Annotated in this window: 44 protein-coding genes and 2 pseudogenes; 20 read left to right on the forward strand and 26 right to left on the reverse strand. The window is 71.6% G+C overall.

What is annotated here, in order from left to right:
- Nucleotides 1-372 precede the first annotated feature (372 nt).
- The 5 genes and pseudogenes from V5O40_RS17760 to V5O40_RS17780 all read right to left on the reverse strand — a co-directional run.
- A pseudogene (locus V5O40_RS17760) lies at nucleotides 373-1,167 on the reverse strand (membrane protein); the annotation flags it as partial.
- A gap of 252 nt (nucleotides 1,168-1,419) precedes the next feature.
- Nucleotides 1,420-2,013, reverse strand: a complete 594-nt coding sequence (locus V5O40_RS17765; RefSeq protein WP_332906494.1) for a lytic polysaccharide monooxygenase auxiliary activity family 9 protein — start codon at nucleotides 2,011-2,013, stop codon at nucleotides 1,420-1,422.
- Nucleotides 2,014-2,411: 398 nt separating this feature from the next.
- On the reverse strand, nucleotides 2,412-2,627 hold the full coding sequence (locus tag V5O40_RS17770) for a hypothetical protein (protein ID WP_332906495.1): 216 nt from the start codon (nucleotides 2,625-2,627) through the stop codon (nucleotides 2,412-2,414).
- 21 nt (nucleotides 2,628-2,648) lie between these two features.
- Entirely contained in the window at nucleotides 2,649-3,458 is an 810-nt protein-coding gene (locus V5O40_RS17775; protein WP_332906496.1) for a hypothetical protein, read from the reverse strand.
- A 48-nt stretch (nucleotides 3,459-3,506) separates the two neighbouring features.
- Nucleotides 3,507-5,192 (reverse strand): serine/threonine-protein kinase, encoded by a 1,686-nt coding sequence (locus V5O40_RS17780; protein WP_332906497.1) that lies wholly within the window; start codon nucleotides 5,190-5,192, stop codon nucleotides 3,507-3,509.
- A 26-nt stretch (nucleotides 5,193-5,218) separates the two neighbouring features.
- Between V5O40_RS17780 and V5O40_RS17785 the strand changes: the two genes are divergently transcribed.
- Nucleotides 5,219-5,401 carry a hypothetical protein gene (locus tag V5O40_RS17785; RefSeq protein WP_332906498.1) on the forward strand — a complete coding sequence of 61 codons (183 nt, stop codon included), beginning with the start codon at nucleotides 5,219-5,221 and terminating at the stop codon, nucleotides 5,399-5,401.
- Between the two features lie 29 nt (nucleotides 5,402-5,430).
- A complete protein-coding gene (locus V5O40_RS17790) occupies nucleotides 5,431-7,005 on the forward strand; it encodes an FMN-binding glutamate synthase family protein (protein ID WP_332906499.1) in 1,575 nt (524 codons plus the stop codon).
- An 87-nt stretch (nucleotides 7,006-7,092) separates the two neighbouring features.
- Here the strand turns inward: V5O40_RS17790 and V5O40_RS17795 are convergent, their stop codons facing one another.
- The gene (locus V5O40_RS17795; RefSeq protein WP_332906500.1) at nucleotides 7,093-7,791 is read right to left on the reverse strand and encodes a hypothetical protein; all 699 of its coding nucleotides are present in this window, start codon (nucleotides 7,789-7,791) and stop codon (nucleotides 7,093-7,095) included.
- A gap of 161 nt (nucleotides 7,792-7,952) precedes the next feature.
- On the reverse strand, nucleotides 7,953-9,281 hold the full coding sequence (locus tag V5O40_RS17800; RefSeq protein WP_332906501.1) for a hypothetical protein: 1,329 nt from the start codon (nucleotides 9,279-9,281) through the stop codon (nucleotides 7,953-7,955).
- Nucleotides 9,282-9,392: 111 nt separating this feature from the next.
- On the opposite strand from V5O40_RS17800, the gene V5O40_RS17805 reads away from it, so the two are divergent.
- From V5O40_RS17805 to V5O40_RS17815, 3 genes are read left to right on the forward strand one after another with little or no spacing between them, the layout of a single operon-like run.
- Complete coding sequence (locus V5O40_RS17805; protein ID WP_332906502.1) at nucleotides 9,393-10,109, forward strand: FadR/GntR family transcriptional regulator; 717 nt, start codon at nucleotides 9,393-9,395, stop codon at nucleotides 10,107-10,109.
- On the forward strand, nucleotides 10,106-10,933 hold the full coding sequence (locus V5O40_RS17810; RefSeq protein ID WP_332906503.1) for a sterol desaturase family protein: 828 nt from the start codon (nucleotides 10,106-10,108) through the stop codon (nucleotides 10,931-10,933). Before V5O40_RS17805 ends, V5O40_RS17810 begins: the two co-directional genes overlap by 4 nt.
- Entirely contained in the window at nucleotides 10,930-11,610 is a 681-nt protein-coding gene (locus V5O40_RS17815; protein ID WP_332906504.1) for a lysoplasmalogenase, read from the forward strand. The genes V5O40_RS17810 and V5O40_RS17815 overlap by 4 nt, the downstream gene beginning before the upstream one ends.
- Here the strand turns inward: V5O40_RS17815 and V5O40_RS17820 are convergent.
- From V5O40_RS17820 to V5O40_RS17830, 3 genes are all read right to left on the reverse strand, one after another.
- On the reverse strand, nucleotides 11,604-13,433 hold the full coding sequence (locus V5O40_RS17820; RefSeq protein ID WP_332906505.1) for an AMP-dependent synthetase/ligase: 1,830 nt from the start codon (nucleotides 13,431-13,433) through the stop codon (nucleotides 11,604-11,606). The two genes, V5O40_RS17815 and V5O40_RS17820, sit on opposite strands and share 7 nt — an antisense overlap.
- Before the next feature lie 226 nt (nucleotides 13,434-13,659).
- On the reverse strand, nucleotides 13,660-14,889 hold the full coding sequence (gene manD, locus V5O40_RS17825; protein ID WP_332906506.1) for a D-mannonate dehydratase ManD: 1,230 nt from the start codon (nucleotides 14,887-14,889) through the stop codon (nucleotides 13,660-13,662).
- Nucleotides 14,890-14,913: 24 nt separating this feature from the next.
- Entirely contained in the window at nucleotides 14,914-15,792 is an 879-nt protein-coding gene (locus V5O40_RS17830; protein ID WP_332906507.1) for an aminoglycoside adenylyltransferase family protein, read from the reverse strand.
- 88 nt (nucleotides 15,793-15,880) lie between these two features.
- Here V5O40_RS17830 and V5O40_RS17835 point away from each other — a divergent pair, with 88 nt between their 5' ends.
- The gene (locus tag V5O40_RS17835) at nucleotides 15,881-16,498 is read left to right on the forward strand and encodes a CG0192-related protein (RefSeq protein ID WP_332906508.1); all 618 of its coding nucleotides are present in this window, start codon (nucleotides 15,881-15,883) and stop codon (nucleotides 16,496-16,498) included.
- 102 nt (nucleotides 16,499-16,600) lie between these two features.
- Here V5O40_RS17835 and V5O40_RS17840 read toward each other — a convergent pair.
- Nucleotides 16,601-17,314: pseudogene (locus tag V5O40_RS17840) on the reverse strand (CehA/McbA family metallohydrolase); the annotation flags it as partial.
- Between V5O40_RS17840 and V5O40_RS17845 the strand changes: the two are divergent.
- From V5O40_RS17845 to V5O40_RS17860, 4 genes are read left to right on the forward strand one after another with little or no spacing between them, the layout of a single operon-like run.
- Nucleotides 17,313-18,350, forward strand: a complete 1,038-nt coding sequence (locus V5O40_RS17845) for a hypothetical protein (RefSeq protein ID WP_332906509.1) — start codon at nucleotides 17,313-17,315, stop codon at nucleotides 18,348-18,350. The pseudogene V5O40_RS17840 and the gene V5O40_RS17845 overlap by 2 nt on opposite strands.
- Nucleotides 18,347-18,802: an ABA4-like family protein gene (locus V5O40_RS17850; protein ID WP_332906510.1), complete on the forward strand. Its 456-nt coding sequence runs from the start codon at nucleotides 18,347-18,349 to the stop codon at nucleotides 18,800-18,802. The genes V5O40_RS17845 and V5O40_RS17850 overlap by 4 nt, the downstream gene beginning before the upstream one ends.
- Nucleotides 18,803-18,807: 5 nt before the next feature.
- Nucleotides 18,808-19,989: a sensor histidine kinase gene (locus V5O40_RS17855; RefSeq protein WP_332906511.1), complete on the forward strand. Its 1,182-nt coding sequence runs from the start codon at nucleotides 18,808-18,810 to the stop codon at nucleotides 19,987-19,989.
- A complete protein-coding gene (locus tag V5O40_RS17860) occupies nucleotides 19,986-20,612 on the forward strand; it encodes a response regulator transcription factor (RefSeq protein WP_332906512.1) in 627 nt (208 codons plus the stop codon). Before V5O40_RS17855 ends, V5O40_RS17860 begins: the two co-directional genes overlap by 4 nt.
- 6 nt (nucleotides 20,613-20,618) lie before the next feature.
- Here the strand turns inward: V5O40_RS17860 and V5O40_RS17865 are convergent, their stop codons facing one another.
- The 5 genes from V5O40_RS17865 to V5O40_RS17885 all read right to left on the reverse strand — a co-directional run bounded on the left by V5O40_RS17865 (nucleotide 20,619) and on the right by V5O40_RS17885 (nucleotide 26,392).
- Nucleotides 20,619-20,921: a MoaD/ThiS family protein gene (locus tag V5O40_RS17865; RefSeq protein ID WP_332906513.1), complete on the reverse strand. Its 303-nt coding sequence runs from the start codon at nucleotides 20,919-20,921 to the stop codon at nucleotides 20,619-20,621.
- Complete coding sequence (locus V5O40_RS17870) at nucleotides 20,918-22,033, reverse strand: WD40/YVTN/BNR-like repeat-containing protein (protein WP_332906514.1); 1,116 nt, start codon at nucleotides 22,031-22,033, stop codon at nucleotides 20,918-20,920. The genes V5O40_RS17865 and V5O40_RS17870 overlap by 4 nt, the downstream gene beginning before the upstream one ends.
- A gap of 289 nt (nucleotides 22,034-22,322) precedes the next feature.
- Entirely contained in the window at nucleotides 22,323-22,829 is a 507-nt protein-coding gene (locus V5O40_RS17875) for a hypothetical protein (RefSeq protein ID WP_332906515.1), read from the reverse strand.
- Nucleotides 22,819-24,621: a RyR domain-containing protein gene (locus V5O40_RS17880; RefSeq protein ID WP_332906516.1), complete on the reverse strand. Its 1,803-nt coding sequence runs from the start codon at nucleotides 24,619-24,621 to the stop codon at nucleotides 22,819-22,821. Before V5O40_RS17880 ends, V5O40_RS17875 begins: the two co-directional genes overlap by 11 nt.
- 157 nt (nucleotides 24,622-24,778) lie before the next feature.
- Nucleotides 24,779-26,392 carry a flavin monoamine oxidase family protein gene (locus V5O40_RS17885; protein ID WP_332906517.1) on the reverse strand — a complete coding sequence of 538 codons (1,614 nt, stop codon included), beginning with the start codon at nucleotides 26,390-26,392 and terminating at the stop codon, nucleotides 24,779-24,781.
- Nucleotides 26,393-26,626: 234 nt separating this feature from the next.
- Here V5O40_RS17885 and V5O40_RS17890 point away from each other — a divergent pair, with 234 nt between their 5' ends.
- Genes V5O40_RS17890 through V5O40_RS17900 form a run of 3 tightly spaced genes read left to right on the forward strand, consistent with a single transcriptional unit; the run spans nucleotide 26,627 to nucleotide 32,127 of the window.
- Complete coding sequence (locus V5O40_RS17890; RefSeq protein ID WP_332906518.1) at nucleotides 26,627-28,525, forward strand: hypothetical protein; 1,899 nt, start codon at nucleotides 26,627-26,629, stop codon at nucleotides 28,523-28,525.
- On the forward strand, nucleotides 28,522-31,539 hold the full coding sequence (locus tag V5O40_RS17895) for an ATP-binding protein (protein ID WP_332906519.1): 3,018 nt from the start codon (nucleotides 28,522-28,524) through the stop codon (nucleotides 31,537-31,539). The genes V5O40_RS17890 and V5O40_RS17895 overlap by 4 nt, the downstream gene beginning before the upstream one ends.
- 3 nt (nucleotides 31,540-31,542) lie before the next feature.
- The gene (locus V5O40_RS17900; protein WP_332906520.1) at nucleotides 31,543-32,127 is read left to right on the forward strand and encodes a hypothetical protein; all 585 of its coding nucleotides are present in this window, start codon (nucleotides 31,543-31,545) and stop codon (nucleotides 32,125-32,127) included.
- Between the two features lie 23 nt (nucleotides 32,128-32,150).
- On the opposite strand, the gene V5O40_RS17905 is transcribed toward V5O40_RS17900, so the two are convergent.
- Complete coding sequence (locus V5O40_RS17905; RefSeq protein WP_332906521.1) at nucleotides 32,151-33,695, reverse strand: arabinofuranosidase catalytic domain-containing protein; 1,545 nt, start codon at nucleotides 33,693-33,695, stop codon at nucleotides 32,151-32,153.
- A gap of 106 nt (nucleotides 33,696-33,801) precedes the next feature.
- The gene (locus V5O40_RS17910; RefSeq protein ID WP_332906522.1) at nucleotides 33,802-34,788 is read right to left on the reverse strand and encodes an NAD(P)-dependent alcohol dehydrogenase; all 987 of its coding nucleotides are present in this window, start codon (nucleotides 34,786-34,788) and stop codon (nucleotides 33,802-33,804) included.
- Nucleotides 34,789-35,042: 254 nt separating this feature from the next.
- Between V5O40_RS17910 and V5O40_RS17915 the strand changes: the two genes are divergently transcribed.
- Nucleotides 35,043-37,214, forward strand: coding sequence for an AAA family ATPase (locus V5O40_RS17915; protein ID WP_332906523.1), 2,172 nt, complete (start codon nucleotides 35,043-35,045; stop codon nucleotides 37,212-37,214).
- 31 nt (nucleotides 37,215-37,245) lie between these two features.
- On the opposite strand, the gene V5O40_RS17920 is transcribed toward V5O40_RS17915, so the two are convergent.
- The 3 genes from V5O40_RS17920 to fxsA are packed head-to-tail and all read right to left on the reverse strand — an operon-like array spanning nucleotide 37,246 to nucleotide 42,333.
- Complete coding sequence (locus V5O40_RS17920) at nucleotides 37,246-38,259, reverse strand: hypothetical protein (protein ID WP_332906524.1); 1,014 nt, start codon at nucleotides 38,257-38,259, stop codon at nucleotides 37,246-37,248.
- A gap of 11 nt (nucleotides 38,260-38,270) precedes the next feature.
- Nucleotides 38,271-42,164 carry an FxSxx-COOH system tetratricopeptide repeat protein gene (fxsT, locus tag V5O40_RS17925; protein ID WP_332906525.1) on the reverse strand — a complete coding sequence of 1,298 codons (3,894 nt, stop codon included), beginning with the start codon at nucleotides 42,162-42,164 and terminating at the stop codon, nucleotides 38,271-38,273.
- The gene (gene fxsA, locus V5O40_RS17930) at nucleotides 42,151-42,333 is read right to left on the reverse strand and encodes an FxSxx-COOH cyclophane-containing RiPP peptide (RefSeq protein ID WP_332906526.1); all 183 of its coding nucleotides are present in this window, start codon (nucleotides 42,331-42,333) and stop codon (nucleotides 42,151-42,153) included. The genes fxsT and fxsA overlap by 14 nt, the downstream gene beginning before the upstream one ends.
- Nucleotides 42,334-42,610: 277 nt before the next feature.
- On the opposite strand from fxsA, the gene V5O40_RS17935 reads away from it, so the two are divergent.
- Genes V5O40_RS17935 through V5O40_RS17945 form a run of 3 tightly spaced genes read left to right on the forward strand, consistent with a single transcriptional unit; the run spans nucleotide 42,611 to nucleotide 45,947 of the window.
- The gene (locus V5O40_RS17935; RefSeq protein WP_332906527.1) at nucleotides 42,611-43,810 is read left to right on the forward strand and encodes an FxsB family cyclophane-forming radical SAM/SPASM peptide maturase; all 1,200 of its coding nucleotides are present in this window, start codon (nucleotides 42,611-42,613) and stop codon (nucleotides 43,808-43,810) included.
- 17 nt (nucleotides 43,811-43,827) lie between these two features.
- The gene (locus V5O40_RS17940; protein ID WP_332906528.1) at nucleotides 43,828-45,123 is read left to right on the forward strand and encodes an HEXXH motif domain-containing protein; all 1,296 of its coding nucleotides are present in this window, start codon (nucleotides 43,828-43,830) and stop codon (nucleotides 45,121-45,123) included.
- 35 nt (nucleotides 45,124-45,158) lie between these two features.
- Nucleotides 45,159-45,947 (forward strand): hypothetical protein, encoded by a 789-nt coding sequence (locus V5O40_RS17945; RefSeq protein WP_332906529.1) that lies wholly within the window; start codon nucleotides 45,159-45,161, stop codon nucleotides 45,945-45,947.
- A 59-nt stretch (nucleotides 45,948-46,006) separates the two neighbouring features.
- Here the strand turns inward: V5O40_RS17945 and V5O40_RS17950 are convergent, their stop codons facing one another.
- Together V5O40_RS17950 and V5O40_RS17955 are read right to left on the reverse strand one after the other, a co-directional pair.
- Nucleotides 46,007-47,125, reverse strand: a complete 1,119-nt coding sequence (locus V5O40_RS17950) for an erythromycin esterase family protein (RefSeq protein ID WP_332906530.1) — start codon at nucleotides 47,123-47,125, stop codon at nucleotides 46,007-46,009.
- A 58-nt stretch (nucleotides 47,126-47,183) separates the two neighbouring features.
- Nucleotides 47,184-47,573: a MerR family transcriptional regulator gene (locus tag V5O40_RS17955; RefSeq protein WP_332906531.1), complete on the reverse strand. Its 390-nt coding sequence runs from the start codon at nucleotides 47,571-47,573 to the stop codon at nucleotides 47,184-47,186.
- A gap of 63 nt (nucleotides 47,574-47,636) precedes the next feature.
- Here V5O40_RS17955 and V5O40_RS17960 point away from each other — a divergent pair, with 63 nt between their 5' ends.
- Nucleotides 47,637-48,236: an NADPH-dependent FMN reductase gene (locus V5O40_RS17960; RefSeq protein ID WP_332906532.1), complete on the forward strand. Its 600-nt coding sequence runs from the start codon at nucleotides 47,637-47,639 to the stop codon at nucleotides 48,234-48,236.
- A gap of 39 nt (nucleotides 48,237-48,275) precedes the next feature.
- On the opposite strand, the gene V5O40_RS17965 is transcribed toward V5O40_RS17960, so the two are convergent.
- Nucleotides 48,276-49,178: a LysR family transcriptional regulator gene (locus tag V5O40_RS17965; RefSeq protein WP_332906533.1), complete on the reverse strand. Its 903-nt coding sequence runs from the start codon at nucleotides 49,176-49,178 to the stop codon at nucleotides 48,276-48,278.
- 79 nt (nucleotides 49,179-49,257) lie between these two features.
- Here V5O40_RS17965 and V5O40_RS17970 point away from each other — a divergent pair, with 79 nt between their 5' ends.
- A complete protein-coding gene (locus V5O40_RS17970; protein ID WP_332906534.1) occupies nucleotides 49,258-50,175 on the forward strand; it encodes an EamA family transporter in 918 nt (305 codons plus the stop codon).
- Here the strand turns inward: V5O40_RS17970 and V5O40_RS17975 are convergent.
- On the reverse strand, nucleotides 50,165-51,451 hold the full coding sequence (locus V5O40_RS17975) for a serpin family protein (RefSeq protein WP_332906535.1): 1,287 nt from the start codon (nucleotides 51,449-51,451) through the stop codon (nucleotides 50,165-50,167). The two genes, V5O40_RS17970 and V5O40_RS17975, sit on opposite strands and share 11 nt — an antisense overlap.
- Nucleotides 51,452-51,666: 215 nt before the next feature.
- On the opposite strand from V5O40_RS17975, the gene V5O40_RS17980 reads away from it, so the two are divergent.
- Nucleotides 51,667-51,819: a hypothetical protein gene (locus tag V5O40_RS17980; RefSeq protein WP_332906536.1), complete on the forward strand. Its 153-nt coding sequence runs from the start codon at nucleotides 51,667-51,669 to the stop codon at nucleotides 51,817-51,819.
- Nucleotides 51,820-52,090: 271 nt separating this feature from the next.
- Here V5O40_RS17980 and V5O40_RS17985 read toward each other — a convergent pair.
- On the reverse strand, nucleotides 52,091-52,338 hold a 248-nt coding region (locus tag V5O40_RS17985), incomplete at its 5' end, for a DNA/RNA helicase domain-containing protein (RefSeq protein ID WP_332906537.1).

The following is a 52,338-nucleotide window of genomic DNA, read 5'->3' on the forward strand; positions in this document are numbered from 1 at the left end:
GCGGAAGGGGGCCGGTGCCGGCCCCGTTCCGCCCCTGGGTCAGCTTTGCTCGCCGGTCTTCGGCAGCACGATCGTCGAGTCGCTGTCGGCGGAGTCGCGCGGTGCCGGCACCTGCGGCGGGTTCGGGGCGACCACCTGGGTGGCGTCCGGGTCGCTCTCCGGCGGCGTCGTGGACTCCGGCCCGGGTGTCGGCGCGGGGCTCTGGCGCGGCAGCGGCGTGGTCGCGTCGGGATCGGCGGCGGGGCCGGTGACGACCTGGGTCGCGTCGGGATCGAGGGGACGTCCGGTGACGGCCTGGGTCGCCTCCGGGTCGTCACCGGACGACGAGCCGGTGGTGGACGGCGCGGTGGTGGTGGACGGCGCGGCGGGGTCAGCCGCCTCACCGGTCACCGGGTGGGAAGTGTGGGGGGCGGTGTCCGCGGCGTCGGTGGTCGGTGCGGAGTCGCCGAGATGCTCGTCGGTGTCGCGGCGACCGGCGGAGTACGCCCGGGCGTGCTCGGCGATTGTCCGTGACTCCCGCTCGGCCCGGTCGAGCCAGGACTCCCACCGGCTCTGCATCGGACGGATCAGACCTCCGCCGACTCCGACCACGAGGATGCCGCCGATGGTGGCCAGCACCGCGATCAGCACCGGCGTGGTCACCGCGGTGGCGACACCGATCTGGTTGAGCGCGGCGATGATGCCGAGACCGAGAATGAACGCCGAGGCTACGGTGGCCAGCAGCCGACCGTAGGACAGCCCGCCGAGCGCGCCGGAGATGATGTCCTTCACCGCACTCGCGATGGCGGCGGCCACGACCACGATGACGATCGCCACGAAGGCCCGGGGCAGCCAGGCGATGACCCCACCGATCAGGTCGGAGATCGGGTTCGGCCCCCAGATCCCGAAGGCCAGGTAGAGGGTGAGCAGCAGGATCCCGTAGTAGGCCAGCCGGGCGACGATGTCGCTGGCGTCGTAGCGGGATCGGGCCAGGGCCCGGCGGATACCGCCGCGTTCGACCGCACGGTCGAAGCCGACCCGTTCGAGCAGCCGGTTGACGATCTTCAGTGCGGCCTTGGCGAGCAGCCAGCCGACAACCAGGATCGCCACGAAGGCGAGCGCCTTGGGCAGGAAGAGAAGTATCGCACGGAGGGTGTCCCCCACCGCGTCACCGAAGTCGTCTCGCATCGGATGGTCCTCCACAGGGGCGGGTGTTTCGTCCGGCCCGACCTACCCGGCCGCCCCGGCACAGAAACACCCGCCACGGGGGACGCCGGGAAGCTGAACCGCCGCCCGCCCGATCTGCGGCAGCGCGGGTGGCCTGTGGTCGGCGTGTCGAGCGTCAGGGCTGCCACGGATCGGAATCGTCTTCTGCCGGGCATCGCACGACAAGTGCGGCCCAGGACCGAGGGCCTGGGCCGCACTTGTGGGACGGGTCGATCAGACGAAGTTCACGTCACTGCACCACATGTACGCCTGGTCGAGGTGCGAAGCCTGCCAGATGACGAAGACGATGTGGCGTCCGGTGTACCCGGAGGTCGAGACGTTGAACGAGATGTTCTGCGCGGGCGCGTACCTGCCGGTCTGCGTGATGAAGTCGAGGTTGCCCCAGCCGAGTCGTTGGGTGGTGGGGTCGAACCCCTGCTTGCTGACGTAGACGCGGAAGAAGTCGGCGCCGTGGCTGGCCTGGTCGTACAGCTGGACCGTGAAGTTGCGGCTCACGTTCGTCGTCCGCCAGGCACCCGGCTGGTTCAGGCTGTTGTTCCTGGACAACCCGTTGCTGCACAGCTGCCCGTCCGGGGTACGGCCCTGGAAGTTGCCGCCCAGACCGTCCCGCAGCGCGCTCATCCAGTTCCACATGGTGTCGGGGTTGGCCTGGAACGCCTGCCAACACATGGGGTCCTGCTGCTGCATGGCCGGGTTCGTGTGCTGACTGCCCCAGCTCTGCCAACACTGGTAGGCGCGGGAGGCCGGGTTGATGATGGTGCCGTGAGCCTGGGCCGGGGTGGCCCAGGGCAGCACGCCAACGATCATCGCGAGTAGCACGGCAAACACCCGAAGGGGCTGGCGGACGGCTGACCGGGACCGTCCGCCGCGATGATCAGACCTGCGTGAACGCATGCGCGTCCTCCGTTCCTCGGTGGTGTCGGTGGATGGGAGCGCTTCCAACGCCAGATAAGCATCGAGTTTCACAAATGTCAATAATGATCTTAATTGGTGCCACTGTGTCCCGAGCCGGCCCGAGTCACCGTGAAGGGCACCAATGCCCCATCTGTACTGCGACGATGACCCACACCGCCACCCACCCGATCACCCGAACGACGTCCCGGATCGAAACTTTCGGTTGTTGACGGCCCGCGATTCATAGTACCGAGAGGGCCGTCGGGCCGGCTCGTTCCAGAGGCGGATGTCGGTGTGGCCGGCCGAGGTCGTCAAGTCGCGTCCGCAGCGAGCAGCGGCAGCCGCTCGGCGGCGGCGCTGCCCGGTTCCACGGCGCTGCCCGGTTCCACGGCACTGCCCGGTTCCACGGCACTGCCCGGTTCCACGGCACTGCCCGGTTCCACGGCACTGCCCGGTTCCACGGCGTAGGCGATCCGGATGTGGCCGCTGCGTCCCGGGGCGGGTAGGCGTCCCAGTTCCAGACGCATCCCGACCACGGCCCGTCGGAGTCAGCCTGGACAGGCGTAGCTGACCTCGGTCGCCGCCTGCGCCGGTGCCGGCGACACGATGTTCACCGTCGCGGTCTCCGTGGTGCTGCCGACCCCGGTGAACGACCAGCGCAACGTCAGCGTGACGCTACGCTGTCCCCGACCGACGCGCTCGGTGAGCAGAGCACCTGGCGCACTGCCGGTCCGCAGCCACTGATACTCGATCACACCCGCGCGGCCGTTGGTCCGCACGGTGGCGACCACGTCGACGGTGACGTCGCAGCGCGCGTCGGCCGGTCGGGGCACGCTCGCGGTGACATCGGCGATCTCCAGCGGGCTGAGTCGCTGCCAGATCCACAACCCCACCGCAGTCAGCAGCGCAAGGCTCAGCAGCGCGGAGAGCACGGTGGTCAAGCGACGCCAGGGCGACGGCCGGCGCGGCGGCGCGGGTGTCGGCCAGGCCGGTGCCGCTGGCGGGGCGACCGGCACGCCGGGACCGAACCGCAGTTCGCCGCCGGGCCCGGCGGTGGGCGCGGGCAGGGCCGTGCCGCCGGTACGCGTACCGACCGTGACATTCGCGGCCATCGTGTCTCCCCCGGTCCCAGCCAGCGACAGCGTCGGCTCCGCACCGTCGAGTGAGAGGGTCGGCTCCGCACCGTCGAGTGCGAGCGTCGGCTCCGCACCGTCGAGTGCGAGCGTCGGCTCCGCACCGTCGGGTGACGGCCTAGGTGCGGTCACGGACGGTGGGTGTGCGGGCAGGGTGACGGTCGGCTCGGCCGGTACCCGTTGGGTGGGCAGGGCCTCCGTGGCGTCGTCGTCCGGCTGATTCACGCTGTCGTCTCCTGCGTTCGTCGCGGGCCTGGGTGCGGGGGCGGCTGGTCAGCCGGGAGTGCAGAAGGAGTAGAGCGTCACGTGCACCGTCGCACCGGTGGTGGTGTTACCGGCGGCGTCGGTGGCCAGGACCGCGACCGGGATCCGCGTGGTCGCTCCAGGCCTGGGCAGGTCGCCGAACACGCCCCGGAACTGGCCGCCACGCAGCTGAGCCATGTTCTGCTCGTAGGATCGCTTCTCGAGCGTGTAGCGCAGACGGACCCGCAGCTCACCCGAGTCGGTACGGTCGTCGGCGACGAGCGCGGTGACCGTGCTCGCGGTCGGCCCGAACGGGCAGCCCGCCGGATCCAGCTCGGTCGGACTCGCGGTGACTCGGTCGACGGTGGGCGCGGTGGTGTCCGACGGCGGTACGGGACTGGTGGACGACGTGGGCACCGGCGTCGCGGGCGGTGAGCCGTCCGGGGGACGCACCGACCGGCTCGGCTCGACCGTGGTGCCGCCCGTCGGGACGGTCCCCGTATTGGTCGGGGTGGGTAAATCGGGGGTGCCGACCGTCGACACGTCGGACGTTGGCGTCGGCTGCTGTGCGGCCGGAACTCCGACGGTCGGGACGGTCCCGGCGGTCAGATCCGTGCGTGCCTCGGTGGCCGCCGCCGCACCGACCGACGGTGGCTCGTCCTTCCCGGCGTAGCTGAGTCCGGCAACGCCGACCAGCATCGCCGCCACCAGGCCGGATCCGACCAGCGCCGCCCGGGACCGTCCGGTCCGCCGAGGTACGGAGCCGTCGGCGGCCTCGCCCACCGATGTCGAAGCATAGGCACCGACCGCCGTGCTGGCCACGCTGATGCCGCCCCCGCTGCCGTCCGGGAACGGAAACAGAGCCACCAGCAGCGCTGCCCGGCGAGCCAGCTCGCGCCACCCTCGTTCCTCCCAGTCGTCCCCGTAGGCACCGGCGGCTACCTCCTCCAGGCTGGCGAGGAAGACATGCGCGGGCTGTGGACGGTCGTCGGGCCGCTTGGCCATCCCGTCGCGCAGCAGGCCGTGCACCGGGCGCGGCGCCCGATCGGTGGGGATCGGCGCCCGGATGTGCTGCCGGCGCAACGTGGCCAGATCCCGCCCGTCGAACGGCGGGTGGCCGGTGAGGCATTCGAAGAAGGTGGCGGTGGCGGCGTAGATGTCGCAGGCCGGGCTGGCCGGCGCACCGGACCACTGCTCGGGAGCCATGTAGCGGGGGGTGCCGGTGACAGTGCCACCGGAGGCGGCACCGACCGGCATGGCGATGCCGAAGTCGGCGAGCTTGCTCGCACCCTCGGCAGTCACCAGCACGTTCTCGGGTTTGTAGTCACGATGTACGACGCCGCGCGCGTGCGCCGCACCGAGCCCGGCCAGGGAACCCTTGAGCACGCAGAGCGCCGACTCCGGTGTGGTGGGACCCTGCGCACGCAGCATCTGGCGCAGCGACACGCCGTTGACCAACTCCATCACGATCGCCGCCCCGCCGGACGCCTCGACGTACTCGTAGAGGCGACAGATGTGCGGGTCGTCAATGTCGGCAAGCAGCCGCGCCTCGTCCCGGAAGTCGGCCCGCAACAGCTCGTCGTCGGGCCCGGTGGTCAGATACTTGATCGCCACCGCGGTGCCGGTGGCGTCGTGTACGGCGAGATCGACGCTGCCGGAGGCACCGGCACCGAGCCGACGGACCTGGGTGTAACCGGAGACCTGCCAACCGTTCATGTCGCCACTATCCGCGCCACGCGCAAGTGAACGGTGCCGCTGAACACGCGATCATTATCGCCACCGCCGCCGGTGACGCCATCGGCACGGCGGGTGCACCGACCTCACCGGGTGGCCAACTGGTGAGTCGTCCGGTGGGCACGGTCGGCGGCCTTCCGCTGCGCCTGGTGCGGCCGACCGGCGCTGAGCTGCACCGCACCGACGTTTGACCGGACTCGGCGACGGAAAGTGTGGCGGGATGAGATGGGCCCGTCACGCCGTACCCGCCGCCGTCACCGCGCTCGCCGCGCTCGCCGCCCGTGACCTGCTGCAACGGGAGCACGCGTTGCGACGCAACTTCCCGCTGCTGGGTCGTGCCCGCTACCTGCTCGAATCGATCGGGCCGGAGCTGCGCCAGTACATCGTGGCGGGCAACAACGAGGAGCGTCCGTTCACCCGGGACCAGCGCCGCTGGGTGTACGCCTCGGCGAAGCGGCAGAACAACTACTTCGGGTTCGGCACCGACAACGACATCGAGTACACCCCGGGATATCCGGTCATCAAGCACCGCACCTTCGGCCGGGCGGTTCCGGCGTCGACGCCGACGATCGGGCACGAGGTACGGCTGCCGGCGGCGAAGGTGCTGGGCGGGGCCCGTCGGCGTACCCACGCGTTCCGCCCCGAGTCGGTGGTGACCATCTCGGGGATGAGCTTCGGTTCGCTGTCCGGTCCCGCCGTCGAGGCGTTGAACCGGGGCGCGGCGATCGCCGGCTGCCTGCACAACACCGGCGAGGGCGGGCTGTCGGCGTACCACCGCCACGGCGGGGAGCTGATCCTACAGCTGGGTACCGCGTACTTCGGCTGCCGTGACGATCAGGGCCGCTTCGACCTGGCCCGGCTCAAGGATGCCGTGGCCGGCGCGCCGGTGCGGGCACTGGAGATCAAACTGAGTCAGGGCGCCAAGCCCAGCCTGGGTGGTCTGTTGCCGGCGGCGAAGGTGTCGGCGGAGATCGCCGCCACCCGGGGGATCCCGATGGGGCGGGACTGCGTCAGTCCGTCGCGGCACGCGGAGTTCTCCGACTGCGACAGCCTGCTCGACTGGGTCGAGCTCCTGGCCGCCGAGACGGGTCTGCCGGTCGGTATCAAGTCCGCCGTGGGTGACCTCGACTTCTGGACCGAGCTGACCGACCTGATGCGCGACACCGGCCGGGGCGTCGACTTCGTCACCATCGACGGCGGCGAGGGCGGCACCGGTGCCGCGCCGCTGATCTTCACCGACTCGGTGTCGCTGCCGTTCCAGCAGGGCTTCGCCCGCGTCTACCCCGTCTTCGCCGAACGTGATCTGCACGAGCAGGTCGTCTTCATCGGATCCGGCAAGCTCGGCCTGCCCGACAACGCGGTGGTCGCGTTCGCGCTCGGTTGCGACATGCTGGCCGTGGGGCGGGAGGCGATGCTGGCGATCGGCTGTATCCAGGCGCAGAAGTGCCACACCGACACCTGCCCCACCGGGGTGGCCACCCAGAACGCCTGGCTGACCCGAGGACTGGACCCGGCATCGAAGTCGGTCCGCGCGGCGCACTACATCAAGACGCTGCGCCGGGACCTGATGAAGGTCGCTGAGGCGTGCGGGGTGGAGCATCCCGGGCTGATCGACGCCGACGCCGTGGAGATTCTCGGCGGGCGGACCAGCGCCACCCCGCTGCGCGAGGTGTACGGGTACCGGCCCGGCTGGGGCCTGCCGTCGGCGGCCGACCGCAAGGCGGTGGTGGAGCTGATGTCCATCGAGGCGCCCCAGGGCGGCAGCGCTCCCCCGTCACCGACCGCCCAGGGCTGACACCCAGCAGCCGCACCGGCCGTCGACACGAGCACGAGGCGCGGGCTGGCCGAGGCGGCCAGCGCCGTCGTTCCGCCTCGTGGCGGGTCAGCGGCGAGCCCCGACTCCCTCCCCGGCGTCGACAACCACCGCGACCGGTCGGGCCGGTGCCGAGATTCCGGCGGGTCGTACCGGTCGCGTCGCAGGGCTGGTCAGTTCCGATCGCACCGGCCGCCAGAGCAGGTTGACCATGGCCCCGCCGGGACACCACAGGCGTTGCCGGCTGCGGTAGCCCAGCCGGCGATAGAGCCGGAGGTCGTCGTCGCCGTGCGCCTCCGCGTACGTCGGCAGGCCGACGTTGTCCATGTGGCGGTGGCTGCCGGCGAGGACGGCGGCGGCCTGACCGGCCCGGTCGGGATCCGGCGGCGAGGCCAGGAACGCGAGGTGGTTGTGCGCCTCGGCGGGACGCCGGGCGGCAAGGAGGTGATCGACCCGCCGGAAGCGCACGGCGTGTTCTCCGCCGGCGTCGTCGAGTCGCTCGTCGTAGCGGGGTGGCGGCGGGATCGGGCGGTAGCGATGGAACCAGACGGTGGCGGCGGTCCCGTCCCTGAGCAGGAACGCGTCACCGAACAGCAGGGCGTGCTCGGTCCAGATGCGGGCGACGGCGGCGATCACGGCGGGGCGCCGCCGCTCGTCGGGCACGAGCCACGCGCCGAGGTGGGTCGGCACGAGGGTGGCGGTGAGCAGGTCGACGATCCAGTCGAGATCGCACCATCGGGCACGGTGGACCGGCAGGTTGACGTGCATGACTACTCCTGGTGGGGCATGAGGTCGGCAGGACGGTGACGGGCCGCCGCGCCACGCAGACAGGCGCGGGCCCGGGGACGGTCGGCGGTGTGCGGCCGTCGTCGGATGTCACGGCGCGCGACCACGACCGGCGGAGCCGTGTGGACGGGCCTGCGCTCCGGTCAGGCGGGCCGGCTGCGCGGGCGTGGCGAGCGGGAGGGTTGCCGCCGGTCCCGCGTCGATCGGGTCACCCGACCGCTGACCAGCGGCGGCGACCAGCCGGACTCAGCCAGGTCGGCCGTACCGCTGTGCGAGTTCGGCGCCTGCTCGGCGCCGCTGGTGCCGGGAGCCGGCGACGAGGGCGGCGTGTCCGGCGTGCGGTCGGCCCGCCCGTCGCGGTCGCGCTGTCCACCGTCGACAACTCCCTGGTCGGGGATTGACAGCGACGCGGCCGGGTAGCCGGAAAGGTGACGGGTGAGCTGGTCGGCGGCACCGCGTTGTCGGGCGCTGTCCGGGCCGAGGCCGACCCGGTCGGGGCTGCCCGGTCGCGCGGGCTCGACCCCCGGTGCCGGTGGCGCGGGGTCACCTGCCGGTGCCGGCGGCGTGGCGGGGGCCGGGTCGGGTTGCGGAGCCGGGTCCACCGGTGTCGGGGCGGGCTGTGGCAACTCCACGACCGGCTCCAGCACGTCGAGCACCGGCTCCAGCAGATCGAGCACCGGCTCCAGCAGATCGAGCACCGGCTCGACCAGGTCGAGGACCGGCGTCAGCTCCCGAAGGACCGGGTCCATCCCCGCCGTGACGGAGTCGAGCAGCGACGACGCGGGACCCAGCAGCTCGCCGAGCGCGGCGGTGAGCGCCCCGGCTTCGGCCCCGCGCAGCGCGGGCGGTCGCGCCCACGGCTCCGCCGACCGGTTGTCGGGTCCGCTCGCGGTGGGCGGCGTGGCTGCGGGCTGTGCCGCCGGTGCCGCGTGCGCCGTCCCGGTCGCTACCCGAGGCGAGGTCGGCTTCGGTATCGACGCGCTCCGGCCGGTCGACGGCGGCGCCTGCCCAGCCGGCGTCGTCGCCTCGGCCGGCGGTGCGGCCTCCCGCGGTGGTTGCCCACCCACAGGTGCCGGCCGTCCCGCCGGCGCGGCGTCGACGGGTGGTGCCGGCTCGTCGGATGGCGGCGGTCGGAGCGGATCGGCCCTGGGCGGACGGGCCGGCGGTGCAGGTGGGGCCGGCGGCGGGCGGTCCCGGGGCGGGCGGACCAGAACGGGCGGATCCGACCGGAGGACCGGAGCGAGCAGGCCGCGAACCAGGTCGGCGGCGCGGGGGGCGACCTCGTCGCGAACGGCGGCCGGCGGTTCCCCACCGGCCTGGGCGACATCGGTCGCGGCGATGTCGTAGGCACACCACGCCGCCGCGGCGACCACGGTCAGGAACCCGAGTCGCAGGACCGCCCGGACGAGGCCGGGCCGTCGTCTCCGCACCGGCGCCTCCCGTACCCCGACCGCCACCCATTGCGAACGCACCCTAACTCACCGCGACAGCGCGGTCACGAGCCACGGGCGTGTCGACCCGACCGGAGGCCAACTGGTCCAACCAGTTGACGGGTTGATGTGTGCTGAGCCACACTCGCCGGCATGACATTCGTCCCCGTCACCCGGGCCTCCGTCTCCGACCTGGTCTTCGGGCAGTTGCGCGACGCCATCGTCAGTGGCACGTACCGCACCGACGACGCCCTGCCCGGCGAACGGGAGCTGGCCGCGGCCTTCGAGGTGAACCGGCACGCGGTACGGGAAGCGCTGCGGCGGTTGCAGCAGCTCGGCCTGGTCCGGATCAGTCAGGGCGGAGCGACCCGGGTCCTGGACTGGCGGGTGCACGCCGGCTTGGATCTGGCGCTGTCACTCGTCCGCTCCGGCGACGTCCTGCCGGTCGCCACCCTGGTACGCGACATGATGGACATGCGGTCCTGTATCGGCGTGGACGCCGCCCGCCTCTGCGCCCGGCGCGCCGACGACGTGGCGCGCCGACGGATCGTACGGGCGGTCGAGGAGTTCGCCGACCTCGCGCCCGACCTGACCGCGATGGGTGAGGCCAACATCGCCGTGTGGCGGCTCATCCTGGACGGCTGCGGCAACACCGCGTACCTGCTGGCCTTCAACAGTCTGGTGGCCGGTGCCCTGGCGGTGGCCGAGGTGCCGCCGCAGCGGCGCGCCACCGAACTGCTCGACGTCGCCGGGCACCGCCGGTTGGCCTCGGCCATCGCCGACGGCCGCGACGTCGAGGCCGCCGAACAGGCCCGGTCCCTGCTCACCGCCGCGTTGACCGCTCCGACCAGAAAGGACAGCCGGGCATGATCCCCGCCGTGCTCTACGCCATCCCCGCGTTCCTCCTGCTCATCACCGTCGAGGCGCTGTCGTACCGGTTCGCGCCCGACGACGCCGAGCGCGGCTACGAGGCCCGGGACACCGCCACCAGCCTCACCATGGGCGCCGGCAGCCAGGTCATCGGGGTGCCGTGGAAGCTGCTCACGATCGGCCTGTACGCCGCCGCGTACACGATCTCACCGGTGCGCCTCTCCCCCGGTGACTGGTGGGTCTGGGTGCTGTTGTTCTTCGCCGACGACTTCGCCTACTACTGGTTCCACCGGGCGCACCACGAGGTCCGCCTGCTGTGGGCGGGACACGTGGTGCACCACTCCAGCGTGTTCTTCAACTTCTCCACGGCGCTGCGGCAGAGCTGGACGCCGATGACCTCGCTGCCGTTCTGGCTCGGCCTGGCCCTGCTCGGCATCCCACCGTGGATGATCTTCCTACAGCAGTCGATCAGCCTGCTCTACCAGTTCTTCCTGCACACCGAGCGGATCAATCTGCTACCCCGGCCGATCGAGTTGCTGTTCAACACCCCCTCCCACCACCGGGTGCACCACGGCTCGAACGCCGAGTACCTGGATCGCAACTACGGCGGCATTCTGATCGTCTGGGACCGGCTCTTCGGCACCTTCCAGGCCGAGGGGGACGCGGTCCGGTACGGCCTCACCAAGAACATCGGCACCTACAACCCGCTGCGGGTGGCGACCCACGAGTACGCGGCGATCTGGCGGGATCTGCGCAGCGCCAGCTCGTGGCGGGAGCGGGTCGGCTACCTGCTGCGCCGTCCGGGCTGGCAGCCGGCCCGGTGACCGCCGCGACGAGCGGCACCGGCCCGGAGCGGCGACCCGTGGGCGTACGGCCGCGGTGGCCGCAGCGGGAGACGGCGTTGCTCTGGACGTTCGCTGTCGTGGTCGGCGTCGAACTGGTCGCCGTCGCCACCGACGTACCCGAGGTGCAGTGGTTGGCCAAGCCGCTGCTGGCGCCGCTGCTGCTGGCCTGGCTGTGGCGGATCCGCGCGGCCGACGTCCCGATCGCGGTCGGACTGGCCCTCGCCACCGCCGGGGACGTCGCGCTGCTGGTGCCGTCGGACATCGCGTTCCTGGTCGGCATGGGCTGCTTCCTCGGTACGCAACTGGCCTTCGTCAGCGCCTTCCTGGGTCACCGCCGGCCCCGACCGGCGGCGGTGACCGGCTACCTGGCGCTGTGGGCGGTGGCGAACGCGGTGCTGTGGCCACGGCTGGGCGAGCTGCGGCTACCGGTGCTCGGCTACAGCCTGGCGCTGTGCCTGATGGCGGCGACCGCCGCCGCCCTCGGCCGGCGGGTCGCGTTCGGCGGGGGCCTGTTTCTCGTCTCGGACCTGCTGATCGGCCTCGGCGCGGCCGGTACCACGGTGCCCGGACACGGCGTGCTGGTGATGGCGACCTACAGTGCCGCGCTGTTCCTGATCAGCACCGGCTGGGCGGCGGTGCGGCACCGGTCTCAGTGACCGTGGTACAGGGCGGCGACCTCGTCGGCAAAGTGCTCCCGCACGGTCTCCCGCTTGATCTTGAGGGTGGGGGTGAGTTCCCCGTCCGCCTCGGTGAGATCCCGGTGCAGGATCCGGAAGGTCTTGACCTGCTCGGCCCGGGACACGCTGCGGTTGGCCCGGTCGATCGCGACCTGGATCTCGTCACGTAGCTGCGGGTCGTCCCGCAACGCGGACACCGACGCACCGGGGTGCCCGTGCCGCTCCCGCCAGCGCGTCCAGGCCTGCGGGTCCACCGTCACCAGGGCGGCGGGGTACGGCCGACCGTCGGCCACCAGCATCACCTGGCTGACCAGTGGATGCGCCCGGATGCGCTCCTCGATCGGTGCGGGTGCCAGGTTCTTGCCGGCGGCGGTGACCATGATGTCCTTCGTCCGCCCGGTGATCCGCAGGAAACCGTCGTCGTCGATCGTGCCCAGGTCACCGGTGCGCAGCCAGCCGTCGTCGGTCAACGCCGCCCGGGTGGCCTCCGGATTGTTCCAGTACCCGCCGAACACCACCTCACCCCAGGCGTGGATCTCGCCGTCGTCGGCGATGCGGATCGCCACGCCGGGCAGCGGCCGCCCGACCGTGCCGATCCGCATCGCCGTCGGCAGGTTGGCGGTCACCGCCGGGGAGGTCTCGGTCAACCCGTACCCCTCCAGCACCGTGATGCCCGCGCCCCGGAAGAAATGCCCCAGCCGCTCCCCCAGCGGCGCGCCGCCCACGATGGCCAGCCGGCACCGTCCGCCGAGGGTGGCCCGCAGCCGGCGGTACGCGGCGACGTCGAACACCAGATGTGCCAGGCGGAGCAGCCGCCCGGGCCCGCCCGGGGCGTCCAGCGCGCGGCTGTACCGCACGGCCGCCCGCTCGGCGAGGTCGAAGAGCCATCCCCGGTGCGTGTCCTCGGCGGTACGCCGGGCCTGGTCGTGCATCTTCTCGAACATCCGGGGCACGGCCAGGATGAACGTGGGCCGGAACCGGCGTAGCTGGTCGAGGACCCCGGAAAGGTCGGCACTGTGCACCATGGTCGCGCGGTTGTGCACCATGCCGATCTGGATCAGCCGGGCGAAGGCGTGCGCCAGCGGCAGGAACAGCACCGTCGACGCACCCGGATGCAGCAGCTCGGGCAGCACCGCGGTGGCGTTGCCGACATCGGCGGACAGGTTGCGGTGGGCCAGCACGCAGCCCTTCGGTGGGCCGGTGGTCCCGCTGGTGTACACGATGGTGGCGACATCGTCGCCGGTGACGGCGGCGCGGCGGGCATCCACCTCGGCGGCGTCGACGGCGCGGCCCCGCACCACCAACTCGATCAGCTCACCGGCGTCGACGCGCCAGATCTGCCGCAGCCCGGGCAGTTCCGAGCGTAGATCGGCCACGGTGAAGGCGTGCTCGGCGGTCTCCAGCACGCAGCCGACCGCACCGGAGTCGCCGAGTATCCAGCGGATCTGTTCGGGGCTGGAGGTGTCGTAGATCGGCACGGTCACCGCGCCGATCGACCAGAGGGCGTAGTCGACCAGCGTCCACTCGTACCGGGTGCGGCTGAGCAACCCGATCCGGTCGCCGTGCGCGATGCCGGCGGCGACGAGTCCGCGGGCCACCGCCGCCACGTCGTCGCGGAACTGCCGGCAGGTCACCGGCAGCGCGCCTCCGCGCCCCGAGCGGCGCACCGGCCACGACCTCGGGTCCGGGTCGGGCCGGACGAACTGCACCGCGTCCGGGTCCTCGGCCGCGTTGCGCCACACCTGCTCCGCCAGGCCGGCGTCGTCGCCACCGACGACCGGCTCGACCGCTGTCTCCCGCACGCCCGTCCACCTGCCGTCACGTCACCCAGCCAAGGCCCCCCGAACAGATGCTGAACTCCCCCCACGCGCCGCACCCCCAGAACCCCCGAATCCACCCCGCGCCATCCCACCCCGTGCTACCACCCCACCCCACTTCGTCGATCTTGCAGTTTCGGTCGGCGAAACAACCCTTTCGTGGCTTTCGCGGGGACAAGAAGTGCAAGATCGACGAGTGCGGACGAGGCGGTCACCAGTCGTGGACGGTGCCGTCCTGGAGGCGGTTGAACGGCAGGTACGCCGGTTGGTACGGGAATCGGGCGGCCGCCTTTTCGTCCAGCTCGACGCCGAGGCCGGGCTGCTCGCCCGGGTGCAGGTAGCCGTCGGTGAAGGTGAACGACTGGCGGAACACCTCGTTGGTGAGCGCGCCGTGCCGCATGTACTCCTGGATGCCGAAGTTGTGGATGGCCAGGTCGAGGTGGAGTGCGGCGGCCATGCCGACCGGCGAGATGTCGGTCGGCCCGTGGATGCCGGACTTGATCTGGTACTGGGCGGCGAAGTCGAGCAGCTTGCGCATCGCGGTGATCCCCCCGGTGTGGGTGACCGCGGAGCGTACGTAGTCGATCAACTGTTCCCGGATCAGGGTCTGGTAGTCCCAGACGGTGTTGAACACCTCACCGATCGCCAGCGGCGTGGTGGTGTGCTGCCGGACCAGCCGCAGCGCCTCCTGGTTCTCCGCCGGGGTGCAGTCCTCCAGCCAGAACAGGTCGTACGGTTCGAGGGCCTTGCCCAGCTTCGCGGCCTGGATCGGGGTCATCCGGTGATGTCCGTCGTGCAGCAACGGCAGTTCGGGCCCGAACTCGCTGCGTACCGCCTCGAAGACGCCGGGAAGGTGGCGCAGGTAGGCCCGGGTGTCCCAGTCCTCCTCGGCCGGCAACGGGGTGCGCTGCGCCGGCTCGTAGTCGTAGCGTTTGCCGTCGGCGCTGGGCTGGGTGGCCACCCCGTACACGGCGTTGATGCCGGGCACGGAGGTCTGCACCCGGATCGACCGGAAGCCGAGATCGAGGTGGGCCCGGATGGAGTCGAACAGCTCCGGCAGGTCCCGCCCGGAGGCGTGCCCGTACGCCATGATGCCGGTACGGGACGCGCCGCCGAGCAGCTGGTAGAGCGGCATCCCGGCGGCCTTGGCCTTGATGTCCCAGAGCGCGACGTCGACCGCCGCGATGGCCGCCATGGTGACCGGACCGCGCCGCCAGTACGCCGAGCGGTACAGGAACTGCCAGGCGTCCTCGATGCGATGGGCGTCGCGCCCGAGCAGCAACGGCACCACGTGGTCGCGCAGGTACGAGGCGACGGAGAGTTCGCGCCCGTTCAGCGTCCCGTCGCCGAGGCCGGTGAGGCCGTCCTCGGTGGTGATCCTCAGGGTGACGAAGTTGCGGTCCGGGCTGGTGACGATGACGTCGGCGGCCACGATCTTCACGAGGGGTGCCTTTCCCGCGGGCCGTCAACCCGGCGGCGGCACCGGCGGCGGGTCGGGGCAACCCGAGTTGAGCTCGACGTTGTACTGGCCCGAGATGCTAGGCCACAACGCCGCCGCGCCGCCATCCGCGGCCGGGAACCCGCCGAGGGCGGCGGCCCGCCCGATGTGGTGCAGCACCTGGTGGACGTGCGGACGGACCCGGGCGCGCAACGTGGCGCTCCAGCGCTCCTGCTCGTAGCGGTGGTGCAGGTACAGCCGGCGGGCGTGGGCCAGGACCGGCCGGTGTTCCGGCGGCAGGCGGGCCAGCGCCCAGTCGGCGGCGACGTCCTTGGCGCGTACCTCGCCGGTGACCACGGTGAACCAGACGCGGGCGAGGGTGAGCAGCACATTGCGGGTGTCGCCGTCGAGGTCGTCGAGCAGACCCGGTACGCCGGCCAGGCTCGCCCGGACCACGTCGGCCCGGGGCACGGCGTCCAGCAGTCGCGCCGGGGGCGGTCCGGCCAGCGGGTGGTCGCCGGCGCGGACGGCCGCGACCACCAGTGCCAGGTCCGCCATCGTCTCCGGCTGCGGCACGACGCCGGCCAGGTACGCCTCGCGCCGCCACTCGCCGTACTGGAAGTCCACGTTTGGCGGGTAGCGCCACGGTCGCACCTCGGCGGCGACGACCACGGTCAGCTCGATCGGGCGGGCCCGGTGCGCCGGACCGGAGGCGGCCAGCAGCCCGTCGAGCAGCGACCGCCGCTCCCGGTCGGTCAGGCTGCGGGCGGCGACCGCGAGTACGTCGATGTCGCTGGCGGGACGCAACCCGCCGAGTACCGCCGAGCCGTTTAGGTAGGCGCCGAGGAGCCGGTCGCCGAGCACCCGGTCGAGGAGTCCGACGAGCGGCCGGATCTGGTCGGTCACGGTTCGAGTGTCGTTCCGGCCGCGGGTGCGGGCCACCGCTTTACCCGGCGCACGGCGGCCGGTTCCGGTGGTGCGTACGATGCGGCCCATGGCGTTGTTGCACCGAGCGGACATCCGTCCCACCAAGTTGGACCTGTTGGCGGCCTGGCTACCGAGCCGCGGCTGGTACGTCGGCGGCGCCGAGGTGGCACGCGTGGCCGCGTACCGGTTCGACGACCCGGAAGGGCAGGTGGGCATCGAGACCCTCCTGGTACGCGGCGGCGACGGGCCGGTGCACCAGGTGCCGTTGACCTACCGTGGCGCGCCGCTGGACGGAGCCGACGAGTGGCTGGTGGGCACCACCGAACACTCGGTGCTCGGCCGGCGCTGGGTCTACGACGCGGTCGGCGACCCGGTGTACGCGGCCGCCCTGGCCACGGCGATCCTGGCCGGCACCGGGCAGGCCGAGGAGTACTTCGAGGTCGACGGCCGGCGCGAGGTACGCCCGCCCAGCATGGGCATCACCAGCGACACGCCCCCGGTCGACGTGCCCCCGGTCGGCGCGGTGCGCCGGGTGGTCGACGGCGACCCGACGCTCATCGTCACCGACACCGTCGAGCTGGCCGTGATCCGCCGCCCCGGCCCCGCCGCCGCGCCGGCCGGTGCCACGCTGACCGGCACCTGGGACGACGTGCGGGCCCCGCTGGCGTACGCCGCGCCGCGCTGAACCACCACGCACACCGCGGGGCCGGCCCCGCGCCGACCCGCCGGGCGGCACGTAGACCGGCACCGCGGCGGCGGGTGGCGCCGGTCTGGCCTCGGCGAAGACCACGGTGTGCGGGGTGCCGAGCTGACCGGCGAGGTGGGTGTCGCTGTTGCCGACCGCCGGCCACCACCGTCCCCGATGGACGTCGTGACCGAGGTTGCGTCCCCACTCGGCCAACGCCGCCTCGTTGTCGGCGTTCCACGGCAGGTCCGAGCGCCACTGTCCGTTCCACACCTCGACCGTGTCGAAGCACCGGTACGGGTAGGCCAGGGTTCCGGACTCGTACGGCGCGTACGGGTGGGCGGCCACACACAGCCCGCCCGCTCGGCGTACCCGGCCCAGGTGCCGGTCGATGACGTCGTCGCGCACCCCGTAGCGCCATTCGACCTGGTGCCCGGGTTCCAGGCCGAGGGCGAGCCAGTGTCCGGTGTGGGTGGTGATTTCCTGGCCGAGGATGACCAGCAGGTCGTCGCCCGCGTGCCGGCTCCAGTCACCGTGCCCGGCGGCGGTGTTGTGTTCGGTGGTGGCGACGAAGTCCAGTCCGATCTCGCGGGCGGCGGCGGCGAGCTGCCCCGGGGTGAGTTCGCCGCCAGCCGAACGCACCGTGTGCAGGTGGACGTCGCCCCGGTACCAGCCGGGCCCCCGGCCCGCCACGGGGTCGCGGGTCATCATGTCGTGGACCCTACCCAGGGAGGAGACGGCCACCGACCATCGGCCGCAACCGGGGCCCGGAGTCGGGCGACGTCGGCCCGTACGCCGCCGAGCATCTACAGGCATGACTGACAACCTGTCGCGGCGGGTGAGCCGGCACCGCCCCCTGATGGTCTTCGTCTCGGCGATGGCGGTGCTCGCCGTCGTCTGCGCGGTCGGCGTCGTGGCCGACCAGCGGGTCCTGACCGGCGCGCCGATCTGGCTCAAGCCGTTCAAGTTCGCGGTGTCCTTCGTGCTGTACGGCGGCACCCTGGCCTGGCTGCTCTCGCTGCTGCGTCGGCGCACCCGGATCGCGGAGTGGGCGGTCACCGTGGTGGTCGCCATGGGTGTGGTGGAGATGTGCATCATCGTCGGGCAGGTGATCCGCGGCACCACCAGCCACTACAACGAGACCACTCCGGTGAACGCCGTGCTGTGGCAGCTGATGGGCGCGGCGATCATGGTGCTGTTCGTCGCGCACGTCGTCATCGGTGTCGCGGTGCTGCGGCAGCCGGTCGCCGGCCGCGCCGGCCGGTACGCGATCGGGCTGGGGCTCGGGCTGGCGGCGCTCGGCATGCTGGTGGCGGTACCGATGACCCTGCCGGCACAGGCTCCCGTGATCGAAGGCATCGCCGGGGCACACAGTGTCGGCGTGCCCGACGGGGGGCCGGGGTTGCCGGTGGTCGGCTGGAGCACCACCGGTGGGGATCTGCGGATCGGGCACTTCGTGGGGCTGCACGGGATGCAGGTGTTGCCGATCCTGGCGCTGCTGCTCAGCCGGATCGCCGGTGGTCGGCTGGACGAGCGTACCCGGGCGCGGCTGCTGCTCGTCTTGGGTGTCGGCTACGGTGCGGGGACCGTGTTGCTGACCTGGCAAGCGCTACGCGGGCAGCCACTGCTGCGCCCGGACACGCTCACCCTGGCCGCCGCCGCGACGCTGGCGGTGGCGACCGTCGCCGCTGCCTGCGCGGTGCTGGCCCGACACCGTTTTTCGGCGGCCACGGTCGAACCCCAGCCGGCGGCCACGGTCGAACCCCAACCGGCGGGCCCGGGTGAGCAGCACGAGGCGGGTCCGCCCAGCGGGCGGGTCGAGGGTGACAGGCAGACGGAGGTGACGGCGTGAGTGCCACGTTGTTCACGCTGACCTTCGCGGTGGCGGCACCCTTCTGGGCGCTGATGATCCTGCTGCCGACCTGGCGGGTGACCCACCGGATCATCCGGTCGCCGCTGATCGTGCTCCCGGCCGTGGTGATCTACGCGGCCCTGGTGGTTCCGGCGTTCGGCGAGGTCCTGCCGGCCGTGCTGTCGCCCACCCTCGACGGCGTACGGGAGCTGCTGGGCACTGCCGACGGCACGGCGGCGGCCTGGGCACACATGATCGCCTTCGACCTGTTCGTCGGCCGGTGGGCCTGGCTCGACAGCCGGGAACGGAAGGTTCCGCCGCTGGTGATGGCGCCGGTGCTGGTGCTGACGATCCTGCTGGGACCGCTCGGTCTGGCCGCCTATCTGCTCGTCCGCACCAGATGGGCACCGGCGACGGCGACTGCCGGCCGCGAACCACAACACCTAGGCTGAGGGCCGTGGGCTGGGTGGGACGGCTGTTCGACGCGCGGGACAGCCTCGTGCGGATGGTGCTGCTCATCCTCTCCGGCCTGGGCTACCTGTTCTTCGGCACCATGTCCACACCGACCTCCGTCCAGTGGGTGCTCGCGGTGCTGGCCTTCGCGGTCGGACTCTCGCTGCATGACCGGCCGCCGGCCAACATGCTCACCCAGACCGCGCTGCTGGCGGTCGCGATCTGGCTGGTCGACGACTTCACGATCAACCAGGTGGGGGCCAGTTGGGCGCTGCTCGAACTGACCATGGCCGCCCGCCGGAGTCGGACCATCTGGCTGGCGGCCGGGTTGCTGGCCGTGGTCGACCTGACCGACTCGATCGGTGACCCGCTGCCGCGCCTGCTCTCCGGTGTGTTCGGGCTGCTGCCGGAGGTCGGCGTGCCGGTGCTGCTCGGGCTGGTCATCCGGACCACTCGGGAGCTCGGGCAGCAGTCGCGGCGCCGGGCGGAGGAGGAGCAGCGGCGGCGCGAGTCGGAGAACCGCGCGGCCCGCGCCGACGAACGCGGCGCCATCGCCCGGGAGTTGCACGACGTGGTCGCGCACCACGTGGCGTCGATGGTGCTGCGGGTCGGGGTGGCCCGGCACGTGCTCACCGACCTGGACCCGCGGGTCGGCGCGGTCTTCGACGACGTGCACGGCACCGGCACCGCGGCCCTTGCCGACCTGCGTCGGCTGGTCGCGGTGCTGCGTGACCCCGACGGCGTCCGCGGCGACGCCGGGCTGACCGCGATCGAACCGTCGGCGCTGCCGGCCGCGCTCGGCGCCGCGGTGGACCGGGCCCGGCAGGCCGGGGTCACCGTGATCGCCGACATCGACCCGGCGGTCGGTACCCTCGACGCGGTACGCGGCCTCGCGGTGCTGCGGCTCAGCCAGGAGGCGTTGACGAACGTGGCCAAGCACGCCGGTACCGAGGCGGTGGCGCGGCTGTCGGTGACCGTGGTCGGCGGCGCCGTGCACTGGGAGGTGGTCGACGACGGTCGCGGCAGGGTGCCCGCCCCGGTGCCGGCCGGCGGCGGCCACGGCATCACCGGCATGCGCGAACGCGTCGAGGTCCTCGGCGGAGAGTTGACGGTCGGACCGACCGGACCGGGCTGGCGGGTCGCCACCGTGCTGCCCGCCGGCCCGCCGGCGACGGGGCGCACATGATCCGGGTACTGCTTGTCGACGACCAGCATCTCATCCGCGCCGGCCTGCGCATGCTCTGCGAGGCCCAGCCCGACATCGAGGTCGTCGGCGAGGCCGACAACGGCCGGGACGCGATCGTCCTGGCCGCCCGGCTGGTGCCGGACGTCGTGGTGATGGACCTGCGAATGCCCGGCGTCGACGGGATCTCCGCGACCAGCCGGATCCTCGCCGACCGCCCCGCCGCCCGCGTGCTGGTGCTGACCACGTTCGGCGACGACGACCACCTCTATCCGGCGTTGACGGCCGGTGCCTGCGGCTTCCTGCTCAAGGACGCGCCGCCGACCGAGCTGCTCGACGGCGTGCGCCGGGCCGCGACCGGCGACAGTCCGTTCAGCCCGGAGGTGCTGCGCCGGCTGGTGCAGCGCGCGGTGCACGCCCGCACCGGGACGCCGACGCCGGTCGCCGGGCTGACCGCCCGGGAGCAGCAGGTGCTCGACCTGGTCGCCGACGGGCTGTCCAACGGCGAGATCGGCGAGCGGCTGCACATCGGCGTCACCACGGTCAAGTCCCACATCACCAGCCTGATGACCAAGACGGGCAGCCCCAACCGGGTACGCCTGGCGTTGTTCGCCCGCGGCCTGTGAACCGGGTCATCCGCCGGCCATCGCGCCGAGGACGATGAACGGCTCCTCGCCGGCGACCACCCGCTCGGGCAGGGGTGTGTCGGGTGGAAGATTGGACAGGTCCTCCTCGCAGGCGTAGAAGCGGACGAAGGCGCGACGCTTACCGCTGTGCCGGTCGCGGATGGTGCCGAGCAGCATCGGGTACCGCGCCTCGATGGCGTCGAGCACCAGGCGCTGGGTGGCCGGCCCGGGGCCGGCCACCTCGATCCGCACCTCGCCGGTCACCCCGGCGAGGGTCTTCAGGTGAGCCGGGAGGACGACCCGGATCACGGCAGCACCTGGACTTCCACGGAGAGCACGGGCGGTAGGTCCCGGACGATGGGCGCCCAGCTGTCGCCGCCGTCGGCCGAGCGGTAGACCTGGCCACCGGTGGTGCCGAAGTAGATGCCGCAGGGGTCGAGCGTGTCGACGGCCATCGCGTCGCGCAGGATGTTGACGTAGCAGTCGGACTGTGGCAGCCCGTCGGTCAGCGGCTGCCACTCGTCGCCGCCGGTGCGGCTGCGGTAGACGCGCAGCCGGCCCTCCGGCGGGTAGTGCTCGGAGTCGCTCTTGATCGGTACCACGTAGATGGTCTCCGGTTCGTGGGCGTGCACCGCGATCGGGAAGCCGAAGTCCGACGGCAGGTTGCCGCTGACCTCGCGCCAGTTCGCTCCGGCGTCGTCGCTGCGCATCACGTCCCAGTGCTTCTGCATGTAGAGGGTGTCGGGCCGCGACGGGTGCTGGGTGATGTGGTGCACGCAGTGGCCGACCTCGGAGTCCTGGTCGGGAATCTCCCCCGACCGCAGCCCCTTGTTGATCGGCAGCCAGCTGGTGCCGCCGTCGTCGCTGCGGAACGCGCCGGCAGCCGAGATGGCGGTGTAGATCCGACCCGGGTGGGCCGGGTCCAGGATGATCGTGTGCAGACACAGGCCGCCCGCGCCGGGCTGCCAGGACGGGCCGCTCGGGTGGGTGCGCAGGGCGGTCAACTCCGTCCACTTGCCGCCGCCGTCGGTGGACACGTAGAGCGCGGCGTCCTCCGCGCCGGCGTAGACGGTGTCCGGGTCGTCGCGGGAGGGTTCGAGGTGCCAGATGCGCTTGAACTCCCACGGACGCGGCGTCCCGTCATACCAGAGGTGGTCGCCCACGTCACCGGCGTAGGCGAAGTCGTTGTCGACAGTGGTCCAGGTCCGGCCGCCGTCGTCGGAGCGCTGGATCAGCTGCCCGAACCAGCCGCCGGACTGTGAGGCGTAGAGCCGGTCCGGGTCGGCCGGCGACCCGGTGAGGTGGTAGATCTCCCAGCCCCCGAAGTGCGGCCCGTCGACCGTCCAGCTGTCGCGTCTGCCGTCGGCGGTCAGGACGAACGCACCCTTGCGCGTCCCCACCAGCACGCGTACACCACTCATCTCAGCATCCTCTCGTTCGTCGGCCGGCGGTCGCCGCGTCCGTCACGCCGGACGTGCACCGGTCCTGGTCGGTCTACTCCCCGGGTACGACGAATTGGCATCAGTGGAACGGGCAGCACCGGCCACCGGTCGGATCCACGGGTTCCCGGTGGCCGTGGGCCACGACCCGGACACCACGGTGGCAGGCAGGATGTCTGCCGCTCCTCATGTCACCGCGACCTGATTATGTCCGAGCGACATGCCGTTCGAGGCGATCGTCGCCCGTCGGCGTGGCCGGCGACCGCCGGGCTCATCCCGCCGGTGACCGCCGGGCGTCGGTGGGCCAGATGACGGTGGTGGGGATGCCCCGCTCGCGGGCCCAGCCGACGGTCCGGTCCGTCGACGCGGCGTGACAGCCCGGTTCGCCGTCCCAGACCGCCAGCAGCCGCTGCACCCGCAGCAGCAGCTCCCGGTTGGCGGCCACGTACGCGGCGGTGCCGGAGGTGCGGTGGCCGGTGTGCAGCACCCGGGTGGCGCGGGCGAGCAGCTCGTCAAAGGTGCCCCGGGCCGCCGGGGCGATGGTCTTCCGGTAGTCGGGCGCCGGCAGCACCACCTCGTACGTGCCGCCGCCGTCGAGGACCGCGCGGGCGAAGATCTGGTCGGTGCCCGCCGCCAGGCAGGTGACACCGTGCACCGGCCGGTCGCTGATCCTGCGCAGTTCGCGGCGGATCGCCTCGGCGACCAGCCGCTCGGTGGCCGGGGTCAGGTTGATGTGGCCGGTGACCCCGACGCGGACCGGTTCGCGTTCAGGCGGCATCGGCCGAGCCTCCCCGCTGGACGGGCACACCGGGGCCCAGCCGGATCAACTCGAATCCACTGTCGGACAACACGTCGGGCAACGCCCGGATCTCCTCCCGGTTCTGCTCCTTCACCGCTGGCGGCAGCTCGTCCCACGGCCGCAGCAGGTGGTGTCGGCGTCTGGCGTCGTCGCGCGGCTCGCCGAAGGTCCAGCCCTCGGATCGCCGTTCCCGGCACCACCGTTCGTGCTCGAGCCGAGCCAGTTGCTCGATCCGGTCGTCGATGGCCCGGCCGGCGGCCGAGGCGTCACCGGCGCCACCGTGCCGCGGCGCCACCACGCAGCCCAGGTCCAGCAGTTTGGCCGCGATGTCCTGGACATGGCTTCGGTTGGCGCGGCGCAGCGACTCCGGCAGCCGGGACCAGGGCACCATGGCGGGCGCGTCGCCGAGGCGTACCCCGGCCCGCTGCTGGGCGTACAGGTACCGCAGGTGGATCTGCTGGGCGAGCCGCTCGGTGAGGTCCTCGGCGATCAGCCCGGCGTCGCAGGCGTGGGTGAGCACCGGGTACAGCCGCAGCTTCCCGTGCACCTCGTCGAGCAGGTCGTGGCGGGCGTCGCCGTGAAAGGCGGCGGCGAGCGCCGCCTGCCGGTAGACCGGCACGAAGACGATGCTGCGCGTCCCGCGCCAGAGCGCGGGGGTGTCCAGCGCGAAGCGCAGGCCGCCGATCTCGTCGGGGGCGCACAGGTAGATGCGGTCGTAACCCTCGGCGGCCACCTGGTCGAGGCCGACCAGACCGGCGATGTCCCGGTCGTACCCGGCCAGCCGGCAGACCTCGGTGAGGAACGGATACCGGGAGGTGGCCAGGGCGAGTTCGGCGCGGGCGTCCGGTGCCACCAGGTCCACCCGCAGCCGGCGGTCGGGCCCGCCCTGGTCGGCCTGGTGCGCCCGCCAGTGCCGGGCCGTCTCCACCAGCAGGGCCCGGCGGAAGCTGCCGCCGCCGGCGATGAGGACCGTCGTCGGCCGGTCCGGTGCCGACGGCAGCGGATGGTGCCGGTGCAGTGCCCGGGCGGCGATGTCGTCGACGTGGAAGTAGTCCAGGCGCAGCCGACTGGACCCGGCGGCGCCGAGCCGCCGGGCCTGCAACGACAGGCACATCTCCGGGTCGTGGACCTGGACGTACACCCGGGGTGGGTGGCGACGGTCCTGGATCAGCCGGTTGGCGGTGTTGGCGATGGCGTGGTTACGGTCGTCGTCGTCGGTGCAGGCGTAGACGGTGTGCGCCCGGGGCAGGCCGGCGCCCCGCAACACCTCCACGTTCGTCGGATCGCCGACGACACCGAGGTAGCGGCGTCGGCGGTACTCCAGCGGCCCGAACGGTTCGGAGCGTACGACGACCACCCGGCCACCGTCGGCGTACAGGCGGTCGGCGAGCATGTGCGCGAACTGCGAGTCGCCGCAGACGACCGCGTGGCCACTGGCCCGCCGGGCCCGCCGCCGCCGGATCTCCGTGGCCAGCAGCAGCCGACCGGCCTCGGCCACCGCCAGCAGGGTGAACAGCGGTGCCATGAACCGGGCGACCTGCAACTGCCACGGATACGGACCGGGTTGCTCGAAGAGCTCGGCGCTGAGGAAGAACAGTTGCAGGTCGTAGTAGAGGATGTCGTACCGGTCGGCGATGGCCTCGGGGCGTGCCTGCGCCAGGCGTTCCAGGCCGACGTAGCCGAGCACCGAGGCGACCAGCCCGATCACCCCGAAGACGACCCGGAGCCACCACGCGGCGGGACGGGCCGCACCGGGGACCGGCTGGGTCATCGCCCGGCTGCCTCAACCCGCCGATGCGCCAGCCACCGGTTCACCACCATGCGCGCCATGCTATTGGACAAAGTCGATCACCAGGGCCGGCGACGTGCACACCGACCCGGCACTTTTCGCAGGTGACGCCGTTTCCCCGGTGCCGGGATGTCGGGGTTCAGCTCGACATGACCCGGGCGTGCAGGTCGGTGACGACCTTGCGGGCGGACTCGAACGCACCGGCCTGCCAGGCGATGTAGTGGCTGAGGTGGTCGCCGGCGAAGTAGACCCGGCCGTCCGGTTCCAGCAGCCGACCGTACTGGCCGCTGGTGCGCGACGGCCACGACACCCAGCCGCCCTCGGAGTGGCGGGTGCGTTCCCAGGCCACCGAGAACGACGTCTCCAACTCCGTCCGGTACGCCTCGCCGTGGATCTTCACGCCCTGGGCGACGGCGCGGGCCTCCCGCTCGGCGGGCGTCAGCGCCGCATACGCCTGGGCGTTGGCGCCGAAGTTGTAGTAGCCGACCACCACGCCCTTCGCGCCGTGGTAGCCGTAGGAGGGGTACCAGATCGTGGCGAGGTCCAGGTTGGTGTTGGTGATGCCGGAGTAGATGTTCTCGTCCTGCTCCCACCACCGTCGCCGGTACTGCAAGCCGATCTTGCCGGTGGCGTTCGGGACCGGGTACGCCAACGCGTCCCGGACCGGTTGGGTGAGATTGGACGGGATCTTGGCCAGCACCTGCGGTGGGATGGTGCACACGCAGAAGTCGGCGGTGGCGGTGCGCGGCCGGCCGCCCGGCCCGTCGTAGACCACCGTGACGCCAGAGCCGGTGTTGGAGATCGAGCGCACCTGGGCGCCGTAGGTGACGAGGCGCCGGCCCACGGCGGCTTCGAGGGCGTACGCGATGCGGTCCATCCCGCCGACCGGCTGGAACATCAGCATCGCCTGGTCGTAACCGAACTCGAAGGAGAAGTACCGGCCGATGCCACTGGCCAGCACGTCCGTCAGCGGGTACGGGGTGAGTTTGGGGGTGCCTGCCTCGAAGCCGGCGCCCGGCTCCACCAGGTAGCCGCGCCGGTTGGTGCCCGCGTACCGCCAGCTGGCCGCCGGGTCGTCGGCGACCCGGCCGCCGATCGCGCCGAAGCCGCGCAGGAACTCCAGCAGCCGTTCCTTGTCCTCACCCGTCAGGTAGGTGTCGAGCGCACCCTGGTCGGTGGCCTTGGCGAGCAGTTCGGAGACGTACCCGTAGACGTCCGCCTTCGCCTCGCGGTGCCGGATCGGCCGGCCGGACAGCGCCCCGGCGTTCTCGTTGACGTAGTAGGCGTCGGCGTTCTGGTTGCCGAATATCTCGATCGGCACGCCGAGTTCCCGGCAGTAGTCGAGGGTCACCATGTGTTGGGCGATGCGGGCCGGACCGGCGTTGAGGTACTGGCCGTCGGCGAATCGGGCCCGCTGGGTGCGTCCGTCCAGGTCGGTCTCGGTGGTGCCGCCGCGCACCGTCCAGTTGCGCCCGCCGGGCCGGTCCCGCGCCTCCAGAATGCGCACCCGGTAGCCCGCCTTGCCCAGCTCGTACGCGGTGGCCAGGCCGGCGATGCCGGCCCCGAGCACCAGCACGGACTTCGCCGAGCGGCCGGTCAGCGTGAAGTCGGACCGGTTCGGGGCCCGGAACGGTGGTGCCGCCTGGGCGGCGGGCGCCAGGCCGAGCGCGCCCATCGTGCCGTAGAGCACGCCCGCGCCGCCGGACACCCCGACGGCCTGGAGGAACTGTCGCCGCGTCGTCGGTATCGTCACCGCCACCTCCCACTCAAGATCGATGCACGACGATCTCAGTAACGAGTTACCTCGATGCTTCTCTCGTGTTTCACATCGATCTCCGGATGGCCCGGGCTGATCACCTGCCGGACCGCACCGTCCGATCCGGTGTCATGGCGCGAAGGAGCCTGTCATCGCCGCCAACGCTATGGATATCGGATCATCCGTTTGAGACACTGGCCGGAATCGATGTTCTCCCAGACGGGAGCGATGATGAGTGAATCTTCGAGCGGCCAGCGGCATCTCGATTTTCTCTACGTCGAAGGGGAACGTCTCGGCTGGATCTTCCGCGATCGGAACAGCTTCTGCTACCCCTTCCCCGAGCCGTACCCGACCATCGAGCCCGTGCGCAGCGAGGTGTTCTTCGATGCGGCGGCCGCGCGGGTGGAGAAGTGGTACCGCATGCGTCGGTGGGTGTGGATCGGGCTCGGTGTGACCGTGGTCCTCCTCTGCCTGGGAATCGTCGGCAGCGGACCATCCAACCTGCTGGTCGTCATCGCGATCGGACTCTCGGTGATGATCGGCGGCGCCTACCTGAGCTGGTCGCACAGTGGTGCTCTGGAGGACGGCCCGCAGCGGGAGCGCGAGCGACAACTGCGACGCTACGAGTTGGACTGTGCGCGCTGGGAGAGGTACCGCGAGCAGTTCGACGCCGCGGAACGCGAGCGGGTCGCCGGTTACCTCGAATGGGGTGCCGCGCTGCTGCCGCAAACGGCTCGGCGGATCGATGTCGTCGGCGGCACCGTCTGGGGTTGGGAGGCGCTGCTGACCGTGCTGGGGGCGTCCATGCTGCGCACCAGGGGCGCGCTGACTCTGGTGGACCTCTCCGGCGAGGGCGTCTGCCACGAGCTGGTCTGGCTGGCCAGGGCCGTCTCCGTCGATGTCACCGCCCTTCGACTGCCCGACCAGTTGGGCGAGACCACACTGCTGTTCGACACGGACGGTCAAGGGCTGGTCGACTGCCTGGTCGAAGCGATGCACGGCGAGGCGCCCGCCGGCCGGCGGGCGGATCGCGCCCAGGACGACCGGATTCTGTCGGCGGTCTGCCGGGCGCTCGGCGAGGGCGTCACGATCGACCGAATCGCCGCCGCGATCAGCGTCCTGCTCGACGCCCCTGGTGACGTGCCTGAACTGAGCAACGCCGAGCGGGACCACATTTCCGACTCGCTTTTCGCCGACGAGTTCCGGCGGCAGGTCCACCCGAATCTACGGCGGATCGAAGCCCATCTTCACCCGCTGCGCGAGTTGCTCGCCGCCACCGCTTCCGGGCGACCTCGGCACGAGTTGGGGCATGCCGGGTTGACCTGCCTCGTCTACGAGAACGCCGCGCACAACGTGCGGGAAGAGTTGCTCAAGGAGTTGGTGTGCCAGGGGTTGATCCAGCGGCTCACCGCACCCGAACCGTTCGCCGGGCCGCTGGTCGTCGCCGGTGCGGACGATCTGAGCCACCGATGCCTCGAACGACTGACCGACCTGTGCGCCCGGCGTGGCGTACGCCTGGTGCTGATGTTCCGTCACCTGCGGGACTCGGCGGTGCGCGCCGTCGGCGCGGACGTGGTCGCGTTCATGCGGTTGAGCAACCACGAGGAGGCCGGGCGAGCCGCTGACGTCATCGGCCGGCACCACACGGTGGTGCTCAGCCAGCTCACGCGTACGCTCGGCGGCAGCCAGACGCATTCGCACGGCGACAGCGTCGGAGCTTCCCACCAGACCAGTGGACCGTGGTTGGGGCACGTGAGCCTGGGCCGGAGCTGGACCCACACCCGCACGGTGGCCGACAGTGTCCACTGGAACGACGCCGAGAGCGACCAGCGGGTGTACGAGTACGTGGTCGAGCCGCGCACCCTCCAGGACCTGCCGGACTACGCATTGATCGAGGTCACCCAGGGCATGGGGAGACTGTCGGTACGCACTGTGGAGTGCAACCCGGACATCGTCTCACTCCCCGGTGTCACCACCGGTCCGCTACCGGATCTGCCCCTGCCCGATCCGACGCAGGAGGCGCCCTGGCTGTCAGGTGGATCCGGCCCCTCCAGTCATCCGTACGCCGATGACGATGACGATGACGATGACGAGTGGATCGAGGAGCACGACCGGGAAGACTGGCGGTGACGATCCCGACCGGGCCGCGCCCGCACCGACGCGGCTGGCTGGAACGCGTGCCGGCGTACCGAATCGTGGAGCTGCCCCGGTTGCCTCCGCCACTTACCCGGACACGGAGCGATCCAGGGCGACGGCAGCGGCTCGCCGCCGTCGTCACCGCATACCACGCGGGCACCCCGACCGGCGGTGGGCGTCTCGTCGTCGGCTGGTGCCGACCAGACGAACAAGGCGGCGTGCACGTCTTCACCGGCGGCGGTGTCGAAGCCGCCGGCACCGCAGCGGGCGTGGCGACTGCCGGTCGGCACCGGTCCCAGCTCTTCGCCGGTTCGGTGGGCCTGCGCTACCCGGCGGGGGGCCTGACCGCGCTGCTGGACGCGTTTCCCTACTGGACGCGGATCGGCGGAATGGCCGACGCCCTCGTCGACGAGCACGACGACCGGAATCCCGCGGGCGACCTGCGTCCCCGGCTCGACGAATGTCTGCTGGGCGCGTGGCAGGATGCCTTCGCCTGGCTGCTGGTCGCCGACCCGGTCCCGGCCGGCGAGGTCGCCCGGCAGGCCCGGCAACTCGCCGTCGAGGAACGTGAGGCCAGGACCCGGGGCGCGTCGCCGGCCCAGGCGGTACGCGCCCTACGGCTGGGACACCGGCACCGGGAACTTGCCGCCGCCGAGACGCTCGGGTGGTGGCGGATCGATCTGTTGGCCGCCGGTACGACCCCGAGAGCCGCCGGGGCGGTGGCGGGCCTGCTGTGCGCGTCGATCGATCTGCACGCTCTGCCGTACGCCCTGGTGCCCACGGCGACTACCGGTGGCCTGACCGACCTGCTCGGACACGCGGACCTGGTCGCGGTCACCGGCGAACCGGCACGGTCGGCGGTGCTGGCGCAGGCAGCCTTCGGCGGCGCGTTCTTCGGCAGTTCCGCGCTGGTGGCAGCGCTCGCCGTCCCGCCGACGGAGGAGGTGCCCGGGGTACGCCTCACCGTCCGGTCGGAGTTCGACGTCACCCCGGAAACCAGTCCCGTCGGAGCACCGACCGCAGTCGACACCAGCGGGACGGCAGGTCAGGTCCGCGCCGGCTCGATAGCGATCGGGGCGGTGCTCGACCGGCACGGCAACCGCAGCGGCGAGTTGCTGCTACCGACGGGCAGTCTCAACCGGCACACCTTCGTCTGCGGCTCGACCGGGGCGGGCAAGTCGCAAACCGTACGCTACCTGCTCGAACAGGCCACGGCCCTGGGGATCCCGTGGCTGGTGGTCGAGCCGGCCAAGGCGGAGTACCGGCGGATGGCCAACCGGGTGCCGATGGCGAACGTCATCGCGGTCCGCCCCGGGGACCCCACAACACCACCCGCCGGGTTCAACCCGCTGCGACCGGTACCGGGCTTTCCGCTGCAGACCCACGCGGATCTCGTCCGCGCCCTGTTCGTCGCGGCCTTCGACGCGGACGAACCCTTCCCCCAGGTGCTCTCCGCCGCCCTGACCCGTTCGTACGAGCAGCTCGGCTGGGACCTGGCACTGGGTGAACCGAGGCTGCCTGGACACCGGCCGCGCTATCCGACCCTGCGCGATCTGAGCCAGGCGGCGGAGGAGGTGGTGGACCGGATCGGGTACGGCCGTGAGGTCGCCGACAACGTCCGTGGTTTCATCCGGGTCAGGTTGGCCAGCCTGCGGCTGGGTACGACCGGCAGCGTCTTCGAGGGTGGTCATCCCATTGACGTCGGGCGGCTGCTGGACTCCAACGTCGTCATCGAGATCGAGGATGTCGGCGACGACCGGGACAAGGCGTTCCTCATGGGTGCCCTGCTGATCCAGCTGACCGAACACCTGCGGGTGCGGGTACGCCGGGAGGGTGCCGCCTCCGGAGTGGCCCTACGACATCTGAGCGTCTTCGAGGAGGCGCACCGGCTGCTGCGACGCCCCGAACGTGCCGGGCCGGCGGTGCACGCGGTAGAGCTGTTCGCTGGCCTGCTGGCCGAGATCCGCGCGTACGGGGAGGGCCTGGTGATCGCCGAACAGATCCCGGAGAAGCTCACCCCGGACGTCGTCAAGAACACGGCAGTGAAAATCATCCACAGGTTGCCCGCCCAGGACGACAGGGACGTCGTCGGCGCGACGGTCAACCTCACCGACCGCCAGTCGCAGTTCGTCGTGACGCTTCCGCCCGGTGTCGGAGCGGTCTTCACCGACGGCATGGACCACCCGGTCCTGGTCCGCGTACCGGACGGCACCGACCGCGAGACGGCCACCCCGGCCGCCACCGCCGACCCGTCAACGATCATCGGACGGCGCAGCGCCAGTTGTGGCCCTGCCTGCCAGGACCGACCCTGCACCCTGCGGGACATGCGTCGGGCGCAGCTGCTGCTGGCGGACCTGCCCTGGTTGGGTCTCTGGGGCGAACTGGCGGTACTGGGACACCTCACCGGCTGGCCCACACCGGCACTACGTGCGGATCTGATCCAGGTGCTGTACCTGATACCGCTGCGGCTACGCGAATGCGTTCTCTCGCACGTGGTCGACGAGGCAGTCGCCGCACGGGCCGCGTACCTGTCCAACAGGTGCGATCCCGACGACCTCGCAGCGCATGTCGTCGAATCACTGCACTGGACGGCGTTCGGTGGCGGACACTGCGCGCGGCAGGAGACCGGCTTCCTCGCACACCGGTACCGCTGGGCGGTGTTGCGCGACGAACTGCGGGCCGAGGTGAACCGGGCGGCGCCCGAAGCCGGGCGATCCGCGCGGAGCACCGAGTGGGCACGGCAGTACGGTGTGGACGTTCCGGGGGATACCGTCGCCGAGCAGTTCGCGGCCGTCTCGACCTGGTTCGACGCCGATCAGCGGGACCACACGGCCGGCCGGATCCTGGCCTTCGGCTCCCGTACGCCGTCGGTGATCGAGACGGCCGTCGGGGTGCGCCGCGATGCGCCGTCCTGGCCGGGCCGGCTCGCCGAGGCCATCGACACCCACTTCGCCGCCTGTCGATGGCCGATGCCGCTTCTTCGCGGAGAGAACGAGGGAAGGGTCTGACGGATGACCGACCGCTGGGACGACCCACCGCGCCGGACTGAGCAGCCGGGTGACGACGACCACCGCGACGAGCGGCGCTCCGAGGGCATCGACCAGGGCGCGGACCACGACCGGGCGGAACGGCCGATCGAGCACGGCGACGAGCAGGACACCGAGCGGTCGGAGGCGTCAGGAGGGACGCTGGACCGGGCTGAGGAGCGGGCCGCCACCGCCGACGCGTCATGGCAGGAGCGGTTTCAGGCAGCAACCCGGCGAGCGGCCGGGGTGACGGCCCTTGCTCTGGCTTCCGTGACGGGCGCACTCGAGTGGGAGAAGACGGACAACAGGTCGGCCGTACAGGTCGCCGCCGCGGCCGCGGAGACCGTCGAGGCGAAGGCCGGTGCCGACGCGAGGAGGAGGCGAGACGAGAACGCGGCGGAGGAGCCCAATACCGACGGGGATGAGCAGGAGCAGCTGCCGCCGGATCGGGAGGGTGCGGTGGACCCGGCGGTCGATCGGGCACCGGGCTCCGACGCCGCCGGCTCGGCCGACCTGCCACCCGACGACCTGGATTCCCGCGTGGATCACCGGCCCGGTTTCGGCAGGTGATCCACGCGAGCGGCGGGAGACCGTCAGCGGTAGCCGGCGGCGATGATGTTGGCGTGCACGGCGTTCTCGGTGGCGTCGGAGGGGTAGCCGGCGACCATGGCGCCCTCGTAGAAGGTGCCGGCGCTGAGGTTTGCCCCACCGTCGGGTTTGCAGCAGTCCCCACCGCTGCCGAGGACGATCGCACCCTGCTTCTTCATCGGGCTGTAGCCGGGCGGCAGGGGGCCCTCGTAGAGCGTGTAGAGGCTGCCGGACTGGGCGTTGCTGCCCTTGATGGCGAATCGGGTGGTGCCGTTGTTCTTCAGGGTGGCGGTGACGAACTTGTGCGGGAAGGAGCGTTGATTCGGGTTCCAGGACTGGCTGCCGCCGGGGAACAGGCCCCACTCCAGGTCCGCCTGCACCCACGGGCCGGTTCCGGAGCAACCGCCGAACCAGCACTGGGTGCTGAAGTTGATCGCGTCCATCGCGCCGGCCGCGTCGGCCTTGCGGGTCGTCTCGCTGTTGCCGTAGTCGAAGCAGCAGCCGTTGTTGACGTGGGTACCGCTGGTCACCATGTACATGCCCTCGGGCGCGCTACCGGTCGGCACGCCGGTCAGGTGACCGTCGCGCCAGTAACTGTTGCCCGGGTTGATGTACAGCGAGTACGCCTTGCTGCCCCCGACGGTGAGCGACTCGGTGGTGGCGATCGCGGGCCGACTCTGCGGCGAGCCCGGGACGACCGTGGAGCCCTGGTACCACAGGTCGTTGCCCCGGCCGGACTGGTCGTAGATCACGGTGATCACGCACTGCGTGCCGGCGCAGAACGAGTCCTGGGTGGCCGCGTTGGCGGTGCCGCCGGTGGTCAACAGGCCGATGTCGCGGGTCGCGTTGTCCGACGAGCGCCGCACCTGGTACAGATTCCCGCGGTACGCGGCGTAGAGCGCCCGGGTCGTGCTGTGGGCCGCCACGCACGCCGTACCGCCGGCCGCGTAGATGTCGCAGGGCAGCGACCCGGCCGGCGGGGTGGGCGGTGGGCTCGTCGGCGGGGGCGTGGGCGAGGTCCACTGCTGGTTGGCGCCACCGTGGCAGGACCAGAGGATCATCTTCGTGCCGTTGCCGGTGCCGGCGTTGTTGGCGTCCAGGCAGAGCCCGGACTGCACGCCGGTGATGGTGCCGTTGGCGTTGACGTTCCACTGCTGGTTGGTGCCGCCGTGACAGTCCCAGATGATCACCTGGGTGCCGTTGCTGGTGCCGGCGCCGTTGGCGTCCAGGCACTTGGTGCCGTACACCTGAAGTTGCCTGCCGGCGGTGTAGGTCCAGGTCTGGTGGGCTGCGCCGAAGCAGTCCCACAACTGGGTCTGGACGCCGTTGGTGGTGCTCGCGTTCGGCACCTCCAGGCACCGCCCGGAGGCCACGCCGGTGATCACGGCGCTCTGCCCCGGGACGATGGCCTCGGCGGTCACCGGGCCCGGCGCGGCGACCGCGACCTGGACCTGTGGGGCCAGGACGGCCCCACCCACCAGGACGAGAGCGGACACGCCGACGGCCGCCAGCCGTCGGGGACGATGACGGCGACGTCTCGCAACGATCATGGTGATTCCTCCGCGGATGGTGGTGGAGGTCAGGGGGTGCGACTTCCGAGAGCATAGAGGAACTTAAACATCATTGGTATGACGTCCGATGATCTGGGCGAGGACCTCAACCTCCAGGCCCGGCCTCTCGGCGTACGTCGATCACGACGTTGCCGACCTTGTGCCCGGCGTCGACGTACCGGTGTGCCTCGACGATCTCGGCCATCGGGTAGCTGCGGTCGATGACGACCTGAAGCCGCCCCTCGGCGAGCAGGTCCCGCAGGGCGGCAAGTGCCGCGTGTTTGCGTACCGACATCCCGGCCCGGACCCGTCGACCACCGCTGAGGGCGGTGCCGAGCGTCAGCAGGCTGTTCGTCACCAGCCCGGTCGTCGGCAGATAGCGGCCACGCGGCGTCAGCACCGCCCGGCACCGGGCGAACGAGCTGCGACCGACCGTGTCGAAGACGACGTCGTAGCGCTCGCCGCTGGTGGTGAAGTCCTCCACCGTGTAGTCGAACACCCGGCTGGCGCCGAGTGAGGCGACAAGCGTGGCGTTGCGCCCGCTGCACACCCCGTGCACGGTCGCCCCGAGGCGACCCGCGAGCTGGACGGCGTACGTGCCGACGCTGCCCGAGGCGCCGATGACGAGTACCTTCTGACCAGGTTGGAGGTCGGCCAGGTCGCGCAGGAAGTGCCAGGCGGTGGTGAAACCGTCGACGGTGGCCGCGGCCTGCGCGTAGGTCACGTTCGGCGGGATCGTGCTGATCGAGGCCCGCTCGGACAGGCATTTGTACTCGGCGTTCGCGCCGGCGCCGAAGCTGGTGAACCCGAAGACGCGGTCGCCCACGCGCAGCCGACGCACCCTCGGCCCGAGCGCCGTCACCTCACCGGCGAACTCCAGCCCGAGCACCCGGACGCTCCTGCGTGGCCGGCGCAGACCGATGACGACCCGCCCCCATCGAGGTTCACCCCGGCGCATCCCGCACTCGGCGGTGGTCACCGTGGTGGCGTGCACCCGGATCAGCACCTGATCGGCCCGGGGTTCGGGGGTCGGTAGCTCTACCTCGGTGAGCACCTCCGGCGGCCCGTACCCGTCGAACATCACCGCTCGCATGGGGACCATTCTGCGCTGCCCCCGCCACCTGGCCGGCGCGCCGGACCCCGGCCGTGGCCCGCCGTCGCACCGACCGGCAGCCCACCGATCGGGCCTTTTTCGCAGGTGAGACCGATCTGTCGCCTTCGGAGGTCCGCCGGAATGGCCACTGACAGCTACGATTTGAAGACGCCCTGGAGGCGCGGAGGAGCAGTGCCTGCCCGGGCCGTGGGAGTTCCTGGTGCCCGGACCAGAGCTACCGGAGGATCAGAAAGATGGATGCAACTGGAGATCCACCGGCGGTCGTCCCGGTCAACCCGTTCTCTCCGACCGCGGTCGCCAGGGTGGCCGAGGGCCGGGCGCAGGCGACCACGGTCACCACCGCCGCCATCCGCGACGCCCTCGCCCATCTGGACCACTACCTGCGCAGCGGCGACGGCGGCACGGTCGCGGTGGTGGGTGACTACGGCACCGGCAAGACCCATCTGGCCGCCGAACTGCTGGCCCAGGCTCGGGAGAGCACCGGCGGTGCGATCCGAGCGATCTACCTCGACGCCCCCGCCGATACGTTCCTGTCACTGAGCCGCCAGCTGCTCGGTCGGTTGTCCCGCGACACGGTGCGGGCCCTGGTCGAGGACCACCGGGCGGCGTCACCCGCCGTGACCGCGCCGGACGGTCCGGACGGGTCGCCCGCGGCAGGGTGGCTCGGTGAGCGGCTCCGGGCGGAGCTGGCCCCGGTCACCACCGACCCCTCGGTGGGCACGGTGCTGGCGATGCTGCTCGATCCCGCCACCGAGGCGACCGCGTGGGACTGGCTGACGGGTCATCCGCCCGGGCCGGCGCTGGCGGCGGCCGGCGTCCCCGCCCGCGTCGACGTGGAGTCCGACGCGGTGGCGGTGATGGGTGCGCTCGCCCTGCTGTGCGGGCAGCGCCACGGACGCTTCGTGGTGGTACTCGACGAGGTGGACAAGTTCCTGTCGGCGGCAGGCGGCCCGGGTGACGAGACGATGGCCCGGTTCTCCCGCCTGATCGAGCTCTTCGCCTCCGCCGGCGCCTTCCTGGTGATCGCCGGGCTGCCGGACATGTTGCACCTGTTCAGCCCGGACGTGCGTCAGCGGATCGGGCCGATCGTGCGGATGTCCGCGCTGAGCGCGCGGGACGTGCGGGACTTCATCCGGCGCAGCCAGCTACGCACGTTCGGCCGGGCACGGCTCGCACCCTTCACCGTGGAGACCACCGAGTACCTCACCAACCTGACCGACGGCGTGCCCCGCCGGTTGATCCGGCTGTGCTACCACCTGTACCAGCGGGCGGCGCAGGCCGACACGCCGGTGACCCACCTCATGGTCCGCGAAGCGGTACGGGTCCAGTTCGACCTGGCCAGCCGGCAGGATGTGGCCGCCGACGTGCGACGGGTGCTCACTCAGGACGGCTGGTCGTACCAGCGTGACCACCTGGTGGGTTCGCTGCGGGACCTGCCGGTCGACTTCTGGGTGCCGCTGGAGGAACAGAACGCCGGCTGCTGCGTGCTGCTCACCGAGTCGGTGCTCAAGTCCGAGGAGGTCGACGCCCTCAACCGCCGGGTGGTGGCGATCCGGGCAGCGGTACCGGACAGCGAGGTCATCCTGGTCGTCGTCGGGCACCTGCCGGCGGAGTTCGCCGCCGATCTCGCCGAGACGTTCAGCGTGGAGCCGATCGTCTACGAGCCGCAGTCGTTTCCGGAGGATCTGTCGGGCAGCGTGAAGGCTTCCCTGCGCCGGCTCGAGCAGGCGCTCGGCGCGGACGCGCTGACCTCGGTGCGGACACGCGTCGAGCGCATCCAGCGCCAGCAGACGAACGCCCAACGCTCCATCGAGCGGTTGTCGTACCAGTTGGACGAGATCCGGGACGACCTGCGCCACGATCTGCGGCATCCGGTGCAACGGGAGCATCCCTCGAGGCGACCGGAGGTCGCGTCCACCCCGCTGCCCGGCCCGGTCGCCCGGCTCTTCGGCGACGCCATCCAAGCGCTCGACCAGCTCACCGGCTTCGACCGCCACCTACGCGAGGCGTTCGCCCCGACGGGTACCGAGATCCGGCAGACGGTCGAGAACGCCGCCCTGCTGCGCTCGGGCCTGCGCTCCCGGGACGTGCAGCGGGCGCTGGGCACCTCGATGGTGTTGCGACGGCTGATCGAGGCGTTCCGCCACGGCGTCGAACGGTGGTACGAGGGGCACCGTCGGGCTCCGCGTCCGGGGGACCCGGACCGGTTGGATCGGCTCTGCGAGACCTACGACGGCATCGTCGAGTATCTGCCGCTGTTTCAACTGGACGTGCTCGGTGACCTGGCCGTACCGGGTGACGGTGGCCCGACGGACCAGCCGGAGCGCTCGCGCAGTTGGACGGAGGCACGTTCGGTGTTCGACGGTCTGAGCGCTCGGGTGCGGCGGCTGCTGGTGAACGCCTGAGTCGCACCCTTCGCGCACCGCGAGCCCCGGCTCACGTGCCGGCCGACACGTCCAGCCGGGCCAACTGCCGGCCCACCGCCGACATGTCGAGATCCGCCTGGGTGACCCAGTCCTGGTCGAGCGCGACTCCGAACAGGTACTCCTCCGGCGCGAGCAGGTAGTAGAAGACCGCACCGATCTCCAGGTCGAGCACCAGACGTTCGGCCTCACCGGCCACGGTACGGCGCAGGTCCCGGCTGACCTGCAACGCCAGCAGGGACAGATCCCCGGCCAGACGTTCGTAGCGGGCCCGCCGACCGGCCACGGTGACACCGCGACTGAAGAAGGATTCCAGTTCCGGATGCCGCAGGATGTCGGCCGCGGCGGTCTGCTCCCCCGCCCGGTGGTGGCTGAGATAGTGCAGCCCGGCCGGCCGCAACGTGGTGCTGAGCAGTCCGCCGGACTCCGGAGAGCCGACCACGTACGCCATGAAGTCGGCGGCCGGCGCCGTGACCGGCACCTGGGCGTCACCGGCGGTCTGCCAGCCGCCCGGGTTCTGCGACGGCAGCCGTACCAGTTGACGCAGCGCGGTGGCGAGTTGGGCCGCCGCCCGGTCGATGCCGCTCGCCCGGGACGGGTCGGCGACCGCCTCGGTGCCGGCCGGCGGCAGGGACCCGAATCCCACCACATGTTCGCCGCCGGTCACCGTGTTGCAGAAGACAAGATCAGCCCGGGTCTGGACGGCCAGCCGAACCAGCCCGCCGCACTGCAGCTCCCACACCCGCCGGCTGAGGTCGGCCGCCCGGTAGACGAGTTGGGCACCCGCCCGTCGGTGCGCCTCGCGGCGCTGCGCGGGCTCGGCACCGTCGAGTGCGGCTGGCGTCGACGCATGATCCAGGATGTCCAGGGAGAAGTCGAGCACTCCCCCGGTGTAGTGCGCGATGTGGTAGATGCCGGTGTCGCCGAGAAGCAGTTCCCGGCACAGGTTGCGCTTCTTGCGGAACCCCGGCACATCCTGCTCGGCCGACTCCTCCACCAGCGCGTCGATCAGCTGCGGATCCGTCACCTGTCCACTCCTCAGCTTCTTGGCACGTCGATGTCGGTGTCGGTCAGCGCGATGTCGCCCGCGTCGGGGGCACCGTCGCGTAGCGCCCGGATCGCCGCGAGGTTGGCGACGGCGTCGACCGTGCACGGATGGCGCCGGCCCAGGTAGCGCAGGCAGGTGTGCTGCGTGTCCTCCTGGATCCGGACGGCGTCGGCGAAGTCGCCCCGGACCGCCAGGTGACCGGCCTGGGCGGTGGCGGCGGTGAGCGTCCACGGATGGGTGTCGCCGAGCCGGGCGCGGAGCGTACGCAGGCCCCGTTCGCCGTCCCGTACGGCCTGGTCGTACTCCCCGGCCCCGCGCTGGAACAACCCCAGGTTGACCGAGCAGACGGCGGTGAAAGGGTGACCGGCCTCCAACTGCCGCTCGTAGCCCCGCAGGCAGCGGATGGCGTGTTCGACGGCGATCCCGGCGTCGCCGGCCCGGTAGTAGTCCACGGCCATGCTGAGCAGGCTGGACCGGGTGATCGGATGGTCCTCGCCGAACCGGTCGCGGTAGCCCCGGAAGGTCTCGATGCTGCGCTTCTTCGCGGCGATGGCGAGCCCGAGCCGGCGTTCGGTGACCGCGAGACTCCGGTTGACGCGCAGCTCGTCGAGGTGGCTGGCGGACCGCAGCTCGTGCACCCGTTCCAGGGTCTCGCGCAGGGTGGCCAGCGACAGGTCGTACTCGCCGGCCTCCCGCTCAAGCGTCCCCACCAGGCACGACGCCCGCCAGGTGGCCGGTTCCTCCGGCCCGAACAGCGACATCCGCCGGCTGAACAAGTGACGGGCGAGCCGCAGTGCCTCCCGCGCGTCGCCGGTCAGCTGGAAGGAGGTGGCGAGATTGTTGATCGCCATCAGGGTGTTCGGGTGGTCGTCGCCGAGCACCTCCTGGTAGCCGAGGAGGGTCGCCTGGTCCTCCACCAGCGCGTCCTCGAATCGGCCGAGACCGCGCAGGTCACCACCGCGACCCCGGCCCGCGATGAGGGTCCGGAAGTGTCGTAGCCCGTGGCGGCGGCGTTGCTCGCTGAGCACCCGCTCGTCCAGGCGCAGCGCCTCCTGGTGCTTGCCCAGCATCCGGTGCAGGTTGGCGGTCTGGACGAACAGCCGCATGGTCAGCTGGTCGAACTCGCCGTCGGCCGTCCACCGGTCGCAGACCTGCTGAGCCAACCGCACCGCGGACTGCCAGGCGTCGCTGTCGCCGAAGAAGAACAGGTAGCGGACCTGCTTCACCACCCAGTGCCGCACGGGCGCCTCGTCGGCCGTCAGCGCACCGGAGGGCACCAGGTGGCGTTGCAACTCCTCGAAGAGCGGCAGGTAGCGGCGGTCGTCGGCCTCCGGGTCCGTCGGGGCGTAGCCGGCGAGCCCGAGCAGGACCTGGCGATGACGCTCGCGGCGCTGTGGCTCGGGCATCGCCTCGCGCAGCAGGACCTGGATGGCCCGGTGCATCCGCAGGGCGGCGCCCCGCCCCCAGTCGATGTCGAAGAGGGCGAACCGCGCGCCGACGGTCAGTACCAGGTCGACCTCCCCGGCGTCGAGCAGCAACTCCTCCGCGTCGAGGTCGGCGGCGGCGGCGAGTTGGGTCAACATCGGCACCGACCGCAGCAGCGGAAAGCCGATGCCCTCGGGCGAGAGGAACGAGCCGAGTTCGGCGACCCGGATGGCCAGCGACCCGAACTCGGTCTCCCGCAGGGTGGCCAGGGTGATGTCCAGCATCCGGGCCACGGTCGAGGTGCGGGAGCCGGGAATCCGCTCGGTCGGTTCCTCCTCGGTCGAGGGCCGCCGCAGCCCGTCCAGCAGCTCGGCGACGCACCGGCCCACGGCCTCCAGGTTTGGCGTACCCGCCCGTTCCAGGGCCCGGGTCCGCTCGCGGATCCACGCGGTGGCCAGCCGCAGCGCCAGCGGCAGGTGCTCCACCGCGGCCGCGATGGCACGGGCGTCCTCGGCGCTGATGCCGAGGGTCCGCCGCAGCATCGCGGTGCTCTCGTCGCCGGTGAAGGCCGCCACCTCCAGCGGCGCCGGCAGGTTCGAGGAGCCGTCGTCCCGCGAGGTGAACAGCACGTGCCCGACGCCCGGGCGGGGTAGCAGTCCGGCCAGCACCTCCGCGTCGTCGGCGTTGTCGTAGATCAACAGCCAGCGGGCGAAGGCACTGCGCGGAGCGGACAGGGCGGCCACCGCCGCCTCGGCCGCACCGACGCTGTCGGCCACGTTGATCTCCTGGGCCAGTTCGCCGAGCGCCGCCTGGACGGTCTCCCGGTCCTGCGCCGGGATCCACCAGACCACGTCGTAGTCGTAGGCGAAGCGGTGGGCGAACTCGCGGGCGATCTCGCTCTTGCCGACTCCGGCGCCGCCGGTCAGGGTCACCGGGCCACCGCCGTCGGTGAGCTGGTCGCGCAGCCGTTCGAGGTATTCGCCGCGGCCCACGAAGGACTCGTTACGCGGCGGCAGGTTCGTCCGCAACCGACGGTCCGCCTCGAACGGATAGCGCGGCGCGGTCCGCAGGTCGCCGGTGGGCTGCCCGGGTGCGATGAGGCCGAGCCGGCTGAGCAGCAGCGGCTGGGCCCGCGCCCCGTCGACCGCCCGGAGGTCGATGACCCGGTTCGGATCGAGCTGTTCGGGCGGGTCCCCGCGGGTCAGCACGCCGAACACCTCGACGTCGGTGGCCGACGCCGCGGCGCCGAGGGCCTGGATCACGCCGGGCGAGAGGATCGCCAGCACCGTGGCCTCCGGGTCGTGGGCCGGCGCCAGCCCCGACCGCACGACGTGCCGCTGGACCTGGGCGTTTGCCCGGCGCAACTGTCCGGCGATCCAGTCGGCGAACGGCCGGTCGACGGGCTCGTAGAGCACCTGGATCTCGTCGGCGCTGTCGGCCGGGTCGAGCAGCACCCCCCGGCGATAGCGCCGACGGATCCGCTCGGGCACGTCGGCCGCCCGGGCCACCACGCCCCCGCTGATCCAGGAAACCATCTGCTCGTAGGCCGCCAGGAGGGTGTTCTCGCTGCCCGGCGTGTCGGCCAGCACCGCCAGCACGTCGTCGTAGGTGTCGTACGCCGGCTCGGGCACCTCCACGATCTCCACCGTGGAGGCGTCGGACAGCCCGGTCATCGACTCGTCGAGCAGGTGGGCGAACGCCTTGCGGGCCGAGTCGCGGGCCGGTCCGTACCACGGTTGGCTGACATCGCGAAGCGTCGGCGCGGCGAGCACCCGGATGCCGCCGGTGGCCTCCCGCTGGAGTTGGGCGGCCAGGTCCGCCGCCTGCTGCATCGCCTGCCGACGGGGCGGTATCGACACCACCGCCACGTCGCTGAGCATGGCGGTGTAGGTGACGCCGGGCAGGGTGAGGTCGACCGGGGTGTCGATCAGCACGTAGTCGTAGCCGCCGTGTCGCAGCAGTTGCCGGGCGCGGACCGGATCGACCTCGGGTAGGGCGTTGGCGTCGAGGCTGATACCGATCATCTCGAACCCGAAACTCGACCCGGAGATCGCGTACCGGTAGAGCACGCCCTGTTCCGGCCCGGTGGGCCCGGTGGCCGGCGCGTTGCGCTGGTGCGTGTCCGAATGCGCACTGATCAGCGTGGCGAGTTCCGGGCCGAGCACCCCGGCAGCCGGCACCGCGTCCACCCGGAACGAACGCAGGTAGTCGTAGACCCTGGGTGTCTTGGTGCACCAGTCCACGGCGAGGACCCGCTTGCCGTTGGAGGCGAGGATCCAGGCGATGTTGGCGACCGCGCTGCTGCGTCCGGTGCCGCTGGTGGGCGAGACGAACGAGACGATGGTGCAGCTGCCGACCGTCTCCTCCCGGCCCGGCTGGCCGGCATGGCCACGGGCCGGTCGCTGCTGCGGGACGTCACCCGGGACGACCGGGGCGTCCTCGCGGTCAGTCGTCGCCATCGATGGCGCTCTCAAAACCGGCGTACTGGTCGCCAGCGGCGACGCTGCGGCGCTGCAACCGGCGCAGCGCGGCCAGGAGCACCTCGCTCGGCACGGCGTCCAGCGCGACCAGGTCCACCTCGGTCAGATCGATCAGGTCGGAGCGCAACGAATCCTCCCCGGTGTCCATCCCCCGATCACCGCCTGTCTGCCTCTCGCACAAGGATCGCGTCGCAGGTGCGGACGTCGACGTTGGCCAGATCCGCTGCGTACGCCCATGATAACGGTATGACGTGGTCGCCAGACGGCCGTACGCGGGCCGGGCCACCCTCCCTCCGCGACGGTCCAGCCGCGGACCGGCGACTCGGATCAGGTCAAACACGGCGAACAGAGCGTCATGCGTCGATGTATGCTGTGGACCCGTCGACCCCGGCCGACCGGCCGCAGCCAGGACGGTGAAGCGCCTGATGCCCGGATCCGACGACGGCCACCGGCCAGCCGGCGGCACCGCCACCCACCCCGCGCCGACCGTCGCCTTCCGCCAGTTCGTACTCAAGCTGCACAGCCGCTGCGACCTGGCCTGCGACCACTGCTACGTCTACACGATGACCGACCAGCGGTGGCGGGATCTGCCCCGGATCATGCCACCCGAGGTGCTCGACGCGACCGCCCGGCGCATCGGCGAACATGCCCGGGCGCACCGGCTCGACCGGGTGTCGGTGATCCTGCACGGCGGCGAGCCGCTGCTGGCCGGACCGGAACGCGTCGAGGCGGCCGTGTCGGTCATCCGACAGGGCGTGGCACCGGTGCCGGTACGGATCACCGTGCAGACGAACGCCACCCGGCTGGACCAGCGGTACCTCAGCCTGTTCGACCGGCTCGACGTGCGGCTCAGCATCAGCCTCGACGGCGACCGGGCCGCGCACGACCGACATCGGCGCGGGCCCGACGGACAGGGCAGCCACGCCCGCGTCGAGGCCGCGCTGCGTCGCCTCACCACGGGCTACCCGCACCTGTTCAACGGGCTGCTGTGCACGGTCGACCTCCGCAACGACCCGGTCGCCACCTACCTCAGCCTGCTCGAACACCGGCCGCCGACAATCGACTTCCTGCTACCACACGGCACCTGGCACACTCCCCCGCCCGGACGCCCGGCCGATCCTCGACGAACCCCGTACGCGCGCTGGCTGATCTCGGTGTTCGACAGGTGGTACCACGCGCCGGGCCCGCCGATCCGGATCCGCCTCTTCGACGAGATCATCCAACTGCTGCTCGGCGGCGCCTCCCACCTGGCCGGCGTCGGCCTGAGTCCGGTGGTCGTGGCGGTGGTGCAGACCGATGGTCAGATCGAGATGGACGACACGCTCGCCGCCGCCTACGCCGGAGCGGCGGGTACCGGGCTGCACGTGCGGCGGGATCCGTTCGACGTCGCCCTCGACCTGCCGGCGGTGCGGTCCCAGCAGAGCGGGGCGGCGGCGCTCTGCGCCACCTGCGGCAGGTGTGACCTGCGGCGGGTCTGCGGTGGCGGGCTGCGTACCCACCGCTGGCGGGCCGACAACGGCTTCGACAATCCCTCGGTCTACTGCCCCGACCTGTACGCCCTGATCGACCACATTCGTCAGACGGTCCGCCGGGACGTGGCGACGCTGCCCCGGGCGACCCGTTGATTCCGTCGGTACACCGGATGCCGAGGGCGGTCCTGGACGAACTCGCCGCCGGCCGGGGCGGTGTGGCGGCGGTGACGCGGCTGCGGGCCGCCCAGCACAGCAAGATCCTCCTCCTGGTCCGCGCCCTGCTGCTGCTGGTACGCCGGACGGCGCACCCGGATCGGGCGGTGGTCGAGACGGCGTACCGGGTGCTGGCCGAGGTGCCGACGCCGGACCGGCTGGCCGCGCTCTCCCATCCGCCCGTCGCCGCGTGGACGTTCGGCACCGTGTCGCTGCTGGAGGCGGGCAGCGGGTCGGCGGCGTACCCGGGGCTGCTGGCCGCCGTGGCGGTCACCGCCGCCGTCCGTGCCGGCACCGCTGTCGAACTCGACGTCCCGCTGGCACCCGACGCCAACGGCCGGCTGGACCTGCCGGGCCTCGGCACGTTGACCCTCCCGGTCACCGCGACCCGGGCCCGGGTCCACACCTGCGGCGGGCAGGTGTGGGTGAACGCCGCCGGAAAGCGGGTCGACATCGACTCCGGCCGGTCGTCGGACCGCCGGTGGCGGCCATTGTCCCGACTGGACGTCGCACATGGCGGGCTGCCGTTGTCGCTGCTGGTGGACACCCGGACCTGGCGGTACGTACCAGGCTTGGGCGGGGACCGCCGCTTCAGCGGTGCGTCGACCGGGGCCTGGCAGGCGCGCCTCGACAGTGCGTGGCGAATCCTCGTCGACCACCACCGGCCGGTGGCCGAGGAGGCTTCCGCTCTGCTCCGCGCGCTGGTGCCGATCGCCGCGCCCCGGACCAGCACCCGCAGCGGCACCTTCCACCACGCCTTCGGATCGGTGGCCATGTCGCTGCCACCGGATGCCAGGTCGACGGCCGTGGCGCTCGCGCACGAGATCCAGCACGCCAAACTGGCCGCGTTGACCGACATGTTCGCCACACTGGAACCGGGCCCCACCGAGCTGTTCTACGCACCGTGGCGAACCGACCCGAGGCCGTTGGACAGCCTGCTGCACGGGGCGTACGCCCACGTGGGGGTGGCGGGGTTCTGGCGTCGCCAGGCACGGGTGACGGACCCGGGTGCGGCGCGGCACCACGCGGAGGTCCAGTTCGCCCGGTGGAGCAGGGCCGCCGCCGGCACCGTCGCGGTGCTGGCCGCGCAGCGGCGACTCACCCCGGTGGGTCGACACCTGGTGGACGGCATGGCCGGCGTGCTCGGCCGGTGGTTGGCGGAGCCGGTGGCCGCGCGGGCGGCCGCCGAAGCCGACCGACTGCTGGTCGCACACCGCAACCGGTGGGACCGGTACCGGGCACCGACCGGCTGAACACCCGTCTCGCCGGCCTCAACTACGCTGGGTTCATGGGGGAGGACAACGAGCAGCCTACGCGTCGTGAGTGTTTCGTGATCGCCCCGATCGGTCCGGAGGACTCGGACATCCGCAGACGCAGCGACCAGATCCTCAAGCACGTGATCCGCCCGGTGGTGGAGGCGCGTGGCTTCGTCGCGATACGTGGCGACGAGATCGAACGCGCCGGCCTGATCACCTCCCAGGTGCTGGACCGCATCATCCGCAACGACCTGGTGATCGCCGACCTGACCGACCAGAACGCCAACGTCTTCTACGAGTTGGCGGTCCGGCACGCGCTGCGCAAACCGTTCGTCCAGTTGATGGCGAAGGACCAGCAACTGCCCTTCGACGTGCACGGCATGCGGACGATCCTGGTCGACCACACCGACCTGGACAGCGTGCACGCCGCCAAGGAGCAGCTCGGCCGGGCCATCGACGCCATCGGCAGCGAGGCGGACATCGTCACCCCGATGTCGGTCGCCCTCACCCTGCAGGAGTTGCGCGGCTCGTCCAGCCCGCACGAGGCCGGTCTGTCCCAGGTCATCGAGACGCTGCCGCAGATGATGGACATTCTCCAGGACCTGCAACGTCACCTCGGGGCCGGCGTGGTCGGGGTGACCGCGACCGAGGACGACGACCATCGCCGGCTGCGGACGATGGTCGAGTCGCTGGCCGCCCGGGGCGGGGTCACCGAGGACGAACTCGCCGGGCTGCTGGGTGGCGGCAGCAGCAAGTTCGAACGGTGGGTCGAGAACCTGATCCAGCGGGCCCGCAGCTCGAACAACCATCGGCCCACCTGAGCGGGACTCACCTTCCGCCGCATCGCTGGACGACGGAGCCCGCGTCTCCGGCACGTCGTTCAGCCCGGCAGAGGGTGGATCGGGGTGACCGTCGGAATGAAGGCGATCGCGTCGAAGCTGCCGGCCAGCGAGGGCAACTCGTAGTAGTGCTGCTCGTCGTGGTCCGCCCGGTAGAGACCGGAGATCAGTCGGGTACGCCACCCTCGTCCGGGGCGGTCCGCGAGGTCCGCGGGTACGGCGGCACGCAGGTCGACGATCCGCGCACCACCGCCCTGGAGCAGCGACGCGTCCAGTGACGATCCGACGGGGCGCGGAATGTCCCGACCGGGAATGCCGCCGTGGCCGAAGGTGACGTGGACGGCCGCGTAATCGCTGCCCAGGGCCGCCCTGAGGTGTGCGCCCATCATCGTGTCGCCGTGCGCCGCGACGTGGGCGCTGCCTTCCCAGAACACGACCCGGTCGCCGCTGGCCCGCTGATGATCGAGGAGTCGCTCGGCGGCCGCGCGCTCCTGCGCTGCCGCGTCGTACCCGGCACCGAGGGCGTGCGCGTGGAAGTCGACGATCGCGTCGATCAACGGCAGCGCTTCGTCGCGTTCCCGGCTGTCAGGCAGCTTGGCGACCAAATCGCGGGCGGTGCGGGCGAGGTCGACGAAGGGTACGCCGGGATGGGTGCCGTGCAGGCGCTGGACGTGCTCGCCGTTGTCGTGCGCGGTACGGATGACGTCGAAGACCTCGCCGATCCGTGTTGCGGTCGCCGGATCCGCCGGGGCGAGCAGCGCCACCACCCGGTCGTAGTCGGCGGGCAGCGCACGTCGCCCGTTGACGGCGATGACGCGTACCGGATCGTCCGGGTGACGTTGGTTGTGCCGGCGCAACCGGACGAGCGCGTCGCGCATCTCGACCGTCCGCCATGGACCCCACGCCTGTCTGAGCGCGGTGGCCAGGTCGACGTCCTCGCCCCGGACGTAGCTGTCGTAGAGGTCGCCGACCCGCTGGTTGTCGAGCAGCGCGACGACCCGGAAGCCGCGCCGGATCAACTCGTGGGTGGTCTCCTCGACCAGCCGGAAGGTCTCGGTGGCCTCCCGGGTACTCGTGCCGAGGCCGACGATGGTGGCCGTCCCGACGAGGGCGGCAAGCCGCTGGGCGGACGACGGGATCGGAGTTCGGAGATCACTCATGCACCCGACGATCGGGGTTCAACATATGGTGAAGTCAAGTCCCGCGACGTCGGGCACGTCAGCGTGCCGGATCGTTCCGCCCGATCTCGCACAGGCGGGTGCCCGACTCCATCGCCGCGAGCTGCGCCTTGAGATCGCGCAGCCGCTCCTCGACCTCGGTCACCAACCGATGGGCGACGCCCGCCCACTCGTCGGGCGTCGGATCGGCCGACAGGTCGGCGAAGAGCGCGGCGATCTCGCGGACACTCAGCCCGGCCCGCTGGGCGAGTTTGGCGACCTGGATCCGGCACGCGGCGGATCCGTCGAAGCGGCGCTGGTTGCCGGCGGTGCGTACCGCATTGATGACCCCGTGGTTCTCGTAGAACCGCACGGCCGACGGCGCGACACCGCTGTCGGCCGCGACCTCGCCGACGCTGAACGTCCGAGCGGTACCAGTGGCAACTGTCATGGCCGCAGAGTAGGCGGGGCGGGTACTTGACTTCAACATATGTTGAACCTGCACGGTCTCGGCATGACCACTTCGACCGAACACCACAACGGCCCGTCCCCCGCCGCCGGCCTACGGGTGGCCGTGATCTCGGGCAGTGTGCGCAAGGACCGGATGGGGCCGGCGATCGCCGGCTGGGTCACCCGCGCGCTGGACCGACCGATCGAGGTCGACCTGATCGACGTTGCCGAGGTCACGCTGCCCGACGACAGCCTGCTCCACCCCGGAGGTGGGCCGCAGAGCGAGGTCGCCGACCGGATAGCGGCCGCCGACGCGTACGTCTTCGTCACGCCGGAGTACAACCACAGCTACCCCGCCTCGCTGAAACGTCTGATCGACTGGCACTACGGCGAATGGCGGCTCAAGCCCGCGACCATCGTGGCCTACGGCGTGCAGGGTGGGCATGCGGCGGTCGAGCACCTGCGCGGCGTGCTCGCCGAACTCAGCGTGGTGACCACCCGCCGGACCCTGGGCCTACGGGCGCCGTGGACGTCGCTCGACGACCAGGGTCGCTACGCGCCGGACGCGGAGCTGTCCCGTGGCCTGACCGCGAGCCTGACCGAGCTGCGCTGGTGGGCGGAGGTGCTGGCCGACGCGCGTCGGGACCGCCCCCTGATGACCTGAACGCCGCGCCGGCAGCCGGCCCCGGCGGCGCGAACCGACTCAATGCTCACCGTCACTCCCGCCGTCGTCGACTGAGATGTCCAGCTCGGTGAGGAACGCCGTTGCCGCTGGGGTCAGCGTGGTCCGGTTCCAGATGAGATGTTCGATCCGGGCCGGGGCGTCCCGCACCGGAATGGTGACCACGCCCGGCAGGTGCGGCGTGAAGTTCGACGGAAGCAGGGCGATGCCGAGCTGCCGGCGGACGAGCCGGGTCATCATCGAGTCGACGGTGCTCACCTCGAAGGCGACCTCGCGGTGCACTCCGGCGGCGGCGAACGCCTGGTCGGACTGGGCCCGCCCCGCCGTTCCCGGCGGCAGGTCCACGAACGTCTCGGTGGCCAGGCGGGCGAGGTCGACCTCGGTCCAACCGGCGAGCGGATGGTCCGGGGCGACCACGGCCACCAACCGGTCGTACGCCAACCGCCGCACGGTGACCCCTTCGGGCCTGGCGCTCACCGGTAGTCCGAGAAAGCCGATGTCGACCGTGCCCTCCTTGGCCTGGTCGACGAGCTGCTCGCTGCCACCGACCCGCAGCCGGATGCGGACCTGCGGATACCGCCGGTGGAAGGCGTCCAACGCGGCCGGGATGTCGACCGCCGCGACCGTCGGGATCATGCCGACGGTCAGCTGGCCCCTGATCTCGCCGACCGCCGAGGCGACCTCGGCGGCGGCCCGCTCGGCGGCGGCCAGGCACTGACGGGCCGCCGGCAGGAACGCCTCGCCGGCCGGGGTCGTCCGCACCCGGCGGCTGGTCCGGTCGAACAGACGGGCGCCGAGTTCCCGTTCGAGGCGGGCGATCTGGTGACTGAGGGCGGACTGGACGACCAGACAACGCTCGGCGGCACGGGTGAAGTTGCGCGTCTCGGCGACGGCCACTACGTACCGCAGCTGGTGAAGCTCCATCCATCAATCGTGAATCGTGATGGTTGGGTTGACAAGGATGTGTTGGACTCATGACTACGTGTCGTCGATCCTGATTCGCGTGACGAACCTGTTGCCACCTCCGACCGCGGGCCACATTGCCGCCACCGCCACGACCGCCCTCGCACCTGCGGTATGGGGCACGACGTACGTGGTCACCACCGAGTTGCTGCCGGCCGGCCATCCGCTCTTCGCCGGGCTGATCCGGGCACTGCCGGCGGGCCTGGCCGCACTCGCGATCGGCCGGGTGCTGCCGCACGGCAGGTGGTGGCTCAAGGCGGCGGTGCTGGGCGTGCTCAACATCGGCGTGTTCCTGCCGCTGCTGTTCGTCGCCGCCGAACGGTTGCCCGGCGGAGTGGCCGCCACGCTGGGCGCGGTGCAGCCACTGGCCGTGGCGATCCTGGCCGTGACCGTGCTGCACCAGCGCCCGTCGGCTTGGACCTTCGCCTGGGGAATCGTCGGCGTCGCGGGAGTCGGACTGCTGGTCATCGGCCCCGAGGCGGACGTCGACGTGGTCGGGCTACTGGCCGGTCTCGGCGGCGCCGGGGCGATGGCCGTCGGGGTGACGCTCACGAAGCGATGGGGGCGCCCCGAGGGCGTGGGCCCCACGGCGTACGCCGGCTGGCAACTCACGGCCGGCGGCCTGTTCCTGCTGCCGGTGACGCTGCTGTTCGAGGGGGCACCGCCCGCGGTCGACGGCAGCGCCGCGCTCGGGTACCTCTGGCTCGGCCTGCCCGGCGGCCTGCTCGCCTACGTCCTGTGGTTCCGGGGCATCGCCACGCTGCCGGTCACCTCCGTCGCGCTGCTCACCCTGCTCTCGCCGGTGGTGGCGGCCCTGCTGGGTGCGGTGCTGCTCGACGAATCACTCACCCCGGTCCAGTCGGCCGGTTTCGTGTGCTGCCTCGCCGCGATCGTCGCGGGCCAGGTCAGCCCGACGCGCGCCGCGGCCACCACCGTGCCGACCAGGGTCAGCCGGTGACCAGCGGGTCGTGCACCCGGCCGATGAACAGCGGTACGCCGGTGACCCGGTCGTGGATGACGTACAGGAACGGCCGGTTCACGAAGAACTGCGGCCCCTGCGGGATCGACGGTGGCCGGATGATGACCGCCGACGCGGCAGCCGCCTCGACACCCTTCTCGTCCACCCCGATGAACGTCTCGTGCACCACGTCGTCGATGCACAGCGCCGGGTCGGTGGTGCTCATGCCGGTGAAGTCGGCGTACGGCGTGAAGGCCGTGGGCATGCCGAGGCCACTCAGGGCGGCGCCCAGCTGGGCGGGCAGACGGAACGTCCACCGGGGCATCCGCAGTTGAATGTCGGTGAACTGGAAGCCGGCGAACAACGCGCTCAGCCACGCCGCGTCGAGGTTCGCCTCGACCGCGGCGAGGTTGTCCCGGGTCGGCATGACGACGGCCATGGCCAGCCCGTCGCCCGCGAGCGGCACGTCGACCGCCCGCCAACCGTCGCCCAGCAGGTGCCCCATCCGGTCGAACGGGCCGCGCATCATCGGCACCTGGACGACCGTGCCGTCATCCCGGGTGAACGGCTCCGCCACAGTGGCCGATGCCCGGAAGGGGTAGTACCAGGCCGCCTTGAGGTAGGCCGTGTTGGTGAGCACCAGGCTGGTGTCGGGGCGCACCGAGTCCGGGGCCAACAGCTCCGGGATCTTCGCGTTGGTCCGATCGGACACCCAGGTGTTGATCTCCTGGCGGGCCGCCTCCGGCGCGCCACGGAAGTCGACCGGGTGCGGGAGCGCGCCGTAGTAGCCCGCCAGGGTGTCCTGGAACCCCGACCGCAGGCCCAGATCGAGGCGGGTCCACACGGCGTTGGCCGTGGTCACCCGGGGCTGCCGCACACCGTCGCCGTCCTGGAACCGCGTGGCGAGCGACTGGTCGACGGTGTTCAGACCGCTGTCGAGCGCACCGGGTCGCGGATGCGGGGCGTGCAGCACGGCGTCCATCTCGTCCGCCGTGGTCGAGCCGGCACCGGCCCGGGCCATCGCCAGCGCCATTTGAACCGAGTACGGCGCGCACACCACGTTGCCGCCGGTGTGGCTCGACGCGACCGTGCGGTAGAGGTCGGCGGTGAAGCCGCGTACCGCCGACGCGGCGGCCTGCACCGTGGCCGGGTCGGGTGGTACGCGTTGTGGACTTGTCGACGGGGACGACCCGTTGAGCCGGGCGTGACCTGGGGTGGCGGTGAGGGCGACGGCGGCGAGCGGCACCGCCCCAAGAATCGATCGACGCGAGACCATGTCCTGACGGTAATGCAGCGTTACCGGGACGTGACGGTGCAGAGTCCGGATTGCATCGAAGTTAACCAATGTTCGTTACTCGCGTACGGCCTCGAAGCGCCCTTGATGGTGTGGGAGAAGATTCTGCGGGGACGCCGGTGCGGCTGCCTCGACGAACCCCGACATCTGGTAACGCTCACCTGGGCACGTATACCGACCACACACTTGGAGGATCGATGCCGGAAATCGAGACGGTCACCTTGTGCAGCAGCGCCAAGTTCTACGACACAGCCCAACGTGCCGAGACGGCGTTCCGCCGCCTGGGCATGACCGTCCACACGCCGAGCAGCCAGCGGAGTTCGCCCTCCGGGCACTGGTCGACGCAGTGATCCCGATCGAGGATCTCGGGCCAGGGGTGCGATCGGCTGCCACGGCCGAAGTGGCGGGCAGGTCGCGGTGATCGTCGCGCGCCCAGCCCCTCGATCCGCCGTCCGCCGACGTTGACCCGTCATCCATCCGGCCGCAGCGCGGCGAGACCCGGGCCAGCACCGGCCGGAACGTATTAGCATCCTGATCGTCCGTGGCCGATCTCGGCACCTTGAGCCACGCCCATTCGCCGTCGTGCCACTCAACTGAGGTAGTTGGAGCGAACGAAATGGGTTACCCAACGTCTGAATCGTCGTCGCCACTCTGCTCGTAGTGGGTTTCCACCTCGCGGGTGGGCCTCACCAGAGCAGCCAGGAACTCGCGGGTCTCCGGGTCGACCGAGTGGATGATCGTCCCGCGCATGCCGCGGGTCAGCAGCACCTTGTAGGTGTTGCGGACTAGCCGGTCGGCTTCGTCGTCGCTCACCGCTTTGCGGCTCCGCAATGCCGGGTCCTTCGACTCGCCCCGCCGAATCACCAGTC

Origin of the sequence: Micromonospora palythoicola, assembly GCF_036689795.1 — a bacterium.
Classification (GTDB): domain Bacteria; phylum Actinomycetota; class Actinomycetes; order Mycobacteriales; family Micromonosporaceae; genus Micromonospora; species Micromonospora palythoicola.

What these genes read in the sequence shown, in the direction of transcription:
- V5O40_RS17765 (WP_332906494.1), bottom strand. Translation starts at nt 2,013, where the DNA reads ATGATCGTTGGCGTGCTGCCCTGGGCCACCCCGGCCCAGGCTCACGGC.
- V5O40_RS17770 (WP_332906495.1), bottom strand. Translation starts at nt 2,627, where the DNA reads ATGCGTCTGGAACTGGGACGCCTACCCGCCCCGGGACGCAGCGGCCAC.
- V5O40_RS17780 (WP_332906497.1), bottom strand. Translation starts at nt 5,192, where the DNA reads ATGAACGGTTGGCAGGTCTCCGGTTACACCCAGGTCCGTCGGCTCGGT.
- V5O40_RS17790 (WP_332906499.1), top strand. Translation starts at nt 5,431, where the DNA reads ATGAGATGGGCCCGTCACGCCGTACCCGCCGCCGTCACCGCGCTCGCC.
- V5O40_RS17795 (WP_332906500.1), bottom strand. Translation starts at nt 7,791, where the DNA reads ATGCACGTCAACCTGCCGGTCCACCGTGCCCGATGGTGCGATCTCGAC.
- V5O40_RS17805 (WP_332906502.1), top strand. Translation starts at nt 9,393, where the DNA reads ATGACATTCGTCCCCGTCACCCGGGCCTCCGTCTCCGACCTGGTCTTC.
- V5O40_RS17810 (WP_332906503.1), top strand. Translation starts at nt 10,106, where the DNA reads ATGATCCCCGCCGTGCTCTACGCCATCCCCGCGTTCCTCCTGCTCATC.
- V5O40_RS17835 (WP_332906508.1), top strand. Translation starts at nt 15,881, where the DNA reads ATGGCGTTGTTGCACCGAGCGGACATCCGTCCCACCAAGTTGGACCTG.
- V5O40_RS17845 (WP_332906509.1), top strand. Translation starts at nt 17,313, where the DNA reads ATGACTGACAACCTGTCGCGGCGGGTGAGCCGGCACCGCCCCCTGATG.
- V5O40_RS17860 (WP_332906512.1), top strand. Translation starts at nt 19,986, where the DNA reads ATGATCCGGGTACTGCTTGTCGACGACCAGCATCTCATCCGCGCCGGC.
- V5O40_RS17870 (WP_332906514.1), bottom strand. Translation starts at nt 22,033, where the DNA reads ATGAGTGGTGTACGCGTGCTGGTGGGGACGCGCAAGGGTGCGTTCGTC.
- V5O40_RS17875 (WP_332906515.1), bottom strand. Translation starts at nt 22,829, where the DNA reads ATGCCGCCTGAACGCGAACCGGTCCGCGTCGGGGTCACCGGCCACATC.
- V5O40_RS17880 (WP_332906516.1), bottom strand. Translation starts at nt 24,621, where the DNA reads ATGACCCAGCCGGTCCCCGGTGCGGCCCGTCCCGCCGCGTGGTGGCTC.
- V5O40_RS17890 (WP_332906518.1), top strand. Translation starts at nt 26,627, where the DNA reads ATGAGTGAATCTTCGAGCGGCCAGCGGCATCTCGATTTTCTCTACGTC.
- V5O40_RS17900 (WP_332906520.1), top strand. Translation starts at nt 31,543, where the DNA reads ATGACCGACCGCTGGGACGACCCACCGCGCCGGACTGAGCAGCCGGGT.
- V5O40_RS17905 (WP_332906521.1), bottom strand. Translation starts at nt 33,695, where the DNA reads ATGATCGTTGCGAGACGTCGCCGTCATCGTCCCCGACGGCTGGCGGCC.
- V5O40_RS17910 (WP_332906522.1), bottom strand. Translation starts at nt 34,788, where the DNA reads ATGCGAGCGGTGATGTTCGACGGGTACGGGCCGCCGGAGGTGCTCACC.
- V5O40_RS17915 (WP_332906523.1), top strand. Translation starts at nt 35,043, where the DNA reads ATGGATGCAACTGGAGATCCACCGGCGGTCGTCCCGGTCAACCCGTTC.
- fxsT (WP_332906525.1), bottom strand. Translation starts at nt 42,164, where the DNA reads ATGGCGACGACTGACCGCGAGGACGCCCCGGTCGTCCCGGGTGACGTC.
- fxsA (WP_332906526.1), bottom strand. Translation starts at nt 42,333, where the DNA reads ATGGACACCGGGGAGGATTCGTTGCGCTCCGACCTGATCGATCTGACC.
- V5O40_RS17935 (WP_332906527.1), top strand. Translation starts at nt 42,611, where the DNA reads ATGCCCGGATCCGACGACGGCCACCGGCCAGCCGGCGGCACCGCCACC.
- V5O40_RS17940 (WP_332906528.1), top strand. Translation starts at nt 43,828, where the DNA reads ATGCCGAGGGCGGTCCTGGACGAACTCGCCGCCGGCCGGGGCGGTGTG.
- V5O40_RS17945 (WP_332906529.1), top strand. Translation starts at nt 45,159, where the DNA reads ATGGGGGAGGACAACGAGCAGCCTACGCGTCGTGAGTGTTTCGTGATC.
- V5O40_RS17950 (WP_332906530.1), bottom strand. Translation starts at nt 47,125, where the DNA reads ATGAGTGATCTCCGAACTCCGATCCCGTCGTCCGCCCAGCGGCTTGCC.
- V5O40_RS17955 (WP_332906531.1), bottom strand. Translation starts at nt 47,573, where the DNA reads ATGACAGTTGCCACTGGTACCGCTCGGACGTTCAGCGTCGGCGAGGTC.
- V5O40_RS17960 (WP_332906532.1), top strand. Translation starts at nt 47,637, where the DNA reads ATGACCACTTCGACCGAACACCACAACGGCCCGTCCCCCGCCGCCGGC.
- V5O40_RS17965 (WP_332906533.1), bottom strand. Translation starts at nt 49,178, where the DNA reads ATGGAGCTTCACCAGCTGCGGTACGTAGTGGCCGTCGCCGAGACGCGC.
- V5O40_RS17975 (WP_332906535.1), bottom strand. Translation starts at nt 51,451, where the DNA reads ATGGTCTCGCGTCGATCGATTCTTGGGGCGGTGCCGCTCGCCGCCGTC.
- V5O40_RS17980 (WP_332906536.1), top strand. Translation starts at nt 51,667, where the DNA reads ATGCCGGAAATCGAGACGGTCACCTTGTGCAGCAGCGCCAAGTTCTAC.